General features: G+C 68.5%; 45 protein-coding genes and 8 pseudogenes (1 of these 53 running past the window's edge). 19 read left to right on the top strand and 34 right to left on the bottom strand.

Annotated elements, in window-relative coordinates; all coding sequences use genetic code 11:
• The 3 genes and pseudogenes from OG956_RS00275 to OG956_RS00265 all read right to left on the bottom strand — a co-directional run.
• Nucleotides 1–63: pseudogene (locus tag OG956_RS00275) on the bottom strand (CsbD family protein); it reaches 112 nt to the left of the window's first position.
• A gap of 131 nt (nucleotides 64–194) precedes the next feature.
• The gene (locus tag OG956_RS00270; protein ID WP_443065507.1) at nucleotides 195–821 is read right to left on the bottom strand and encodes a Ku protein; all 627 of its coding nucleotides are present in this window, start codon (nucleotides 819–821) and stop codon (nucleotides 195–197) included.
• A gap of 304 nt (nucleotides 822–1,125) precedes the next feature.
• Nucleotides 1,126–1,533 carry a hypothetical protein gene (locus tag OG956_RS00265; RefSeq protein ID WP_330335867.1) on the bottom strand — a complete coding sequence of 136 codons (408 nt, stop codon included), beginning with the start codon at nucleotides 1,531–1,533 and terminating at the stop codon, nucleotides 1,126–1,128.
• A 267-nt stretch (nucleotides 1,534–1,800) separates the two neighbouring features.
• On the opposite strand from OG956_RS00265, the gene OG956_RS00260 reads away from it, so the two are divergent.
• A complete protein-coding gene (locus OG956_RS00260; RefSeq protein WP_330335866.1) occupies nucleotides 1,801–2,361 on the top strand; it encodes a WD40 repeat domain-containing protein in 561 nt (186 codons plus the stop codon).
• 118 nt (nucleotides 2,362–2,479) lie between these two features.
• Nucleotides 2,480–3,151, top strand: a complete 672-nt coding sequence (locus OG956_RS00255) for a hypothetical protein (protein WP_330335865.1) — start codon at nucleotides 2,480–2,482, stop codon at nucleotides 3,149–3,151.
• A gap of 48 nt (nucleotides 3,152–3,199) precedes the next feature.
• Here OG956_RS00255 and OG956_RS00250 read toward each other — a convergent pair whose 3' ends face one another.
• On the bottom strand, nucleotides 3,200–3,631 hold the full coding sequence (locus tag OG956_RS00250) for a hypothetical protein (protein ID WP_330335864.1): 432 nt from the start codon (nucleotides 3,629–3,631) through the stop codon (nucleotides 3,200–3,202).
• A gap of 256 nt (nucleotides 3,632–3,887) precedes the next feature.
• Between OG956_RS00250 and OG956_RS00245 the strand changes: the two genes are divergently transcribed.
• Complete coding sequence (locus OG956_RS00245) at nucleotides 3,888–4,502, top strand: DUF7691 family protein (RefSeq protein ID WP_330335863.1); 615 nt, start codon at nucleotides 3,888–3,890, stop codon at nucleotides 4,500–4,502.
• A 443-nt stretch (nucleotides 4,503–4,945) separates the two neighbouring features.
• On the opposite strand, the gene OG956_RS00240 is transcribed toward OG956_RS00245, so the two are convergent.
• Complete coding sequence (locus tag OG956_RS00240; protein ID WP_330335862.1) at nucleotides 4,946–5,629, bottom strand: hypothetical protein; 684 nt, start codon at nucleotides 5,627–5,629, stop codon at nucleotides 4,946–4,948.
• Nucleotides 5,630–5,781: 152 nt separating this feature from the next.
• Between OG956_RS00240 and OG956_RS00235 the strand changes: the two genes are divergently transcribed.
• Nucleotides 5,782–6,363 carry a CbrC family protein gene (locus tag OG956_RS00235; RefSeq protein WP_330335861.1) on the top strand — a complete coding sequence of 194 codons (582 nt, stop codon included), beginning with the start codon at nucleotides 5,782–5,784 and terminating at the stop codon, nucleotides 6,361–6,363.
• Nucleotides 6,364–6,507: 144 nt separating this feature from the next.
• Here OG956_RS00235 and OG956_RS00230 read toward each other — a convergent pair whose 3' ends face one another.
• Nucleotides 6,508–6,681 (bottom strand): hypothetical protein, encoded by a 174-nt coding sequence (locus tag OG956_RS00230; RefSeq protein WP_330335860.1) that lies wholly within the window; start codon nucleotides 6,679–6,681, stop codon nucleotides 6,508–6,510.
• Between the two features lie 566 nt (nucleotides 6,682–7,247).
• Between OG956_RS00230 and OG956_RS00225 the strand changes: the two genes are divergently transcribed.
• On the top strand, nucleotides 7,248–8,825 hold the full coding sequence (locus tag OG956_RS00225; RefSeq protein WP_330335859.1) for a hypothetical protein: 1,578 nt from the start codon (nucleotides 7,248–7,250) through the stop codon (nucleotides 8,823–8,825).
• Between the two features lie 900 nt (nucleotides 8,826–9,725).
• Here the strand turns inward: OG956_RS00225 and OG956_RS00220 are convergent.
• A complete protein-coding gene (locus tag OG956_RS00220; protein WP_330335858.1) occupies nucleotides 9,726–10,808 on the bottom strand; it encodes a pentapeptide repeat-containing protein in 1,083 nt (360 codons plus the stop codon).
• 404 nt (nucleotides 10,809–11,212) lie between these two features.
• On the opposite strand from OG956_RS00220, the gene OG956_RS00215 reads away from it, so the two are divergent.
• Complete coding sequence (locus OG956_RS00215) at nucleotides 11,213–11,827, top strand: hypothetical protein (RefSeq protein ID WP_330335857.1); 615 nt, start codon at nucleotides 11,213–11,215, stop codon at nucleotides 11,825–11,827.
• 225 nt (nucleotides 11,828–12,052) lie between these two features.
• Here the strand turns inward: OG956_RS00215 and OG956_RS00210 are convergent, their stop codons facing one another.
• Complete coding sequence (locus OG956_RS00210; protein ID WP_330343057.1) at nucleotides 12,053–12,250, bottom strand: hypothetical protein; 198 nt, start codon at nucleotides 12,248–12,250, stop codon at nucleotides 12,053–12,055.
• 17 nt (nucleotides 12,251–12,267) lie between these two features.
• Here OG956_RS00210 and OG956_RS00205 point away from each other — a divergent pair.
• A pseudogene (locus OG956_RS00205) lies at nucleotides 12,268–12,872 on the top strand (IS5 family transposase); the annotation flags it as partial.
• A 127-nt stretch (nucleotides 12,873–12,999) separates the two neighbouring features.
• Here OG956_RS00205 and OG956_RS00200 read toward each other — a convergent pair.
• From OG956_RS00200 to OG956_RS40140, 4 genes and pseudogenes are all read right to left on the bottom strand, one after another.
• Entirely contained in the window at nucleotides 13,000–14,946 is a 1,947-nt protein-coding gene (locus OG956_RS00200; RefSeq protein WP_330335856.1) for a hypothetical protein, read from the bottom strand.
• Between the two features lie 137 nt (nucleotides 14,947–15,083).
• A complete protein-coding gene (locus OG956_RS00195; protein ID WP_330335855.1) occupies nucleotides 15,084–15,548 on the bottom strand; it encodes a hypothetical protein in 465 nt (154 codons plus the stop codon).
• 414 nt (nucleotides 15,549–15,962) lie between these two features.
• On the bottom strand, nucleotides 15,963–16,490 hold the full coding sequence (locus OG956_RS00190; protein ID WP_330335854.1) for a hypothetical protein: 528 nt from the start codon (nucleotides 16,488–16,490) through the stop codon (nucleotides 15,963–15,965).
• Between the two features lie 17 nt (nucleotides 16,491–16,507).
• A pseudogene (locus tag OG956_RS40140) lies at nucleotides 16,508–21,063 on the bottom strand (ricin-type beta-trefoil lectin domain protein).
• Between the two features lie 665 nt (nucleotides 21,064–21,728).
• Between OG956_RS40140 and OG956_RS00170 the strand changes: the two are divergent.
• The 4 genes and pseudogenes from OG956_RS00170 (at nucleotide 21,729) to OG956_RS00155 (ending at nucleotide 24,216) form a co-directional block, all read left to right on the top strand.
• On the top strand, nucleotides 21,729–22,208 hold the full coding sequence (locus OG956_RS00170) for a hypothetical protein (protein WP_330335850.1): 480 nt from the start codon (nucleotides 21,729–21,731) through the stop codon (nucleotides 22,206–22,208).
• The gene (locus OG956_RS00165; RefSeq protein WP_330335849.1) at nucleotides 22,205–22,372 is read left to right on the top strand and encodes a hypothetical protein; all 168 of its coding nucleotides are present in this window, start codon (nucleotides 22,205–22,207) and stop codon (nucleotides 22,370–22,372) included. Before OG956_RS00170 ends, OG956_RS00165 begins: the two co-directional genes overlap by 4 nt.
• Before the next feature lie 516 nt (nucleotides 22,373–22,888).
• Nucleotides 22,889–23,599: pseudogene (locus OG956_RS00160) on the top strand (IS630 family transposase); the annotation flags it as partial.
• 44 nt (nucleotides 23,600–23,643) lie between these two features.
• A complete protein-coding gene (locus tag OG956_RS00155) occupies nucleotides 23,644–24,216 on the top strand; it encodes a S1 RNA-binding domain-containing protein (RefSeq protein WP_330335848.1) in 573 nt (190 codons plus the stop codon).
• Nucleotides 24,217–24,323: 107 nt separating this feature from the next.
• On the opposite strand, the pseudogene OG956_RS00150 reads toward OG956_RS00155, so the two are convergent.
• The 4 genes and pseudogenes from OG956_RS00150 to OG956_RS00135 form a co-directional block, all read right to left on the bottom strand.
• Nucleotides 24,324–24,470, bottom strand: a pseudogene (locus OG956_RS00150) (lipase maturation factor family protein); the annotation flags it as partial.
• Nucleotides 24,471–24,592: 122 nt separating this feature from the next.
• Nucleotides 24,593–25,420, bottom strand: a complete 828-nt coding sequence (locus tag OG956_RS00145; protein WP_330335847.1) for a ZIP family metal transporter — start codon at nucleotides 25,418–25,420, stop codon at nucleotides 24,593–24,595.
• Between the two features lie 421 nt (nucleotides 25,421–25,841).
• Complete coding sequence (locus tag OG956_RS00140) at nucleotides 25,842–26,357, bottom strand: hypothetical protein (protein WP_330335846.1); 516 nt, start codon at nucleotides 26,355–26,357, stop codon at nucleotides 25,842–25,844.
• Between the two features lie 345 nt (nucleotides 26,358–26,702).
• On the bottom strand, nucleotides 26,703–27,323 hold the full coding sequence (locus tag OG956_RS00135; RefSeq protein ID WP_330335845.1) for a hypothetical protein: 621 nt from the start codon (nucleotides 27,321–27,323) through the stop codon (nucleotides 26,703–26,705).
• Between the two features lie 19 nt (nucleotides 27,324–27,342).
• On the opposite strand from OG956_RS00135, the pseudogene OG956_RS40135 reads away from it, so the two are divergent.
• Nucleotides 27,343–27,510: pseudogene (locus tag OG956_RS40135) on the top strand (IS630 family transposase); the annotation flags it as partial.
• Here OG956_RS40135 and OG956_RS00130 read toward each other — a convergent pair.
• The gene (locus OG956_RS00130) at nucleotides 27,490–27,858 is read right to left on the bottom strand and encodes a hypothetical protein (protein WP_330335844.1); all 369 of its coding nucleotides are present in this window, start codon (nucleotides 27,856–27,858) and stop codon (nucleotides 27,490–27,492) included. The pseudogene OG956_RS40135 and the gene OG956_RS00130 sit on opposite strands and share 21 nt — an antisense overlap.
• A 130-nt stretch (nucleotides 27,859–27,988) precedes the next feature.
• Between OG956_RS00130 and OG956_RS00125 the strand changes: the two genes are divergently transcribed.
• The gene (locus OG956_RS00125) at nucleotides 27,989–28,687 is read left to right on the top strand and encodes a nucleotidyltransferase domain-containing protein (protein ID WP_330335843.1); all 699 of its coding nucleotides are present in this window, start codon (nucleotides 27,989–27,991) and stop codon (nucleotides 28,685–28,687) included.
• A 42-nt stretch (nucleotides 28,688–28,729) separates the two neighbouring features.
• Here OG956_RS00125 and OG956_RS00120 read toward each other — a convergent pair.
• Nucleotides 28,730–28,898: pseudogene (locus OG956_RS00120) on the bottom strand (ATP-binding protein); the annotation flags it as partial.
• A 197-nt stretch (nucleotides 28,899–29,095) separates the two neighbouring features.
• Here OG956_RS00120 and OG956_RS00115 point away from each other — a divergent pair.
• Nucleotides 29,096–29,593 (top strand): RICIN domain-containing protein, encoded by a 498-nt coding sequence (locus OG956_RS00115; RefSeq protein ID WP_330335842.1) that lies wholly within the window; start codon nucleotides 29,096–29,098, stop codon nucleotides 29,591–29,593.
• Between the two features lie 305 nt (nucleotides 29,594–29,898).
• Here the strand turns inward: OG956_RS00115 and OG956_RS00110 are convergent, their stop codons facing one another.
• From OG956_RS00110 to OG956_RS00080, 6 genes are all read right to left on the bottom strand, one after another.
• The gene (locus tag OG956_RS00110; RefSeq protein ID WP_330342684.1) at nucleotides 29,899–30,531 is read right to left on the bottom strand and encodes a DUF4291 domain-containing protein; all 633 of its coding nucleotides are present in this window, start codon (nucleotides 30,529–30,531) and stop codon (nucleotides 29,899–29,901) included.
• Nucleotides 30,532–30,878: 347 nt separating this feature from the next.
• Nucleotides 30,879–31,277 carry a hypothetical protein gene (locus OG956_RS00100; RefSeq protein ID WP_330335841.1) on the bottom strand — a complete coding sequence of 133 codons (399 nt, stop codon included), beginning with the start codon at nucleotides 31,275–31,277 and terminating at the stop codon, nucleotides 30,879–30,881.
• Nucleotides 31,277–31,552: a hypothetical protein gene (locus OG956_RS00095; RefSeq protein ID WP_330335840.1), complete on the bottom strand. Its 276-nt coding sequence runs from the start codon at nucleotides 31,550–31,552 to the stop codon at nucleotides 31,277–31,279. Before OG956_RS00095 ends, OG956_RS00100 begins: the two co-directional genes overlap by 1 nt.
• Before the next feature lie 266 nt (nucleotides 31,553–31,818).
• Nucleotides 31,819–32,358, bottom strand: a complete 540-nt coding sequence (locus tag OG956_RS00090) for a hypothetical protein (protein WP_330335839.1) — start codon at nucleotides 32,356–32,358, stop codon at nucleotides 31,819–31,821.
• Nucleotides 32,359–32,681: 323 nt separating this feature from the next.
• Complete coding sequence (locus OG956_RS00085; RefSeq protein WP_330335838.1) at nucleotides 32,682–33,275, bottom strand: zinc finger domain-containing protein; 594 nt, start codon at nucleotides 33,273–33,275, stop codon at nucleotides 32,682–32,684.
• A 401-nt stretch (nucleotides 33,276–33,676) separates the two neighbouring features.
• Nucleotides 33,677–34,648, bottom strand: coding sequence for a hypothetical protein (locus tag OG956_RS00080; protein ID WP_330335837.1), 972 nt, complete (start codon nucleotides 34,646–34,648; stop codon nucleotides 33,677–33,679).
• Nucleotides 34,649–35,208: 560 nt separating this feature from the next.
• Between OG956_RS00080 and OG956_RS00075 the strand changes: the two genes are divergently transcribed.
• A complete protein-coding gene (locus tag OG956_RS00075; RefSeq protein WP_330335836.1) occupies nucleotides 35,209–37,365 on the top strand; it encodes a pentapeptide repeat-containing protein in 2,157 nt (718 codons plus the stop codon).
• A gap of 348 nt (nucleotides 37,366–37,713) precedes the next feature.
• Here the strand turns inward: OG956_RS00075 and OG956_RS00070 are convergent, their stop codons facing one another.
• Complete coding sequence (locus OG956_RS00070; RefSeq protein WP_330335835.1) at nucleotides 37,714–37,863, bottom strand: hypothetical protein; 150 nt, start codon at nucleotides 37,861–37,863, stop codon at nucleotides 37,714–37,716.
• Nucleotides 37,864–38,278: 415 nt separating this feature from the next.
• Between OG956_RS00070 and OG956_RS00065 the strand changes: the two genes are divergently transcribed.
• Both OG956_RS00065 and OG956_RS00060 read left to right on the top strand, forming a co-directional pair.
• Nucleotides 38,279–38,533, top strand: coding sequence for a hypothetical protein (locus OG956_RS00065; protein WP_330335834.1), 255 nt, complete (start codon nucleotides 38,279–38,281; stop codon nucleotides 38,531–38,533).
• Between the two features lie 66 nt (nucleotides 38,534–38,599).
• Complete coding sequence (locus OG956_RS00060; protein WP_330335833.1) at nucleotides 38,600–39,502, top strand: hypothetical protein; 903 nt, start codon at nucleotides 38,600–38,602, stop codon at nucleotides 39,500–39,502.
• 207 nt (nucleotides 39,503–39,709) lie between these two features.
• Here OG956_RS00060 and OG956_RS00055 read toward each other — a convergent pair.
• Nucleotides 39,710–40,506 (bottom strand): annotated as a pseudogene (locus OG956_RS00055) (hypothetical protein).
• Nucleotides 40,507–41,031: 525 nt separating this feature from the next.
• Nucleotides 41,032–41,514, bottom strand: a complete 483-nt coding sequence (locus OG956_RS00050; RefSeq protein ID WP_330335832.1) for a hypothetical protein — start codon at nucleotides 41,512–41,514, stop codon at nucleotides 41,032–41,034.
• A gap of 233 nt (nucleotides 41,515–41,747) precedes the next feature.
• Here OG956_RS00050 and OG956_RS00045 point away from each other — a divergent pair, with 233 nt between their 5' ends.
• Nucleotides 41,748–43,178, top strand: a complete 1,431-nt coding sequence (locus OG956_RS00045) for a hypothetical protein (RefSeq protein ID WP_330335831.1) — start codon at nucleotides 41,748–41,750, stop codon at nucleotides 43,176–43,178.
• A 1,279-nt stretch (nucleotides 43,179–44,457) separates the two neighbouring features.
• On the opposite strand, the gene OG956_RS00040 is transcribed toward OG956_RS00045, so the two are convergent.
• Together OG956_RS00040 and OG956_RS00035 are read right to left on the bottom strand one after the other, a co-directional pair.
• A complete protein-coding gene (locus OG956_RS00040) occupies nucleotides 44,458–44,688 on the bottom strand; it encodes a hypothetical protein (protein ID WP_330335830.1) in 231 nt (76 codons plus the stop codon).
• A gap of 215 nt (nucleotides 44,689–44,903) precedes the next feature.
• Nucleotides 44,904–47,681, bottom strand: coding sequence for a protein kinase domain-containing protein (locus OG956_RS00035; RefSeq protein WP_330335829.1), 2,778 nt, complete (start codon nucleotides 47,679–47,681; stop codon nucleotides 44,904–44,906).
• A gap of 724 nt (nucleotides 47,682–48,405) precedes the next feature.
• Here OG956_RS00035 and OG956_RS00030 point away from each other — a divergent pair.
• Entirely contained in the window at nucleotides 48,406–50,526 is a 2,121-nt protein-coding gene (locus OG956_RS00030; protein ID WP_330335828.1) for a hypothetical protein, read from the top strand.
• A gap of 803 nt (nucleotides 50,527–51,329) precedes the next feature.
• Here OG956_RS00030 and OG956_RS00025 read toward each other — a convergent pair.
• The 5 genes from OG956_RS00025 to OG956_RS00005 form a co-directional block, all read right to left on the bottom strand.
• Nucleotides 51,330–52,118 carry a hypothetical protein gene (locus OG956_RS00025; protein WP_330335827.1) on the bottom strand — a complete coding sequence of 263 codons (789 nt, stop codon included), beginning with the start codon at nucleotides 52,116–52,118 and terminating at the stop codon, nucleotides 51,330–51,332.
• A 61-nt stretch (nucleotides 52,119–52,179) separates the two neighbouring features.
• Nucleotides 52,180–53,226 carry a TniQ family protein gene (locus tag OG956_RS00020; RefSeq protein ID WP_330335826.1) on the bottom strand — a complete coding sequence of 349 codons (1,047 nt, stop codon included), beginning with the start codon at nucleotides 53,224–53,226 and terminating at the stop codon, nucleotides 52,180–52,182.
• 1 nt (nucleotide 53,227) lies between these two features.
• On the bottom strand, nucleotides 53,228–54,160 hold the full coding sequence (locus OG956_RS00015; protein ID WP_330335825.1) for an ATP-binding protein: 933 nt from the start codon (nucleotides 54,158–54,160) through the stop codon (nucleotides 53,228–53,230).
• Between the two features lie 62 nt (nucleotides 54,161–54,222).
• Nucleotides 54,223–56,286 carry a transposase gene (locus OG956_RS00010; protein WP_330335824.1) on the bottom strand — a complete coding sequence of 688 codons (2,064 nt, stop codon included), beginning with the start codon at nucleotides 56,284–56,286 and terminating at the stop codon, nucleotides 54,223–54,225.
• Nucleotides 56,283–56,936: a TnsA-like heteromeric transposase endonuclease subunit gene (locus tag OG956_RS00005; protein ID WP_330342683.1), complete on the bottom strand. Its 654-nt coding sequence runs from the start codon at nucleotides 56,934–56,936 to the stop codon at nucleotides 56,283–56,285. The genes OG956_RS00010 and OG956_RS00005 overlap by 4 nt, the downstream gene beginning before the upstream one ends.
• Between the last annotated feature and the right edge of the window lie 735 nt (nucleotides 56,937–57,671).

Genomic DNA, 57,671 nt, shown 5'->3' with positions numbered 1-57,671 from the left:
GGCTCTCTTGATCTTTCCCTTGGCCTGCTCGGCCTTGGCCCTGGCCTTCTCACCAGCCGACATGCAGACACGCCTCCTGCCTGGTTAACGATTTATCCGCATTCGGCGGTGAGTCCTGCGTGCCCAGCACCGCCCCTCGCAAACGGTGGAAGGACCGCGAAGCGGCGGTACGTTGCGGTTCGGACGAGCCGCGATCAGGCGCTACGCGGCCGGCGGCCCGCCGTCTTCTTCCCTGCGGCTTTCTTCGCCGGCTGCTTCTTCGCGGTCGCCTTCTTGGGCTTCGGCAGTTCGTGCACGTCGGCCGGGCCGGTGCCCTCGCCGCGCGCTGCCTTTACCTTCGACACGGATTCCTGCAGGGCGGCCATGAGGTCGAGCACCTGCGCTGGCTGCTCGGGCTCGGGCGTCTCGGGGAGCGGCTTTTCCTCGCGTTTGGCCTCGATGATCCGGGCGATGGCCTCGGTGTAGCGGTCCTGGAACTCGGGGCCCACCAGTTCGTCCACGGTCATCGTGTCCATGAGGGCGAGCGCGTCCTCGATCTCGTCCTCGGACACTTCAACCGGGGGTGGGAGCAGCTCGGTGGGGTCGCGGATCTCGTCCGGCCATCGCATGGCGTGCAGGACCAGGACGTCGTCGCGGACCCGGAGCAGGCCAAGCCGCTCCCGGCCGGACCAGGCGTACTTCGCGACAGCCACCTTCGCTGAGCGGCCGAGGGCCTGGGCCAGGAGCGACACCGGGCAGAAGATGACGTTGGTGGCCCGTCTTCCGGCATGGATCAAGCGGGCGAAGAACCGGGACGAGATCCTGCGTGCCGTCAGCCGCATCCAAGCCTCGCTGGTTGCCGCCTGACCTGCTCACCACCGGCGTTCAAACATGAGTGATGGCCAGGAGGCCGATGCCGCGCACGTGCGTATCTGCTGTCAGTGCGAGCGGACTGGTGCCCAGTGCCGCGGCGATTTCGGGAGCGAGGTGGAAGGCGGCCCATTTTCCACTCGTCCTCAGCCTCGTCGTCTCTCGCCTCCTCGTCCCACGTCGGCACCGGCCCCAACTGCTCCCGCTGGGCCCTTTCCAGTGGCAGAGTTCACCCACGCATCCGCCCCTGTCCTCATGATTCTCGTGGCGCGGTATTCACAAGCCTCCTCCTGTGGATCGCAGATCCTTCAACACCTGCCCCCGATACTCCGGGCAGTAGACCGTTACGCCCACTATCAGCAGCTCGTGTGCGTCCTTCAGCAGCATCCCCCAGTCCTGCCCCATTGGATATAGGCCTCCTCCGTTGGGGTCCAACACGTACTCGACGCTGTGCTCTAGAGCCAGGTCTTGGCACCACTTCGGTGGAAAAGCAAGGAGTTCCGCATCAGTCGGATGCTTATGGGCGTACGACAGGCTGGCGGCCGACTTGAGGTAGCGGTTCTCCTTGGTACCGGTCGGCGTAGCCTTCGGATCCGCAGCAGCGTAACGACCTGTGTCTCTGCTTCCACACGCCGTGAGGCTGGCACACAAGACGACGGCCAGCAGCATGGCGGTGCGACGCATGGTTCCTCCGGAGTCTGTTGGTTCTGAGGGTCATCATGCGTCGGCTTGATGTACCGTCCCAGTGCTGTAGTCGTGTTGTGACCTGGGTACTGATGGAGCGAACGCGAGCCGCAGCCCCTACAAGGCCCAACGAGCCTCGCGCCGTGTGTGCGAATGGATCGCCGCCGTCGGCACTGGCCTGTCACTGGCCCAGTCTTCCTCGTCGGCGGTATGCCGCCGACGCCGGTTAGGCTGAGGAGCTCGTGAGTTGCGCCGTAGAGTCAGGCCGTGAAGCCGTTGATGAAGCGTTCGTTGACGTCGGTGATCCGGACTGGCCGCGACTACGGGGCTTGGCCTGTACTGGCTGAGTCGGGCGGCGAGCTGGTGTTGTTGTCGTTCTCCGACGGCAGGAACCGGCTTTCCTGTTGGGACCCGCAAGGTGGCCGGGAAGTCTGGCAGGTAGACCTGTGCGCCGGCGGCGGTGAGTGCGCCGTTGCCCAGACGGCGGGAGGCGGCGCTATTCTCGCTGTTGCGTCGGAGGACGGCGTCGAGCGTCTGGACGCGTTGACTGGCACGTCGTTGCCGAGTCTCCACATGGAGAACGTCAGCACTGTCTGGGACGTGGCGGCCGGAGCGCTGCCCGATGGGCGCTCGTTTTTCGCGGGCGCCGGCCACGTCCGCCAGCTAGTTCATCGCTGGGATGCTGTCACCGGCAACCCGCTGAGCGCGCCGTTGGTTGGGCATAAGGGCTGCGTGATGGCCGTCGCGGTTGTTCCAGGTTCACCGCCCCTCGCACAGGCAGCGAAGATTCGGGCGATCCTCAACGGTCATCATGTTTGTGCGGCATGAGTCGCGGTGGGGAAGGGGGCGCGAGGTGGGCAGGATGGCCAGGAGCCGAAGGGGCGCGGTGGCGGCTGCGCGGGTGGCGCGCAGACGTCGCGTACGGGCTGCCGGGCTGTGGTGGCGGGTGGACTTCGACGGCTACCAGGTGACGGCAGTACGGCGCTGGGTCCCTATTCCGGGAGTGCGCGCACGTCGGATTCGCTTGCCGGAAGTGATCAGCACGGATCTCCCTTCGATGGGTGGAGAGGATGAGCTGCGCCAGCTCTACCTCTACCTGCGCGGCGGTCGGTTCATAGGGGTGGGGCATTACGTGGGCGTCCGCAAGAAAGCATCCTGGTTCGTTGTGCACGAAGCGATCCGCCAAGCAATTCGGGCCAGGGAGCTGCACGCGTTGCGCTCCACCGTGGGCCTGGGACCGTGGAGCGAGGAGGAATGGGCGCGGCTGGAGGAGCTCGTGCCGGAGATAGCGGCGTTCAGCACCCACGCCTACGAGGACGAGCCTCGCACTCGGCCGAACCGGGTGGAGATCAGCCACCGCGTCGGGGTCGACGCGGTGCTGAGCCGTCTGAGGGATACGAGCAGACCTTACCCCGGACCTGGCGGCAGCATCGTCCTCAAGGAACGGGACATCCGCGATCCCTACGTGGAGCGCCAGGAGCAGATCAAAGGCCGCGGCGAAGCCTGGGCCGCCTTGATCGACTGCCTGCAGAACGGCATTGAAGTCACCGCTACCACCCAATGGGCCGAGCAGGTAAACGCGATCCTTGATTCGGTTCGCCAGGGCGACAAGCGCTGAACCGCCTGGTCGAGCGTGGCCCGACTCTTCGTGACCGACGTACCGGTGTTACGCCACTCCGCGCGCACCGTCCGCGCGGCTCAACCGAGCCCGGGCACTGGGGGCCGGAGTGATCGAGACCGTCGTCCTGTCCCCCAACGAGGACGGACTGCGGTTTGCACTGAAACATAGCTTTAGTCCCTCGTCGTCCAGCGCGGGCGGGTAGCCGCGGGTGTCGGCGTCGGCGAGCACGGCGTCGGCGCACTCGCGGGCGACGTCGGCCGGGTGGCGGGGCGCATCTTGTGCGCCGTCGAGAACCGCGCGGCAGCCGGTGCAGGTCGCCGGGCCCTTTGTGAGCAGCGCGGGGTCGAACTGGGTGTACGGTTCCACGACCGCGTAGCGGCTGGCGTCACACAGGAGGTCGATCAGGAAGCCGGTGTGGGAGTTGAACAGGCTCTCGTGGACGAGGCCGTTGAGGCCGATGACGTTGCGACGGTCCATGCGGTTCCTTGCCTTCTTTTGCTCCGGTGAGGTGGCCCGGGCTGGCACAGGTGACACCCGATTTACCGCCCGGTGCCCGTACCGTGGCCCGGCGGCCGGCAAGCCCCGCAAGCAGCAGCGGTCACCGCACAGGCCACGTCCCGGTTCCGGCGACCGGGCAAGTTCGTCGGACGGTCAAGCCGCATGGCAGCGGCCGCCCCGGCCGGGGTGTGGTGTGCAAGGGGCGTTGTCGGTGATGGCCGATACGGTCGTGCGCATGAGCATGTCGCTGAGCGTGTACCTGTTGGATGTGGCGGCCACTCGGGCGCTGGTGGGCTCTGGTGATGATCAGTTGTTGCGGGTGATCCGGGACGAGTTCGGGGGCGACCTGGAACGGGATGACCGGTGGTTCGCCGATGCGATCGCCGACGGGGCGCCGACTTCGAGTCAGGCGCTGCAGGCCGTGCTGCACGGAGGTCCGTTCCCTCAGGACGGTTCTTCAGGCGCGTTCCAGTACGGCTACGCGTACAAGCGACTGTGTTCGTTGACCGGGTCGCACCTGATCAACAGCTCGTTCAGCCCTTATCGCGGGGGGTGGCTTGGGGCAGTGGACGACGGGCTGAAGGCCTTGGAGGTCACGGCTGTGTCCGTCGCTGACTTCGCTATGTCGGCAGGGTTGCCTGACGGGCTGCCGTGGTCGGACATTCCCGGCTGCGGGCAATGGACGCACGAGCAGTGCGTTGTGGCACTGGAGCAGTTCCGGGCGGCTGACCGCGCTGGCCTGGAACCAGCGCTGGAACCCGAGGTGGAAAACGCGCTGTCCGAATGCGTGGACTGGATCACGGCGGCGGCGCAGCGTCCCGGATACGGCGTGATCGGATTCCAGTGCTGACTACCGGATGAAAGACGGACTGGGATGGAGTAGGGGTAAGCCACGCAATCCCCTCGCCGGCCGCTCGGTTCGCCGTCGGCTGGCAGTTGCGCCCGGCGTCCCCACCCCCTCCCGCCCGGGGATGCGGGGCAGGGCCGTGGGCGCGGGGGCAGCCGTCCGGCCGGGAGGTGCGCCGGGGGTGTGGCCCGAGGGCTGAGGGGACGTGCACACGCGACCGCGCCGGGCGGTTGAGCGGAGCCGGGCACGGAGCGTCCCGCTCCGCTCAGGGGGGTCGGGGACGTTGCGGTATCGCAGCACAAAGGGGAGGGGCTCCTGCCCCGCCGGTTGGCGGGTAAGAGCCCCAGAAGCATCGGTGGGGGCAGCATACGGGCGCTTCCGTGAGCGCGGCAGGGCGTGACGCTGCTGCCGTTGTCCGGTTTCCAGGTCCACGCGGGTGGCGACGATCACCCGTCGGGGGCGTTCTCCAGCGGCCGGGGCCCGGTCACCTCGAACACGTACAGCGCGCCACCGATACGCCGCGACCAGCCGAGTCCCTGCATTCCCCGAATCGGCTGACGGCCGCCGATCGGGAACAGCAGCGCCGACTCGGCTGCCTCCACCAGTGCGTCACGGGCGGCGAACAGCGCCGGGTAGGGGATGGCAGTGCGTACGGCGACAAGGAAGTCGTCCACCGCATAGGTCACCCGGTGGGTGACACGCTGGTCCCAGTCGTCGGGGTAGCCGGGCACCCAGGCCGAGCCAGCTGGACCGAGCTGAAGTAGTAGCCTCAGCAGCAAGTCAGGGGCGATGAACGAAGCAGCGTCGTCGGGATCTTCCTCGATCGCGGTGAACTCACCGACGCGCTGGACAACCTCGCGCGCAGCAAGCGCGAACACGTCCACACCCCGGAACAGCACCCGATCCGTCTGCAGCGACGGCCGTCCCAGCTGGACGGCTTCCAGCACGCCGCGCACGCAGTGGATGCTGATCACCAGCCCGCTGGGACGAAAGACGTGCTGCCCCGGCCGGTCAGACGCCGAGACCAAAGACAGATCGCGCAGCGACTCCAGCGCCGTGCCGGCCGCCTGCCGCGTCATACCGATCCGCAACGGTCCGGCACCGCCCGGAGGGACAAGGTCGAAGTCCATACAGGCATGATCCCAAACAGATCCGGATGCAGCGCAGATGAGGACGTTGACGTGGGAGCCAGCCGCCTGCAGCCAACCCTCACATGGGCGCGCTACAAGGATTCCGACACCGCCCTTGATCACCGAACCTGCGCGCGGACAGACTGCGCTGCATGGGATCAGCAGACACGAGCGCCGGGGGCGCGGATCGGGAACCGGCGATAACTGACCGCCTGCCCTTCTTCCGCTACCGCCCAGACCCCTTGGCAAGCGGGGCCATCCGCGCGGCCTGCGAGACGTGCGCCTGCTGCAAGCGCAGCACGGGCTGGATTTACACGGCCACCTTCTACACCGCCCAGGACGTCAGCCGTCGTATCTGCCCCTGGTGCATTGCAGACGGCAGCGCGGCCGAACGCTTCGCGGGGGAATTCACCGACTCCTACGGGCTCGACGGTGTCAGCGAGGACGTCCTGCACGAGGTCACCCGCCGCACCTCTGGCTTCCACGCCTGGCAGGATCCGCACTGGCTCGTCCACTGCCAGGACGCCGCCGCCTTCGTAGGCGAAGTCGGCTACAGCGAGCTGGCGGCATATCCCGACGCTCTCGACCAACTCCGGGCCGACATGCGCCTCGACGGCTGGCACGACGACAACCAGCTTGACCACTTCCTGACCCACCTGGGCGAGGGTGCGAGCGCCATGCTGTTTCGCTGCACCGTCTGCGGCACCCACCTCGCCTACGCCGACGCATCCTAGAAGCCGTCTGCTGGGCGGGTCTGCGGCAGCAGATGCGGTCGTGGCCGCCGTGCGTTGAGACGGCTTGGGACTGTCACCGTCGAATCCGCCTCTGTGGGGCCACTGCCTGTGCCCCAGCAGGGCGGACGTCGTGGGGGGAGGCGTTCAGCCTCTCGTGAGCGGCAGCTGCGCCCTGAAGTGAGTGCTGCGCTCCGCCTCGGAGAGGATCCGGGGGGCCACAGCTTTCACCTGAGCCGGAATGTCCCCGCGTTCCGCGACGAGCTTGTCGTAGATCGGTGCGTCGCCCCAGGCATGGCGGATGCCGTCCTGCTGATTCACGTCCCGTGTCCCTTCCCCGAGTGCACAAACGGCCAGTGAGTCTACGGCTGTTGGAGGGGCTGGGTTACTTCAGCACCCCTCAGTCCGCCCCTCGATCGGGGCCGCGTGCTCGAGGAACGACTCGCGGCCCGGTGGAGGTGTGCGCGACGTGCGCCCGGCTGCTGCCGCACGCCACGGTCGTCTCCGGCCCGGCCGGCCAGCCGAGCCGCACCGACGTAGCCCCTGCCGCGGCTCAGACGCCGGTCGCCCGGCCGGAGGTTCCCGGCGGGTTTTCCTCGCCCGCGGCCGGACTCACCGACACCCAGGCTGCGTCCGGTCGCAGGCGCGGCCGCGCCTCGCAGCTCCCGCGCCGCCGCCGCCCGGCCGGCAAGCGCTGACCGACGCGCCCCCGCCTGCGTTCCGCGGGGCGGGACGCGGTGGGTGAGGGCCGTGGGTGTCGTCCCGCACGACGGACCAGCTCCGGCCGGCCGGCCCCCAGCCCGGCCCGGCACGGGCATGCTGCCGCCAGCCGCCGCCCGCGAAGTGGCTGCGCGGCGCCCCTACTGCCGAGCCCAAGGGTCCTTGCCGTGAGCGAAGAGCTGGCCGCCCCCGACGACTTCCGCATGCGGCTGACCGAGCGGGGACCGGACGCGTACGCACTGGCCTGGGTAGCCGATCGGGACGACCCCACCGATGCGGTGGGCGCTGACAGGCCCACCGTGGGACTCACCGGACTCGGCGACGCGGACGCCGACCTCACTCGCATCACCGTGCACGAGGTCGCCCACGGGCGGCCCGAGACGCTGCGCCGCTGGCTCCAGCTGGACGACGGCCGACGGCAGCTGGCAATCGTCACCGCCGACGCCGAGGGCTTGCACGAACACACGCCGGGCGAGCTCGCCGTCCAGCTGATGCACGATCCGGACACCGACGGAGCTCAGCTCACGCAGCAACTCGCCGACTGGCTGTACCGCCGCAACATCGACGCGGACCAGGGGCTCGAACTGGGGTGGATCGCCGCGGCCGCCGCCTGGACCTGCCCCATGCGCGACCTTGCCGGCTACCCGCCTGCTTCCGTCCGCGCCCGCAGCCTCGAGATGGCCGGCGATCTGGAGGAGGACACCGAGGCGCTGCTCGTCAGCGCCGGGCAGCAAACGGGCGAACTCCTGAACCGCATGGAGTACCCCTTTCGGTCCCGCGCCGAGTTCGTCGAGGACTGGCGCGCCGCCGAGAACCTGGCCGCCGACGTTCCGGCCCTGCGCGCGGCGGCCGACTGGCTGCTGGACCAGATCGCCCTGCGCGACGCCGGCGCGCAGCAACTGCGGTCCGTCCTCGAGCCGGACATCACCGACTACGAACGCAACCTGCACGCCGCGGGCGGAGCTGGCCCGCGGCTGGACGAGGAGCGCACCGCGCACCTGGCCCAGGCCCGTAGCGCGGTGCGCGCCTACACCGCCGCCGTCCACTCCGGCCGCGAGCAGGAGGCCCGGCAGATCCTCGAGGCCTTCCCCGTCCCCGCCCGATCGCTGGAGTCCAGCGGCCCGGCCACCGCCTGGCGCCAAGCGTCGGCCACCGCCCGGCAGGCGGTCGACGCCCTGGCAGCGCAGCGCGCGGCGACCACCGCCGAGGAGGGCGGCGACTATGTCGCCGACCCCGAACTCCTGCACGCCCGCACCCACTATCTGGCCGCGCGCGAAGGCCAGCTGCACCTCGTGCACGACGCGCTGGGACGCCTCGCCCACGCCGCCGAGATCCCCCGCGGCCTGCCCGCCGAGCTCGCCGAGGTCGCAGCCGCCCAGATGCAGCGCCGCCTCATCGAGGCCTTCGGCACCACCGACCGCGCCCGCCGGGTGCTGGAGGGGCAGATCAGCTACCAGCTTCAGCAGCCGCCCGGCGCCCACCGGCGCACCGCCACCCAAGGCGAAGCCGACCTGCTGATGCGGGTGCGCGATGCGCTTGAGGAAGTCTCCGGCACCGGCACACCCCTGGACGCTCAGGACATCCGGGCGCGGGCGGAGCACTTCCAGGCCCGCCTGGAATACGCGATGGCCCGGCAGGCCACGCTCCGCCCGGACGGCCCCGGCCGTGCCGTACCCACCGCACACGAACAGGCCCAGGCTCAGGCCCTGGCAGCGGGCAACACCACGCCGGGAGTGCAGCGGTGACCTGGACGCTGTGCACGACAATGGGCCTGCTGCTGCGGCTGACCGCCGCGCATCCAGCGCGCCCCGCGGCAGCTGGCGGCGGCCACCGCGGCCGTCCCGGGCAGTCTCCCCGCACGGGGGACCCCGGCCCAGGTTGCGGGCGGCGGCACGGCTCCTTGCTCGGTGGCCGGCACGATGCGAGGACACAGGATCCAGAGTCGGGGGCAGGCGCCCGGCATCCACAACGGCCGCACAAACTGAACGTCTCTGAGCCTTTTCCAACCCATTGCAGTTGGAAGCCTTCAGCTGCTGGCTGGCTGAATGAGACGAGTCACGATCGCAACGATCGCCAGGATCCCGGCGATCACGCGGAAGCCCGTCGGACCTGGCCATGCACTCCGTCTGGCTGCTGGCTGCATATCCCACATCAGCCGCGCCACACCCCCGTAGTCGCACGCCACCAGGAGCAGTGCACCCACCGGTAGCACCCAGATCCACTCGATGTGCAACTTCTCTCCCTTCACGCCTCCAACAGCCGTAGGCCCGGAAGCATCAAGCCCTCCACTCAACACCTCAAGCTGAGGTTGGAAAGGCACTCTGCATTCGGCTCGATGATTATCTAGTGATTCTGGTCCCGAGGGCAGGCCAGCGTGGTCTGCGGCTTTCCGGCATGTCTGGCAAGTAGTTGAGCCGGGCGGGTGGTCGAGTTGATGGGGATATTTGAATCTCCCCACCACCTGCTCGGGGCGGCCCCACTCCTGCTCAGTGGATCTCCCCACCCACAGGCCCCCTGACCTGCGGACGGACGCCACGACGGAGTCATGTTGTCGGCCGCTGGAGGCATCGGAGAAACTGCTGCAGGAGCGGTACGGCCGGCACTTCTCCCTGGCGGACTCCCAGCTCCGGGTTCGGCCGAGGCCGTTAAGGGCGGAGTGACGGCGGCAAACCCCGTACACCGTCAAGCTTGGCCCGAGTCAGCTTCACGCCGGCGAGCTTGGCGCCTCGCAAGTCTGCGTTGATAAGGGTTGCTTCGGTGAGGTCCACGCCACGCAAGTCCGCGTTCGTCAGGTCTGCCCCTGTAAGGTCCGCCTTTGCTAGGTTGCCGTTTTTGTCGATGTACCAGCCGAACTCGCGTGCCAGCGCCTCTTGGTCCACGTTGCTCAGTCGCGCACCGTGCAGCTTCGCATTAGTCAGGGAGGCGCCCTTCAGATTCGCTCCAATAAGAGCAGCGTTGGTTAGGTTTGCGCCATCTAGGAGTGCACCGGTGAGATCCGCCGTCAGGAGGGTCGCCTTTGTGAGATTGACGGCCGAGTCCAGCTGGGCTTCATGAAGTTTCGCGTAGTTGAGATCCGCTCTCGTCAGGTTGGCGTCCCAGATTGTTGTTTTCGTCAGATCCGCCTCCTCCATCGAGGCGTCGGACAAGTCCACGTAGTCGAAGCGTGCTGCTGCCAGGTTCGAACGGAGGAAGGAGGCCTGGCGCAGGTCTACGCCCTCGAACGTTGAGTGCCGGAGATCCGCTTCGTCGAAGCTGGCAGCACGGAACGCTGCACCGTGTTCGGGTGTCTTGCGCCGTGTAAACACCTCGGCTCCACGGAGATCCGTGTGCCTGAGATCCAGGATGGCTCGCTCGTCATGGTCGGCTGAACGATCGGCCAGCACACTCAGAACGGCCTCTACATCAGCAGCCAGCTTGACTGGGGATTCCAGGCTCTGCTCGATTTCCTGCTGCCGCTCCTTGGCGAAGCCACTGGCCGGCACCCGGGCATGCCGTCGCGCATACGCCGTCAGCACCGTGACGATTGTGGGCTGATCGCGTGCGGAGTCCAGCATGATGCGCTGCAGGGCGTAAATCCCGCCCAGGCGCACATCCTCGGAGCCCGAGCCGAGATTGTTGATTGCGGCAGTGAAGCGGTTAGTGATCTGGCCCTGCTCAGCGACCCGCAGCTCAGTCCGCGACTGGTCGACCGACATCCACGTGAACAAGAGTGCGACCAGTGCAGTCAAGCCCGGCAAGGCTGCTACCAGCAAGCCCATCCGCTCCGCCCGGCCCATGCCGCCGTTACCGTGCCGACCAGGGCCGCGGGTTCTGCGCCGACCCCGCCTGTCGGTCCGACGATGTGCAATCCGCATCAAACGGCCGGTGCCAAGGCTGCTCCTCACCCCTCCATGACATCCGACAGTGCCGGGTGCTGCCCGACGCCACGCCGCCTAAGGCAAGGAGCGCGTCACCTACGACAAGCTGCGCCGCCCAACTCCCCACTCCGTTGAACTACGGACCAAGTGGGGCGCCGAGTGGATCTGGTCGATTTCAGGGCTCTGGCCGCAGTTCCGTGAAGCCCGAATACAGGGCGGCTGGGCCTGGTAGCCGACGCTGCCTTGGAGTATGGGCGATCGGTACGCTGACCCCCATGGGGCTGGACATCACGGTGATGATCGCAGACTGGTCATGGCTAGGGGAGGTTCCACCCCGCGAGCGGCTGCCGCGGCTGAGGAATGCCTGGTATGCCGACGAGACGGGGCTGTGGGATCACGACGCGGCGACGGTCAAGGGCGACTGGGAGTGGCCACGGGGACCCAACAGCGCCTTCTTCGCCGTATACGAGTTCCTGCACACCTCTGGATCGTTCAAGGCACACTTCTGGGCCGGGCAGCGGTGGGAATCCGTCCGCGACCACGTTGATCCTCTAATGCGGACCGAGTTGGACGCGTTCTTGCTCGGGTTGGTCTGGGACGGGCTGGACGGCGAGGCGCAGCACACGGATCCGGACTTCTTCAGCGACGACTCCAGCGTCTATGGGCTGCTGCTCGCACAGCCACCAGACGGCGTGCGGGAACTGGCTGCGACCTGGGAGCGGGTACGGCCTCGGCTTGACAGGATGCAAGGGGCCTTCAATGAACATGCCGCCGATCCCGAAGGATGGGTCGGCAACTTCGCCGCATTCACAGACTTGCTGGCCGAGTGGGGCCACGTCCTCACCGAAGCCGCCGGACGAGGCTGGGGCATCGTGGGGCTGAGCGAGTAGAGCAAGGCCGTCCCTTCGAAACCGAGACTCATCCGTCCTCCTCGCCACGGCAGGAGGCACCCTGCCGGAACGATTCCCTGTTCATGCCGCTGACCTGGGGATTCACGGAACTGCGGACAGAGCCACTTTCAAATATCCCCATCAGGAGAACTGACAGACATTGGCGTGCTTGTTCCCGGCGGCCCGGGTGGCGAAGTGGAGCAGGTCCAACGCGGGGTCGGTGTCCTATGCCAGCCGCCGCAGGGCGGTGGTCAGGCCCGAGAGGAAACGGCCTGGAGCGTCCGGGGCGTACGCGGGGTTGGGAAGGAACGCGGGCACATCGGAGAGCGCGAATTCGTCCGGCGTGTAGACCACCGACTGGCCGAGCCCGCCATCGCGGGCCAACTCCCGGGCAATCTCGACGGCGAGCGTGCCGACGGGCACGTGCGGCAGAATCGGGGCGGCGGCTGGCCGAATGGCAGGAGGCCGGGGTGTGGGAGGAACTCCAGCGGGTGTTGCTGGACCGGCTACGGGCAGCGGACCGCCTGGACTTCTCCCGCGTCACCGTTGACGCCTTGCACGTGCAGGCCAAGCGAGGGCGAAGCAGCCCAAAAGTCGGTCCAACCCCGGTTGACCGTGCACGGCCGGGCTCGAAGCACCACGTGCTGACCGACGAGCACGGTACCCCGCTGCGGGTGTCGTTGATGGGCGGGCACCGAAACGACGTCACTCAACTGCCGCCGCTGGTCGACGGCCTGCCGCCGGTGTGCGGGAACCAGGCCGCCCCCGGCGCAAGCCCCGCGCACTGTATGCCGACCGCGGGTACGACCACGACGTCTACCGTCGCCGGCTGCGTGAGCGTGGCATCGCTCCGAAGATAGCCCGGCGCGGTCAGGCGCACGGCTCGGGCCTGGGCCACGTCCGGTGGGTCGCCGAGTCCGCCATCGCCTGGTTCCACGGCCCCCGACGCTTACGGACCCGCTGGGAAGCCCAAGACGACATGCACGACGCCTTTCTCCAGCTCGCCCACTGCATGACCCTCGCCCGCAAGATCCCAGCTTTTTGAAAGGACCCCTCAGAGGTCGGCTCCGTACATCATTCCGGGCCCCGGTGAAGGCTCCCTCACAGGTCAAGGTGTCGCCTCATCCCGCGGGCACGAGTAGCGCGTCATAGGGGCCCAGGAGGTCTGCCTTCTACTCACGATGTTCTGACGCCCCTCGCCGGCTTCGGGGTCCGGCCAGGTGCTCCTGCAATTGTGCGTGACGGAACTGGTAGATCGGTCCGACTCTGCGGAGGACGCCTCGTTTATGGGCGTCCTGGAGGAACAGGGGAAGCCGCCAGGGAAGGCGCCGCTCGACCAGGGGCAGCCAGCAGCGAGCCAGAACGAGCCAGCGCGGCCACGCGCCGATGGTCAGCAGCGTCCAGACTCCCGCGGTGGTGGCGGCGCCGAGTCCGATCCGGAGCCCGAGCGGCCCGCCGAATACCGCACCGGCCAACGTGGCGCTTCCGCTGCCGTTGAGCACGGCGACGAGAAGGCTACGTACCACGGCACGCTTCCGGTCGATCGCGATCAGCGCTGAGGGGGTGGCGACCGTACGAGGATCCACCGGTGCTTCCAGCAGTTGCGGGCTGGCTGCCAGACTGACCGCGACGGCGCTGAGTGTCATGACGGGCATGCCAGCGAGGAGGCTGGTCACCCAGCCTCCTTCCGTTGCTATGAAGAGGCCGACGAAGAGACCGAGGGGGGAAGCACGCAACCCGGCACGCAGCCCATGGGCCAGCCATGCGGTGAGCCTGAGCTTCGCTCCCTGCAGATACAGCTCGTTGTGCGATGGTGCGGGACATGGCGTGATGCCGAAGGCTTTCCGGCCCGCCAAAGCACTCAACATGCTGGCGACCAGGGTCACCCAACCGCCGAGGGGGGATCCAACAGCCGAGCCGACCACGAACGTGCTCATTCCCGCTGTCCACTCCCCGATCATGACGCGTCTCCGGGCGGGAATGGAGTCGCCCAGACGCCACCACTCGAGGTCTCTGGTTCCCTGTTCCGACAGATGCCTGGCCAGGTAGACGTGCCACTGGCGGACCCGTTCGGCAGTCCAGCGCCGCGTACCGCGCAAGCCTCGGTGTCGCCCGTAGGCGGTGGCGAGGAAGGCGCTCAGCAGGTGGGTCTCCAGATCCTCGGGCTTCTCAAAGGCAGCCAGCTCCCACGGGTCCTTCCCCGGAGCCTCGCTGTAAATCTCCCGGGCCAGGCTCGCCATGAGCGGCACTGACAGCACCGAAGTGACCACATCTGGGCGCCCCTGTGCGCGACACACCCGCATGTGGTCGAGCAGTCGGCCCCAGCCGTCGGTGATACTGCCCGGGCCCCGCGTGTCGACGGTACGGACGGTGCGGGGCAGGTACGCCTGAAGATCATCGAGGGTGAGGTCGTCGAGGACGACCAGCGCGGCTGCCTTGAGGACCTCGGTGGCCACGACCGCATCCCTGTACTCCTTCGTCCGGCTGGTCATGATGAGTGGGAAGGAAGTGTGGTTGAGGGCTTTCAGCGCGGCCGGGTGGAGTCCCGAGGCGATCTCGTCGAACCCGTCCAGCACGGGGAGAATCAGTCCTTCCCCCACCAGGGACTCGGCCAGAGGGACGCCGTCCTCGCCCTTGGTGGAGAGGCCTGGGTGGGCCCGGGTCAGTTGATCCACCATCCATTGGTCGAGGGGGACTTGGGGATTCCAGGAGGCGAGCTGGAAGATCACCGGAACACGGTCGTTCGAGGTGGCGGGCCAGTTGGCGAGCAGATCGAGGACGCAGGTGAGGGTGAGGGAGGTTTTGCCGGAGCCTGCACCGCCGAGTACCACGATGCGCCGTGACTCGATTTGTTCGTAGACCCCGGCGAACTCCTCGATCCGGCCGGACAGGGCAAGGGACCCGTGATCGGATCCGGCCGGGGCCTGACGGATGTTGGGCCAGTGATCCTGAAGGTACTGGGGACCAGGGCGAAAGCGCACCGGTAGCGCGCACGGATCATGGATGCGGCGCACTTCCCACTCCGCGCGCCACTCCTTCTCGACCTTTTCGGCAAAGTCGGCTGCAGCGGTGGCGAGCCACGACGGGGCCGACTCGCGGGGGTGGACGTTGACGACCATGGGGCCGACGATGCGTCCGACCGCCACGGCGTTGTCACGGGCGGTCGCAGTGACGTGGTCCGCTGCACACGCGAGGGAGTGCTCGGCAGTGTGACGATCAGATGGCAGAGAAGTCGGGCTTGGGTCAGCCGGTCCGGTCAGCCCTGCGCCGGATCCGGCGGAGTAGGGCGGCCGATGTGCACATCCCCCTGAACCACGGCCGCTGCCACGGAGCCCCGACCGGCCTTGATCACGATGTCCCCGCCGGCCTGCACCAGACCAGGCCGGACGCCGTGCTCGGCCAGCAACGAGCGAAGTTGGTCGGCTCCCCGGTCCAACTCCGGGCCGTCCAGCTCCTCCAGCACCGCCTCGAACCGGGCCTGCCACGCCGCTGCCTGGGCGATCCGCACCGTATCTGCCTCTCCGGGAGCGGCGCCGGACCGCAGAACGCGGGCTGTCTGCTCGAGTCGAAGTGCGGCGGATCGTTCGCGTTCTTCATCGCCACGCCCGAACCAGCGGGCGAGTCGGCCTCTGAACGCCTCCCAAGCGTCTCCGGCGGCAGCCTGTACCACTGCGGCTCCCCCAGCGGCCGCCAGCGCCGCCAATCCCTCGTCCGCCAGCATGTGTCCCCCTTCGATCCCCCACACGGTTCAGGCGGATAAGGTAGCGCGCACACCGCCGTCCAGGGCCGTTTCGCTGCAGCCCAGTCTCCAGAGGTCTGCTCGCTCAACCGCGTCAGGACTCGCTCGCCGGCTGCGAGTTCGTCCGGCTCGCCGCACCGGGGCCAGCTGCTTGACCTGCCGTTCTTCCATCCTGACCAGTTCCGCGAGTCGCCCGGCGATCCGTGACAGCACCTGAGGGTCCACCATGTACAGCCAGACCGACGAATCGGCGATCGAGACCCTTTCAGGCGAACTCATGTGCGGTGGCCTGACAGGAGCACGCGGGCGTCGACGACCGCAGCCGCCGGCATAAGGGGGAACGCGAGGGACCGCCGCACCACCCTGGGTGCAGCGGTCCCGTAACGTGCTGAGGTTCTATGGCCGGTCGCCTCCCGGCTTACTTGCCGGTGGAACAAAGGCAGGGCGCAGCGCGGACGGCAGGTCGGACATCGTCCCGAACACGAGGATGTGATCCGGATTCATGGGGTCGCTTTCGAGGGTTGCGATGATGCCCGCCGACAGCAGGACCTTGATCAGCGCGCTTTGCATATGGAGACCGATCATCCCGGGGTACCGGACAATCGGAGCGTTCGGAGCGCCGGAGGCGAGGCTGTCGACAGCGGCCTGGGTCATGGCGGGATCGCATCTCCAACCGACGGATACGGAAGCTGAAGCCGTCTCTGCATCGGGGTTCACGGAGACGACCGCGCCGGAACGGTCCTCTGTTGCCTCTTCCCCGTCACGGAAGGCGGGTAGGCCAGCCCGCCGGAGTGCTTGGATCACGTGGTCGGCCAGCTCGTTCCGGACAGCGAGAACTTGGTCGGACGCGCGGGCGAAACCGTACTCGGACATCGCGTTTCTCTTCTCCTTGGGCGGTGCGGTGGGCATCTTGATGACGCCCACCGCACCCGACAAGTTCCCTACTGCTCAGCGGAGTGCTGAGTGGACCGGAGAGAAGCCCTCCCTTCAAACCTTTGGATTAGCCTGTACAGGAGGTTCGAGGAACCAGGCCCGTTGGGGACGGAGTAGGTGATGGGGGTCCCGGGTTTGAGCAGGTTCTCCAGCTTCGGTGCGCACGCATCGCAGGGGCTCCGCTCGCTGTACAACGCTTCGATCTCGGTCGGGTCGATGTTTTTCGCCTTCAGCTGATCCAAAATGTGGTCCTCCGAGTGGTAACCCGCGCCCTTGCTGAAACCGACGACGTAGTCACCATTGGCGAGCTTCGCGACCGCGACATTCCGGCCGGAACCAATTCCGGCTGCCTTTCTGGCCTTGTATGCCTGGAGGGCCAGATCGGTGCTGCCGTAAGCGATCATCCCCGCACACGGATCAGCGCTGTGCGCAATCGCGGTACGTAGGGGCTTCTTCGCGGTACACGCGTCGACCACGGTCTTGAGGACTTTCGCGCCGATGCCTTCAATGGCGGCGTCGGAGAGGCCGGCGGTGCGCAGGCCTCTCCACGCGTCCTCGAACCCGATGCCGGTGCGGGCGGCGGCGTCGAGGGACTTGACGGCGTCCGAGATCGCCTTGATGGCGAAGTCCCCGAAGACCATGGAGCCGATGTCGAAGACCGCCCAGCCGCAGTCGCCCCAGCTTCCGCCGCCGCCTGTTGTGAGCTTGTCCCAGCAGCCGGTGAAGTCTTCGGTGAGGGCCTTGACGAATCCCTTGGCTACGGCGTGGTTGAACCTCTCCTGCGTGATGGTGTCAGTGACCTGTTGCGTCTGAGGCTTCAGTTCCTTGCTGGCCAGGAACAGGGTTGCGGAGGCGGGGCATCCGGACTGCACGTCCGGGAGGTCCGCGGCCGTGCACAGGTAAACATCGACAAACACCTTGACGGTGATCTTCGCCGTGATGATGCAATTACCGACGTGAACAATGACGTTGCAATTGTCCTTGCTCACAATGTCCGGGTCGCCGATCGGCTCGACCCTGGTTTTGTAGAAGACGCCGCCGACGCCAGCCATGCCGGTAGAGATCTGGTCGTTGTGCCCCTTCGTCTCCGTACGCTGGGCCGCGTCCTGGGCCTCCTTGGCGTACTTGTCGGCGTCCTTGGCCGCCTGTTCGGCCTCGGTGGCCGCCGTGTCGGCACGGTTGGCGGCGGCACGGGCGTCTTTGGCGTCCTGTTCGGCCTGGGCCGCTGCGGTACGGGCTGCATCGGCGTCGAGTGCGGCGGCGTCGGCCGAGCTGCGGGCGTCCTTGGCGTAGCCTTCGGCGTTCCCGGCCGCGGTGTCGGCGGCCGTGGCGTCGGCGGTGGCCTGTTTGTCGTAGTCGATGGTGCGGGCCAGGGACGCTGAGGCGGCTGCTGCGGCCTTGGCGGCGTCCGCGGCGTAGCCGAGGCCTGCTTGGAGTAGGTGCGGGCGTCGGCCGCGTACTGGGCGGCGTTGGCGGCGTGCTGGTAGGCCTCCTTGGCGTCGCCCTTGGCCTGGTCGGCGAGGTTCTTGGCGGCGTCTGCCTCTGCCTGGGCGTTCTTGGCGTGGGCGTCGGCGACGGCCTGCTGCTGGTCGGCGATGGACTTCGACGCCTGTCCGGTCAGGACCACCAGGCCGGCGGCGGAGTCGGTGTCGACGTAGCGGGAGCCGAGCTGGACGGCGTCGTTGGCGGGGTCGGCGACCTGCTTGGCCGCCTTGCCGGCGTCCACGGCGGCCTGGGCGGTGACGTGAGCGTAGCCGGCGGCTTTCGCTGAGGCCGTCAGGGCCTTGCCGGCCTCGGTGTTGGCGGTGTCGGCCTGGGTCTTGGCGTCCTTGGCGTGTTGTTGGGCCTCGTCGGCGAGTTTGACGGCGGTCTTGGCCTGGTCGGCGGCGTCCTGGGAGGCCTTGATGGCGTCGGCGGCGGCGCTGGTGGCGGTCTTCACCGCCGCGTCCGCTGTCGCCTTGTCCGCCTGTGCAGCGTCCGCGTCGGAGCGGGCCCGCTTGGCTGCGGCTTCGGCGCGGGTGGCCGCGGCGTCGGCGTCGGCTGCCGCCTGGGTGGCGGCGTCCGCGTCCGCGCGGGCCTTGGTGGCGGCGGCTTCGGCGTCGTCGGCGGCCTTGTCCGCGTCGTTCGCGTCGGCGCGGGCGGCGGTCGCTGCGTCGCCGGAGTCCAGGGAGTCGGCGTAGGCGTCCTTGGCGTCGGCCTTGGCGCGGGCCGCATCGGCCTTCTGTTCAGCGTCCCAGGCGTCGCCGCGCATGGCCTTGGCGTGGTCGCTGGCCTTGACCGCCGCGTCCCGTTTGCTCTCGGCGTTCTGCTCTGCGGTGTCGGCCTTGTCCTTGGCTTCCTTGGCCTTGGTCGCCTGAGCGTCGGCGTTCTTGTGGTCCTGGGCGGCCTCGGCCTGCTTGGCGGCGGCGGTCTCCTTCTCGGCCTTGGCCGTCTTCTCCTCTGCCTCGGCCGCGAGCCGTTTGGCGTGGGCGTCGGCGGCAGCCGCCTTCGCGTCCCCCTCGGCCTTCAGCGCGTCGGCGAGTTTGGCCTCGGCGGTGTCCTTGTCCGCCTTGGCGTTGTCCCGGTGCACCTTCGCCGCGTCGGCGGCGGCCTGGGCCTGTTCCTCGGCGGCCTTGGCGGCCTCCTTGCGGAACTCGGCCTTGGCCTGCGCGGCCTGCGCGAGTGCGCGCTGGGCGATGGTGGCGCTGTCCCCGACGGAGGCACGGGTGGCGGCCTCCGCGGTCTTGCCGGCCTTCTCCATCGCCGCCAGCGCGGCGGCGGCACCGCGGGTGACCTGCGCCTTTTGCTGGCCCACCAGAAGACCGCGGCCGCGCGGTGCGCCGTGGGCGTCTGCGATGCCGTACGCGGCCTTGAGGGCTGTGTCCGAGGCGGTCGCGGCCTTCTGCACGGCCGCCAGCTGCGTCTGGAGAACGGCCAGTTGCTGCTTAGCCCCGGCCTGGGCCGCGGTGATGCCGGCCTTGGCCTTGTCGAACTGGGCCTTGTCCGGGTAGGACAGCTGGCCTGCGCCGTCATGTCCCTGAGGGACGATACGGATCTTCTGCGCGTCGGTGCCGTTGCACGTGTAGAGCTGGGCGTCGTTGCCGTTGGTGAACGTGTGCAGATCAAGGCACTTGTTCGTGGCGGCATTGCGCAGCTCACCAGCGGCACGCAGGTCGAACTGCCACTGCTGTGCCGAGCTGCCGTTGCACGACCACAGCTGGATCTTCGTACCATTGGCGTTGTCGCCACTGCTCACATCGAGGCACTTGCGCGCGTTGGTGTTGTACAGGGCGTAGCCGCCGTCGTACAGGCCCCCGAGCTTCCACTCCTGGGCGGCGCTGTTGTTGCAGGTGTAGATCTGCACCGGGGTGCCGTTGGCCGTCCCGCTGCCCTGTACGTCCAGGCACTTGCCCTGCGCGGCCTCGACGTGCATGACCAGGGCGGAGTCGCCGACCCAGCCGATGCCGCCCGGCTGCCAGTAGTCCTGCCAGCGCGTGAGGTGGTCGGCGATCCAGGGGTGGCCCAGCATCTCGCCCAGGGCCTTCGCGCCCTTGGTGAGCGCGTCGACCGCGGTCCTGTTCGCGTCCAGGATCTGGTTGCGCTGGGCGGCCTGGGAAGAGATCTCCTGCTGCCACTCGTCGGCCGCGGCGGAGGTGACATCGCCCAGCACGTTGTCCGGGTCGAGCGGATCACGCCAACCACACGCAGTGAAGCGTGACTTCACATCCTCCACCGCGATACGGAACTCCGGCGTGCCCGGCTGCGGGGCCGTACGCGGGAAAGCGCCGGAAGAGAGGAAGATCCGCGCGTCGTCGGCGCCCGCGTTGCTCCCGGGCGCGCCGTGCATCCACTCAAACGCGTTGTGCTCGGCGAGCGCGCGATCGAACTCCTGCTGAGTGGTCCCGGAGGGGTCGGGGTCCTTGCCGTAGAGGGAGGTGCCGATGGCGTCGACGGCCTTGAGCGTCTTGTCGTCCGTTTTCGGAGTGTCGTCCTGGTAGAAGTCGCCGTCGTTCTTCCAGAACCGATCGGCAACCCAGGGCGTCAGGCCGGTCTGTTCATAGAAGGACTTCTGGCCGTCGTTGCTGGTACCGGGTGGCCAGTGGAAGTCCGCATCGGTGAACCCGGCCGGAGTATTGAGGCCTTCCAGGGACTTTTCCCACCCCTACTGGAGCGTGGAAAGGGTATCGAGGTCCTTGCTCGCCGTGTCCCGGTCCTTCTGGTACGCGACGGCGAGCGGCGTCTGATCCCAGTGGTCCCTGTTGGCCAGAACGTGGAGCTTGTCCGCGCTCTGGTTGAGACCGTCCTGCGCGGTCGCGGCCATCGACGGACCGCCCAGGCGCAGCACGTCGGCCATCAGGCACTGGTCCTGGCGCAACTGCTCCGCGGCGGTGTCCTGGTACCAGGGGTAGGAATCAGCGACTGGGTCGCCACCGAGGCGGCTCAGGCCTGGCTGAACCGCCAGGCCTGCCAGGACGGCCAGCGCGGCCACCGAGGTGACGGCAGTGGTGAGCTTTCGTGATCTTCGTGATCCGGGCAGGCGAAACCAGGGTCTGGGGTGCACGGATGCATCCCTTTCTTCATTCATGGGGGGTGGGGCCGGGAGAACGGCCGAAGAACAGGGAGCCGCAATGGCGCTGCCGGCAGCACGTCAGAACGGGTGCAGCACGTACAAATCAGCGCCTACAGGCGTGCGGTACACCTCAATGGCGTGTACGACGGCATGGTGAAGCAACCCCTCCCCGTGAGCGACGGTGTTCCCCCGGTCGCTGATGGACGCGCGCAGACACAGACTGGTCAGGTCCGGTCATGCGCGGCGACACCTTAGGCACACGCAGATCGGCTCGCATAGACGTTCGCTTCCGGACGGCGCAGGACGCTGGCCTGAAAGCTTCCACTGCTCACCCCTCAGTGGACACTCCTCAACCTTCCACCATCATGGAAATCCTCTGCGCTCTGTGTGAACTTTTCGTGTGCGCGGCTGAGGCGATGGCACAGGTCGACCGCAGAGGAATGGCCTATTTTCGACCCCGTTTGACGGTGTGAGGTCTCACGAGATCTTGGACAGATTGGCTCCAGGACATGCTTGATGTCACCGGGAGATGCTGGACAGCCGTCACGACTCGGTGCGGCTGGGCGCTCTGAACCCGGTGATCGGCTTGTCGCTGGTGCGAGGGTGGGTGGACAGCTCGACGTCACCGTCGAGGACCCGGAAGCAGTGTCCTCAAGGACGATCGTCACGGTCTTCCCAGCGTGCGCGCGACCGATCCGCAGTCGCTGGCCGCCGATCATCACCCGGCTGTCTGGCGGCACCTTCCGCCGGGCCCGCAGAGCCTGGGTGGAGGGCGGGATGACCATGGTGCGCGGGCTTTGAGCACCGCTGATCTGCCGCCGCTTCTCCGGCGGAATCGGCGCGGGCATGGTCTTGATGACGCGGCCGTTGACGATGACGTGCATCAGCTGGCCGTCGAAGCGAAGGGTGACGGGCTGTCCGGCAAGATGGTGTGCGATCTTCACCTTCTGGCCGCCGAGCCCGATGTCGCCGTCCCGGTTGATGACGCGATCGACCTCGACCACCAGAGCGGGCTTCGCCTCATCGACCAGGGCGGGAGCGACCGGCTCAGGTCCGGCGATGCGTCCGCCCCGCTGTACCAGTGCCTTCAGGTCGGCCGCAGTGAGCTTGGAGATGCGGTGCGGGCGAGGTCGCCGTCGATGAAGAGACCGGAACCGTGACATTCCATATCGCTACGAACAACGGCAACATCGCGGCCAACAGCACCGGTTTCACTCAGAACGCGGTCACGCAGGGCGCCTTCGATCCGGCGCAGATCCTCGCGGCGATCAACCTGGTCGAGCAGTTGACCCCTTCCCTGACCCCGGACGCCGGCGAACGGTAATCTCTTCTCGTCCAGACGGGACAGCTCCAGGCGGCAGCTGCGGGTCCCGCCCCAGATCGCGGGGTGCTGAAGCGCATCGCGGTCGGAGTGTTGTCAACGATCCGGGGGCTTGCACACTCCCCCGAGGTCCAGCGCCTGGCGATTGAAGCGGTAGAGCAGGGCATCCAGAACCTGTAGAGCATCGCCCGGCTGGGCAGGGGCTGCCCGCGCGTACGCGCGGGAGAAATCCGCCTGCCCGGACGTCTCGCCGCAGCACTGCTCGTGCCGTCATGGTCGGGATGACCAAGCCCCCGACCATGGGTCTGGCGGTGCGCCGCTTATCCCCGACCACAGTTGGTCAGCTGCGTTGCGCTTGCTGCTACGCACGCGCGGTCCAGGGGACTCGCTGGTCGGGGTCGTGGACGGGGCGCCACACGGGTGCGGAGGGGCCGTGGTGGAGCAGGTCGGCCAGCGGCGCCACGAGCACGGGGACGTCGTGCGGGAAGCGGGCCAGCAGCCCGGCCCCCGCGCGCAGGGCACCGCGGCCTGCTGCCCCGCCGCGGTGTCACCTTCCAGCGAACCAAGACGTGGAAGGAGTCCCCGGACCCCGACCGCGAGACGAAGCTGGACCGGATCGAGGAGGTCCTTGACCGCTTCCCCGACCGGGTCTTCGCCTTCGATGAGTTCGGCCCACTCGGGATCCGGCCCACCGCAGGCTCGTGCTGGGCGGGACGGAAACATCCCGACCGGGTGCCGGCCACTTACCACCGCACCCACGGGGTGCGCTACTTCCACGGTTGCTACTCGGTCGGCGACGACCGCCTGTGGGGCGTCAACCGCCGCAGGAAGGGTGCCGCGAACACGCTGGCCGCGCTCAAGTCGATCCTCGCCGCCCGCCCCGACGGCGCACCGCTCTACGTGATCCTGGACAACCTGTCCGCCCACAAGGGCGCCGACATCCGCCGCTGGGCGAAGAAACACAAGGTCGAGTTGTGCTTCACCCCGACCTACGCCTCGTGGGCGAACCCGATCGAAGCGCACTTCGGACCCCTGAGGCAGTTCACCATCGCCAACTCCAACTACCCGAACCACACCGTGCAGACCCGGGCCCTGCACGCCTACCTGCGCTGGCGCAACGCCAACGCCCGCCACCGGGACGTCCTGGCCGCCGAGCGCAAGGAACGCGCCCGCGTCCGATGCGAGAGAGGCGTCCGCTGGGGCGGGCGCCCCCTCAAGGTCGCGGCGTGACCGCACCTCCCGCCCAGCACAGCTCCTCGTGAAAGGCTGGGAGAATGATGGGCGGACGGTCTGAGAACCCAGAACTCTGGACGTTCCTGGAATCACTGCACTGCGGCGAGATCCTTTCCGGCACCGTCACAGCGATCGAACGGTTCGGCGTGTTCGTAGCGCTGGACGACGGCCCCGACCACCCGGTCTTCCCCGGCGTCGGGTTCATCACCATTCCCGAACTGTCCTGGCGGCGCATCGAAGCAGCCTCCGACGTCGTGCAGGTCGGACAGCGCGTCTCATGCGAGTTCCTCCAGTTCGACACATGGAACCTGGAGGCAAGACTGTCCTTGCGGGCGACGCAGCCGGACCCCTTCCAGACATTCACCGACGGAATCGCGGTAGGGCAGAAGCTGCACGGACAGGTCACCAAGCTGGTCCCATTCGGCATCTTCGTCCAGGTCGCCGACGGAATCGAGGGACTGGTCCACCTGCGAGAGCTCACCTGGACGCCCACGCAAACTCCGTCGGATGTCGTCCAGGTCGGCGACGAGGTCACGGTCGTCGTCACCGAGATCAACCGAGAGCGACGCAGGCTGGCCCTCTCCCGACGACAAGCCTCATCCGAGCACCAGTGACCCTTCCGTATTCCAGCGGAGGTTCCCTTGCACGAACGTTCCCGAACGCCTGCTCCGCGAAAGGTAGGCACACGCCCTAACCCGGCGAACCTATGTGGTCACAGCACTAGCCGGAACAGCAGCCAGATCAGCAGCCATCGCACCGGCACGGGCGGCGCGACGGTGTCGTTGCCGAGGAAGATCACCAGGAAGCCGGCCACCAGCAGCAGGTATTCCCACATGAAGCCGTACCAGGTCTACCCGACGTTGACCAGCAGATCGCGGCCGAGGGCCTTGCCCGGATGTACTTCCGCGCCAACGACAGCCGCGCGCACGGCCTGGGCGTGGAGTTCACCGATGTGGAGCAGATCGAGAGCTGTAGAGCGGGCTCCAGTGCTCAGGCGCCTGCGGCCGTGACGATGGCGTCGGTGGCGAAGCCGAGCAGGAGGCCGAGGAGGATGCACCAGGTGGTGAGGGTTTTGAGGCCGGTCTTGCGGGCGACGGCCAGCAGCTCGATGACGACGTAGAGGATCGAGCCGGCGGCGAGGCCGAGGAAGGCGATGGACAGGGTGTCGCTGACCATGTGCTGGCCGACGAGGGTGCCGAGGAAGGTGGGGCCGCCGCCGATCAGGCCGAGCCACAGGAGGGTGGGCCAGGACGGACGTTCACCCTCGGCGGCCAGGGGGGCGACGATGCCGAAACCCTCGGTGGCGTTGTGCAGGCCGAAGCCGGTGATCAGCAGGACGGCCAAGGAGAGTTCGCCCTGGGCGGCGGAGTTGCCGATGGCCAGGCCCTCGGCGAAGTTGTGCAGGCCGATGCCGGTGGCGATCATCAGCGCGAGTGAGCCTGCCTGGCTGCGGGTCTTCGACGCCAGTTCGGCGGAGGCGGCGGCGCCGGGGCCCGTGGGCGGGGCGGCGGCTTCGCGGCGGCGGGCGATCCAGCCGTCGTAGTGGACGAGCCCGGCGAGTCCGATGGTCAGGCCGGCGGCCAGGGTGATGCCCCCGGACGCCACCGTTCCCCAGGTGTGTTTGGCGAGCGCCTCGTCGATGGGCTCCCAGGCGTGGGTCAGCACGTCCCAGACGAGGAAGATCAGGATGCCGATGGCAACGGCGTTCAAGCCGGCCTTGAGCCGGGGGGTGGGCGTGCGGAGGCGGCCGAGGGGGAGGCCGAGGTAGATGGTGAAGCCTGCGATGGCTCCGAGCAGGGCAATGTTGCCGCTGGACATGGGGACTCCGGTCTGACGTGCAAAGGAAGCGCACAGACCATAAAGCAGGCAAGGCTTACCTAACAATGACGAAGGTCCGGCTCGGTGAGACTTGAGGAAGTCGTTACACGCCTCAGCCCAGGGCGTGGGTGCGATCTCCTCAGAGGTTATTTGCGTGTTGCCTCAATGAGACAACATCTCCCGGAAGCGGCATCCTGATGGTTTTTGCCCCGGTTCGCGGGGCGTGCTCTCGCACAGCGGGGTCGGTTTCACCCTTCGCTGGTCGTGCCGGTGGCGCCTCGAGCCGCCACCGCCTCTGTCGCAGAAGTGACTCTCCGGGGACTGGGCGTCTTCCCGCCGTGGTCGGCCCGACCACGAAGCCGACCCCGGAGTAGGGGTCATGTGCTCGGATTCGATGCGTCCGCGCCGCCCGAGGTCACCCTCAGTCTTCGACGGTGACAAGGAGCCCGGCGAGATGGGTGGCCGTGACCAGGACGTAGGCGTGCTGCCATGCCGGACTCGATGCCTCATGGGCGAGGTCGAGCCGGGCAGCGATTCTCACCGCGCCCAGGTGCTGCTCGATGGCCTCGGCCACCTGCAGCGCGCTCGCTTCCGCTAGCGAGCGGTGCCGGTCCGTCCGGGGGCGGGGGGCCGTCGCCTCGAGGCTGCCGTGGAGGAGTTCGATCCAGCGCCATGGCGGCTTGACCGGCGTGATGGCGCGGATAGGTGGACCGGGCAGGGAGGTGGCCGCGAGCTGCTCCAGTGGCCGGCGGGGCGGGAATCCACCGGCCAGCGGCATGGTGGTCAACTGCAGGTCGACCATGTGATCGGCAGCGTCGCATTCCCGCGCCACAGCGGTACTCACCTCGGCCACCGCCGCCTGCGCTGCGCGGCCCGCTGGCATCGCGGTCTGCGGGTCCGGCGATGAACGATCGTGGATGTCTGTCTTGCGTCGCATCAGCCGAAGGTACAACCGTGGACGAGCCGTGTGCCGAGGGGCTGTCCGGGGATCCCACCCCGGGTGGCCCGCCTGCGTGTGCAAGCCGCTCTGTCCCACTCCGTGGCCGGGCCGCACCCTACGAGACGCCTTGCGGGTCAGTCGGACAGTGAGCGCCCGCAGGCTGCGGCGCGGGCCGAGGCAGAGAAGGCGGTCTCTCCGCCCCGCAGGCGCTGCTTGACGCGCATGCCGTCCAGGACGATGTCCGTATGGTCCGCCGCCAGCCTGCGCAGCCGGGGCAGACATCCGCACCCACGGGCGCTGACGAGTGCTGCAGCCGTAACGCGTGACCGCCGCATGCAGGGGTTACAGCAGACCCACCAGGCCCCAGCCGCGACGGGCCGTCTCCCGTGCCACCTCGGCCCATTCGCACAGCAGCGCGGTGAATTCCTCGAAGGTGTCCGGGCGTCCTGCCCAGCCCTCGCACTCCGCGCTGAACGGTCCGCGCAACTCCTCCAGACGCGGCTCCACCCGCTGCCAGGCATGGACCTTGCCGGGTACCACCTCCGGCGGGCAGACGAGAAGAATGCGCGGGTACCGGCGGTCGGTGGCGGGCGGGAAGAACCCCCCGCCGGTCAGCGCAGGATCAACGGCCGGATCCGCGTCCCAGATCAGGCCGCCCAGGAAGCAGTCCATCGCCTCGCGCACGGCGGTGTCGACCAGTGAGCGCATGTCGGCCCAGGCGTCGCCTGCGCGGGCATGCGGCCTGTAGGAGCCGCTGGTGCTGTAAAAGCGGTACTCGGCGCACCACACCGACTCCTGATCCGGCGGCCACACCCAGCCTTTGGCCAAGCCGTACGTGGAGAGGTACTCGTCATCGAGATCCGCCGGCCACATCGTCTCGTCCAGGACTCGAATCCGGTCCTCGACGGAGATGGCGCGCAGCCGCTCCCAGTCCACCATGCGCAGGTTGAGATCCAGACCCATTGCGGCAGCATAGGAGGAACCCCCGCAGCGAGCCGTACTGCCCAAGCTGTCCGACGAGCAGTTCGTGGAGCTCGAGAAGGAGTTGGCGCTGGGACCGGCCGTGTATGGCTGGGAGGACCAGCGTTGGACCCTGGCCCGGATCAGAGCGCTGATTGCCTGGAAGATCTCACTGGATTGCTCGTCGGCGGGAGAAGGCGGTCTCTCCGCCCCGCAGGCGCTGCTTGACGCGCATGCCGTCCAGGACGATGTCCGTCGCGGACAGTGCGATACCTGCCGTGTGGCAATCCCGGGCGATCGCCGAGCCGTCTACGCCGACGGCCCCGATCCACGCATCCATCTCCGCGGGCCACAGTGCCACCCGAGTCCAGGCCTGCGCCCGAGCCCGCAGCGGGGATTGAACCCCGATCAGGAGAATGCGGCTCGGTTCGCCCAAGCGGTAGAGGCACATCCCGGCTGTTTCACGGCGATAGCGCAAACCTGCCACGCCGGCGACACGGTCGCGTGGATTCGCTGCGCAGGTGAGAAGCGAGAGCACTTGTCGGTGGGTTTCGGCATCACTCGGTGTCCGTAGAGCGCATGAAAGTCGATGAGAAGTAAGAGCACTCGCTGTGGTGCGGTGCACCCGCCCTCGTGCGGGACCGACCGTCGGTCCGTACGCTCCGCTCATGGATGACCCCGTGCTCACCGCCCGCGAACTGGTGCAGGACCGATTTCCCGCCACCCGGGCGGCCTTTCTCGCCGGCAGTGTGCTGACCGACCGCCGGACGCCCACATCCGATCTGGACATCGTGGTCCTCTTGGATGGGCCGCCGGCCCCCAGCCGGGAGAACTTGGTGTATCGCGGCTGGCCGGTGGAGCTGTTCGTGCAAACCGAGGCCGCCTGGCACAGCTTCGCCGACCAGGAGACCGCGAAGCGGAGATCGCCGCTGCTCGCTATGTGTGCTGACGGCATGCTCCTGGTAGACACGGATGGGCTGGGCGCTTCGCTCCAGGACGAGGCGCGAAAGCGTTGGGCCGCGGGCCCGCCGCCGCTCTCGGACCGTGAGCGTGACTACCAGCGGTATGTCCTGACCGACTTGCTCGATGACCTGAGCGGCTGCACGGACCCTGCAGAGCGGGTGTACTTGGTCTCGCACATGCTGCAGCGTGCCTCGGAGCTGGTCCTCCTGGTCGGCGGGCACTGGCTCGGCGGAGGAAAATGGTTGTCGAGGCGGCTGGCTGAGGCCGACCCCGGGGTGCACCGCGCGTTGTCCGAAGCTGCCGCGCAGGCGATCGCCGGGGATGCGGAGGTCTTCGCCGCAGTCGTGGCAGAGGTATTGGATCTGGCTAGCGGCCCGCTGTGGGACGGGTATGCCATCCGATGAGTCGATGGGGGCAATCACACCATTACAGGAGTGTGGTCGCGATCAGCCAGTGGATGCTTGTTGTTCGGTGCGGGCACGGGTGGTGGCGAGGCGGTAGGAGTCGGTGCCGGTCTCGATGATGTTGCCGCCGAAGGTGAGGCGGTCGACGATGGCTGCGCAGAGGCGGGGAGTCGGTGAAGGTCTTGGTCCAACCGCTGACGGACTCGAGCGAGGGTCAAAACCCAACCGGCGGCCACTTGTCCACAATTGAGCTGTTGCCGGCAAAACGGGCTGGGCCGGATGGCGTTGAGCACAGCACGCGGCTAGCGGATACGAAGTGCGGGTATGGCCAGAGGGTAGCGGTCCGTGCCATGATCAAGCTCGGCTTGATCGCCGCACTGGTGATCACCAACGATTTCTAGGGACATCATGCGTAAATTTGCTGCCGTGCTGTCGGGGCTGGCGGCCGGCGTGTCGCTCACGCTGGTATCGAGCGGGACCGCGAGCGCGACGCCCGACGATGGCATCCTGGCCAACACTGCAGGGGTTGTCACCCTCTGCGCCACACCGCAGGGGAATAGCACAGCCAACGGCACGATCGTCACGACGTGGTCGTGTACGGGAAGCTCTTTGCAGCGGTGGTCATACGACGGCACTTACATCAAGAACATAGCGAGCGGGAAGTGCCTGACCCCGTCTGGAAATCACAGTGGTACTAACGGGACCGTTCTGACGTTGTGGACGTGCACCAACGACACGAGCCAGCGATTCGTCATTGACTACAGCAACAATCATACTGTCATATTCACGCAGTTTGGCGGCAAGTGCATCACGAACCAGGGTGACTCGATGGGGTATGGTGTCTACCTGACGCTGTGGACATGCAACTTCTCGTATCCCGAGTCCCAGGAGTGGAACGTTATCTGATCCCTCACAGCGCAGCCTTGTGACGGCGGGCTGGCGGCATAACAGGAGATGCGTGGCCTGCGGCGGGCGCTTGAATTTGCTGTGGTCGTGCTTCGGCACCGGTACGTCACGCCATTCTGCGACCTGAATGACCGCAACCGCCCGATCCTGCTGGAGCTACGGATCAAAAGGCTGCACCGCGACGAGGCAGACCGGGCCGTCTCAGTTTCCGTCTCATTCATCTCCTACGTCGGCGTTCAGAGGCGTACGACCAGCGGGTTTTCCAGGACCGCTGAACGGACGCGAACGCGGCTGGACGCCTATGGCTACGGTGCTGACCTGCACCAACAGACTTGGCAAGCGGGCTCATTGGCGGAGATGGGCCAGGCTCTGTCGCTCACGGGGTAGGGACGTTCACGGGGCAGGAGTTGCCGTGCGGTGTCCAGGTCTCCGTCTCGTACGTGCGCGTGGATCGTGTGGGCGAGTGATGCGACGTCGGTGATGGAGACGGTCCACTCATCGGCGTAGAGGCGTGCGGCTTCGCCGGCGAGGCCGAGTTGGAGCGACCGGTGGGCTAGCGGCTGAAGGTGCAGGTCGCGTTCGGGGTCCCATTGCACCCGGGCCGGAGCCCGCTTCAATTGGCGTTTCCACGTGGCGCGGTCGGCGTGGAGTCCATGGTCGTAGTGGGACAGGCAGGCGTGTTCCAGTGCCCACTCGAAGCCGGCACGGGAGATCTCGACGGCCAGGACGGTCTCCTGTCCTTCTTTGGTGCCCCACCCGCAGCGGTACATCATCCACAGGAACGACGGCTTGATCCATGTCATCCGGTCCCGCTGCCACACCGCCGGGAACCGGCCTTCCCGGGCCGCCGGCAGGCCTATCTCCGGGGTGTACGCCTGGTAGACGGTGACCGTGGAGTCCGTGTGCAGGGCTCGAATCTGGTATTTGGGTTCTGCCACGGGGACCAGAGTGGGCACACTGTTCCGTACGCGCCATCGAATTACCGCGGTGCGAAGCCGCCGAGCTCTGCGAGAGCAGATGAGGCTGGCCGCGATGCCGACGAAGCAGAGGAAGCACGCCACCTTACGCTCGTAGCAGCGGTGCAGGCGGCGGCATCGCCGCACCAGCGGGCCACCCTCGAAGCCTGCTCCCTCCTTGCTGACCGGCTCGCCGGCGCAGCCCGCATCCCGGCCAGTCGTCGAGGCGGCAGGCACACAGCAGCCCCGGCCCGTCGCCCCCTTTCCCGGCCGGGCGCACGACGGGAGAAGCGGGACCGCGGCGCCGCGGCGCCGCCAGCGGCTGGTGGTTACTGGTCGGGGTGGACGGCTTGGACGCCGGTGCCCGCGTACGCCTTCGGTGTGAGGGTGAGCAGATACCGTCCGCCGGGGTGGGCGGCGGAGGGCCGGGCTGCGTGGATGGCGTGGACGGCGGCCCATGAGTGCCCGAAGCGCAGCAGTTCGGTGGCGGTGACCGCGGCGTCGGTGTCGAAGGCCTCGATCCGGATGAACCTCAGTCCTTTGATGTAGGCGAGCAGACCCGGTCGTTCGGTGTCGCCGGCGGTCAGGGACAGCACCGGCGCGTACAGGTCGCCGAGTCCGCCGGAGGCCTGGACGTAGAACGCGGCGACCGCCTCGTTGAAGGGGTCCTTCGGGTCGTACAGCGCACCGGCGGTGGTGTGGTCCAGGACGACCGCGATCGCCGCCACTACGCGGCCGCCCGCGGAGGGCGCGGGGTGGCGCCCAGGCGCTCGAGCAGGGCCCGGGCCTTGGCCTCGGCCTCCTCGCTCGGCGCGGTGCCGAGGGCGGCGGCGAGCTCGGCGCGGGCCAGCTCGGCCCGCTCGGCGTACTCGGCCTGGGTCGGCGTACTGTGCGCGAGGTCCTCGACCAGGTGGCGGATGGTGGTGCCGTGCTCGGCCGCAAGCTGCGCGAGCCGGTCCCGCGCCGCAGTGCTCACCTTGATGCTCGTCTCGTCTGCTGCCATACCTCCCACTCTACCGCCCTTCTCTACCACGGGTAGAGGAAATGGGTCTGGTCGGGCAGATCCCTTTCACTCACCTGGACCGACCAATGACGTCCCCTGCGACTCTCACCGGCTCCTCGGCGGCTCGGGGCAGCCGCCGTGGCGCCGACGGGTGCGGCAGCGCCCCGCCGGTGTTGAGGCCCCTTGAAAATCAAATATCGCCATCACCGTGGGACGGCCGGGGCCGGCTACCGGTGAGGCAGCCGACCCCCGCACCCGCTGGCGGGTCAATCCTTCAGCGAGCGCCCGCCCGCTGCGGCGCGGGCCATGACGGAGAAAGCAGACTCTCCACCCCGCAGGCGGTGCTTGACGCGCATCCCGGCCAGGACGACGCCCATCGCGGACAGGGCGATGCCCGCGGTGCGGCAGTCCCGAGCGGTGGCGGCACCGTCCACGCCGAGGGCAGCGATCCACGCCTGCATCTCCTGGGGCCACAGCCCCACCCGGGCCCAGGCCCGTGCCCTGGTCCTCAGCTCGGGTGTGCGCAGGTGCGGGGCCTGGCGGCTGAGCATGATGAAGGCGTGGGACTCCAGTGAGCGTCCGTCGCCGCGGCGGCCTGATCGGTCCGTGCGCCGCCGGGCCGCGGTGGCGCGGGTGGTGCGCCGGCGGACCGCGGCGAGGTCGGCCGCCAGGTCAAGGCCCTCGCGGGCGGCGATGGCTTCAGCGGTGTCGGCCGGCGCCCCGGACCTGGCGGGGGCGAGGCAGTCGTAGACGGCCTGCAGCTCCGGGTCGGGGAATTCCGGGTCGGTGACTCGGGCATGCGTCATGGCGGATCTTCTCAAGGGGGTGCGGGCATGCCGAAGGCCCCGTTGCCGAGGCGGCAACGGGGCCTTCGAGGGATGCGGATCTTCTGGCAGTGAGCGGCAGTTCGTGCCCGCGGCTCTCAAGGGGGCAGGCGGGGGTTGAGAGGACTACCGGCTATGAAGTGGCGGGGCATATCCCGCTCGTAAGCGGGCAACTTAGCCAACTTTCTCGGCAAGCACACCCGTTCACAGAAACAAGCAGGTCAGCAGAGTGAACAGGTTATTTCATCACCAACACCGCAAACAATGACGTATTGGCTGAAATCTGCGTGCGTTGGCGATGTCTCTCACCCCTCGTCGAGCTTCGCCTGCAGTTCCCTGCGCGTGTCCTGCACGCGTTCGAGGTGGAGCGCGGTGCCACCGTCGCTCAGCTGCGCGTTGCACGACTCGCCCGGTGCCGCGCCGCACCGGCGGCAGCGGCGGGCCTTGACCATTGCCGGCGGGACGGCACGCGTGTTCGCCGACCTGTAGGGGTTGCCCTTGCTGCCCTTGCGACGGTTGTTCTCCCTGGCGGCTTCCCTCTGGGCGGCTCGCTTGGCCTGTTCCTCCGGCGGCAGCGGCCGGCGGCGGGCGGCCAGCTTCTCCTCCCGGACCTCCACGCCCTTCTGCACGGCGGCCACGACCTTCTCCGGGGTGCTGCGCTGCCCCTTGACCGCCCGGTAGAGCTCCACCCGCGCCCGGTGGCCCTGCCGGATCGTGCAGGGCTCGTCCACCTTCCGGCCGCACGAGGGGCATTCCACGGTGAGGAGCTGCTTCATCGTGGGCATGGGCAGCGGCTTCGGACCCGCTTTCGGCTTCTTGCGCCGCGGCGTGGGGACATCCCGCACCGCCTTCTGCGGCGTCTGCACTTCCACCGTTCCGTCGGGGCGGGTGATGGTCACAGGGCCTGCCGGTGGCTGGCTGTACGACCTCAGATTGGGGGTGGCGCTGTAGTGCTGCCCGGTTCGGCCTCCACTGCCGTGACAACGTGCCCGATGTGACACCGTTTGCCTCCTCGAATGTCATCCACCCCGTTGCAGGCGAAGACTAGCGATTTGGGTGCCTTCCGCTCGACCACTGGCCCTAGGTTCTGTCGTCAAATGTCACGCCCACATCAGCAGGGCTGCCGGCGAGAGCGCATGGCCCGTGGGCACGGAAAGCCCCCGCTGAACATGCGCTCACCTGCCTAGCGGGTCCAGGGAACGGCTGACAGGCACCGGTGCCGGGCGCAGGCCTTTTGCTCCCCGCTACGGCTTCGTCCGGTCGGGAGTCTGGCCCAGTACGCCGAAACGGCCGGGATGGCTCAACGAGCGGCCTTCTTCTGAAGGACCCATACGTAGTGCCACTTGCCGTATGTGCGCTTGGGTTTGGTGTCGGCGAACGCCTGGATGGTCGGCCACAGGCCGGTGGCACCGGCCGCAATCGTCGCGCTGAAGGCGAGCGCACCTTGGAGGGCCTCGGGGCGGACCGCGGCAAGGACAGCGCTCGCCGTACCCAGTGCGGCGCCGCAGCGGTTGAGCACCCCGGACCGGGCCGCGCTGCTCATCTCAGCGGTAGCGGCGTTCACCTGGTCACGAATGGAGAGCGCCACTCGTTCCAGGGCTACCTGGGAGTCGACCGCTTCGAGGGCGTCGTCGAGTTCGAGTAGCCGGGAGCGCATGAAGTCGCGGTACTGGCGGTAGGAGTCGAACTCCTCGACAGTGACTTCTGCGAAGTCACGGAGGCTCACCCCGTCGATGAAGGGGAGATCGATCTCCAGGATCGGCCGGACCACGCGGCTGGCAAGAGGCTTCGTCCTCGCCAGATCAACGGCTCGACCGTGCTCCACCACGAAGTCGATGGACCGGTCGCTGAACGAAGGAAGCGGATCGGGCAGCGTATTCGAGTGAGGATACGGCGAAGACGTAACGCTCCCTTCTGTGAAGACAGGCCCGTACCAGATCAGCCCGCTGCGCAGCAGAGGCTCCGCGTCCATAAGCCACTGACCTAACTCGACAAGATCTCTGGTCACCATCCCGTATCGGTGGCGCTGTGACCCGCCTGCAGGTGGTTGGCCAAGAATCGTTTCGGGCCCCAGGGGGACGCCCACGCTGTGCACCCCGAGCTCGTGCACCGCTCCGGCGCCATGGTCGGACAGCAGCATCGTGTCCGCAACCAGGACTACCCGCTTGGCGACATGCGTGAATGTCCCTACGTCTGAGGACAGCCCGACGTAGTACGGGGAGGTCGAGGCGGCCTTCGCGCTCAGGAGACGCTGGTAGTCGCGATAGAGCATGCGGCCGTACTTGAGGGCGACGCCTCGGGCAGAGGCTCTCTCCGACTCCAAGAGTAGGTCGTAAAATCTGTTCATCCGGACCACCACGTCCCGGTTCTCCCAGGCTCGTTGGTTCTGCCACGCTCGCCATGCACGTCGGAACATGAGCAAAGCATGATGGGCGGTCGAGCATCCAATCCAGCCGTCGGCATCCAAAACCCTGTAAAGCGCAGCATCAAGGCTGAAGCTATGCACTCCGGGCACCCGGGGGAGGGGCGTGAGCGGCGGAGATCAGCTAGCACAGCCGGTACGGGGGGAACTGGGCGAGCAGGACGACAGACGGGCGGCTCCTCCACTGTGCGCCGCTACAACCGGGGGTCCGCTGCCGACTGGTAACTCGCGTGAAAGTGTCTTAAGCAGCTCGCGTGAAAATATCCAGGCGATAGGCTGGCGTGACGTGTGGTGATGGACAGTGATGTCGCTTATGAGGCTGGACATTTAGGCGCGAAACCACAGGGCAATCCGAAGGGGCGTGCCGAGCGGGCGACCGCCACGTACAGAAAGAGCTGCCGTGCACGGTCGTGCTGGGACTCGACGGCGACGCCACCGGGTGCCGGCCGGCCCTGAACCGGCCTCGGCCCGCAGAGCGTCCTTTCCGGAGTCACGACACGCCTCTGTGGAGCCGCCTCACCATGAGCACACTGTCACCGCCTTCCTGGCCGTACTGCGGGTATGGTGCGGAGCCGGCCACCGATCCGGTCGGCTGCACCGGTGTCCACGTTCCCGGCTACACCGCGTGCCTGGCCCACCTCACCGACGCCGACCGCACCGCCTACCTGACCGGCCTGGCTCCCGGCGCCGCCATCGACCACCGCGGCACCCCTTTCACCCACGATCTATTGGAAGCCCTCCTCAACGCCCTCCAGGACCCCACCACCAACGCGCCCCACATCGGCACGGCTAAGTTCGAACAAGCCCGGTTCTTAGGCGTCGCTTGGTTCGCCAGGACGCTGTTCTCCGGATTCGCCACATTCGACGGGGCGCAGTTCTCCGACACCGCCGCGTTCGATCTAGCGCAGTTCTCCGGCCCCGCCAGGTTCGAGCAGGCGCACTTCTCCGGCCCCGCCACGTTCGAGCAGGCGCACTTCTTCAGCGCCGCTTGGTTCGGCGAGGCGCGGTTCTTCGAGAGCGCTATGTTCGAGCGGACGCAGTTCTCCGACATCGCCGGGTTCCATCTGGCGCAGTTCTCCGGCCCTGCCGAGTTCGAGCAGGCCCAGTTCTCCGGCCCTGCCCGGTTCCTGCAGGCGCAGTTCTCTGGCACCGCCTGGTTTAAGTGGGCGCGGTTCTCCGGCCCCGCCGAGTTCGACGGGGCGCAGTTCTCCGGCCCTGCCACGTTCGAGCAGGCGCGCTTCTCCGACACCGCCACGTTCGAGCAGGCGCACTTCTCCGACACCGCCTGGTTCGGGCAGGCGCGGTTCTCCGGCCCTGCCACGTTCGATCGGGCCCGGTTTTCCGGCACCGCCGGGTTCGGCGGAGGGCGATTCTCCGCCACCGTCACGTTCGGCGAAGCGCGCTTCGAGGGTGTGTCGGTGCTGGGGCCGTTTGTGTGCGCGCGAATGGTGAGGTTGTCGGGAGCGGTTTTCATGCTGCCGGTGACGTTAGAGATAGCGGCGCAGGCGGTGATGTGTAAGCGGACACGGTGGGAGTCGACGGCAACCTTGCGAGTGCGGTACGCGACCGTGGACCTGAGTCACGCGGTCCTGACCGCCCCTGCGGCGGTCATCACCCACCCCACCCCCTTCACCCACAACGACTTGGTTGTGAGTGAAGACCATCTGGCCACACCAGGCGTGCAACCCAGCGTCACGGAAAGGGTGAGGGTGGTCTCGGTGCAGGGCGTGGATGCCGCGCATCTGGTGCTGACCGACACCGATCTAACCAACTGCCTGTTCTCCGGGGCCTTCCACCTTGACCAGATCCGCCTGGAAGGCCGCACCACCTTCGCCGATGCTCCCACCGGCTGGCACCGCCGCGGCATCCGGCCGGTCCGTTTCTCCCCCCGGCGTGTCCTTGCCGAGGAGCACCACTGGCGCGCCCACACGGCCGGCCAGCCCGTTCCTCCCGCAGACGCGGCACCGGATCCCCGTCTGTGGCGCCCCGGACCGCACCACCCCGACCCCGCCCGCACGCCCGACCCGGAAGACGTTGCCGCGCTGTACCGGCAGCTGCGCAAAGCATTCGAGGACGGCAAGAACGAACCCGGCGCGGCCGATTTCTACTACGGCGAATGCGAAATGCGCCGCCACGACCTGACCGGCACCACCAAGGGCGAACGCCGCCTGCTGTGGGGGTACTGGCTGCTGTCCGGCTACGGCCTGCGCGCCTCGCGCGCCTTCACCTGGCTGCTTGCCGCCATGTCCCTGACCGTGCTGCTCCTCATGGGCTTCGGACTGCCCACCCACGACCCCGATCCCGCCACCACCGGTGCCCTGACCGGCAGCAAGATCAGCCTCCACACCAGCACGCCCGACCCTGCCCTGCACGGCGGCTGGACACAGCGCATGACCTGGGCCCGCGCGGAGAAGGCGACCCGCGTCGCCGTCAACTCGGTCGTCTTCCGCTCCAGCGGACAGAACCTGACCACATCCGGCACCTATATCGAGATGACCTCCCGCCTCCTCGAACCCACCCTCCTCGCCCTCGGCGTCCTCGCTATCCGCGGACGCATCAAACGATGACAGCAACTCGGGAGGCATGTCTTCCCGGATGAGGCCGGCGTCGCCGGCCCGGCCGCGCCTGCCCGCGGCCACCTCCTGGCCGGTAGTGATGAGCGGCTCCTGACCGGACCGTGCCGCCAGCTCACCGCCGGGCGCGCTGCCTACCCCGCCAGCAGCGGCTGAGGACCTCTCTCTGGTTCGGCTCTCAAGAGCAACCTGATCATCCCCGCCTGCCGCCCGTGCACCGCAGCGCTGCGGGAGGCGAGAGCCACGGCCGGGGGCTCCTCGAAGACGGTCACACTGGGCGCGGATGTGGCCTCTCGCGCGAACGGAGGCGAGAGGCCACGCACCGGGCAGCACCGGTGACGGTCAGAGGCCGCCGACCTTGCGAGAAAACGTGGTGATCGGGGCGAGCACCTTGTCGGGGTCGCCATCCAGGGCGACGAGTTCGACGGGCTTCTCCAGCGTGCAGAGGTCAGCGCGCGGCGGGAACTGAGACAGGGTGGCCTTGAGGACCATCTGCTCCTTCGTGGTCAGGACCACCGGTTCGCGGCCGTACGAATTCAAGCGGCTACCGGGCGGCGGTGGTCGCTCTCTCCGCCCCGCAGGCGGTACTTGACACGTAATTCGAGCCCTTCCAGGACGGCGTCCACGTCCTCGACCGCCACCTGCAGCACCCCAGGACCTCGTGGCCGCCCCCCCGCAGGAGTCCACCGAGCTGTGCCGCTCCTGGCACGCGCAGCCGAGGCACTCCCGCGGCTGTTCGAGCACTGCCCAGAACTGAACCGCGCCCACCATCTGGTGCGTCAGTTCGCCGCCATGCTCGACACCCGTGACGCCGCCCCGCTGCCGGACTGGCTGGAGCAACTCACGACCGCCGGCCTCCCGCCCTGGCCGGCCTGCCAAAGCCATCCGCGAGGACCAGCCCGCAGTCGTGCAGGGCATCACCACCCGGTTCAACTCCGGAGTAAACGAAGGCCGCATCACCGATCTCAAGCTCCAGAAGCGGATCATGGCCGGACGCGCGGGAGCCCCGCTGCTCCGCCACCGCGTCGTCCTCATGGCCCTGCTCCGACGCCGCTCCCTGTGGCGGAGCGTCACCGGCGCACGGTGGCACACCCCGGCTTCACGGAAATCTTGCCAGGGCCAGAGAAGGCCGTACGCCGACACCCGGCGAGCAGACCCGTGAGGCCGAGCGTGCTCAACGCCGTAGGCGGTCTACCTGAGTCGGATAGCGCACGGCAGCATGCTGTCCATGAGGGATCAGCGAGCTGAAGAATTCGCCCGGTGCGCCGTAGTGCTGGCCGCGGAGTTGCGCGAGAGACGGCACGACGGCGCGGCAGCCGCCGATCCCGAAGAACAGACGGACCCTTTCGCCGCTCCCGTCCCGACAGGCGATGACCCCTTCGCTCCGTTTATGGCTGGCCGAGAGGGCATCTTCGATCAGGTGCTGTCCAACGGGCTGGCTGCGATCGTCGCTTCCGAGTGGCCGGGAGAGGAGTTGGACCGCAACGGACGTGTCAGGTCGGCCAGCGCGCTGCTCACGGTGATCGAGAAACACGTCCCTGCCACGGACGGCATCGTCCTCCTTCCTGACAAGCATCCGATGCCGGAGATCCCCCAGGGCGATGGGGACTCGCTCTTCCAGGCACCTCGTCTCTCGTCGCACACCCGGATCGATGTGCGCACGCTCCAGAACGGGATCGAGGCCAGTCAGGCGGCCCGCCACGGCCGCGGTGCCGGAGGTCTGCAGCACCGCCATATCGAGGCCCTGCTGGCCCTCGACGGTCACAGGAGCCTTGGAGTGATGGGAGAGGAACAGCAGGACCGGATCCAGCAGACCGCGCAGAGAGAAGACGCGGCCTCCCAGAAACGAGCTGCCGAGTACCTCGAACGGATCGGTGAGGAAGAAGCCGCGCAGCGCGCCGAGCACGTGGCCAACCCCAACGCCTATCACCCGAAGCACAACCCGGACGGGCACGACCTCGACACCTGTCCCGTCTGCGGGCACGAGACGTTCTGCGTGGAGGGCTTCGACCCAGTCCTCGGCCAAGTAGGGTACGGGCAGTGCCTGGTATGCACCTACACACGAACTCCCGGCGCCGCGGAAGACGAGGCATTCACCGAACATCTCCGGTCGATCATGGATGACGACTGAGGCCTAGCCGGTGCCGCTGCGGCGTTCAGTTCGCGGACGCCGGTGGTACGCGGGTTCCGTTCGTCGAACTCCGTGACGATGTGGCGGATCGCGGACCTCGCCGGGGCTGGGCCGGCAGGCGTTTCCAGGTAGTCGGCGAATCAGTCGCTCTTCGCCCTCACCACGGGGCGGGAGAGAGCGAGCCGGTCGTCGATCGGGCCGTGTCGCTCAGAGCGTGAGCACCGGTCGCGTGGAGAAGTCTTCGTACATGTCCTCTCCGTCTGGTCCGTACACGAACTCGGCCATGCCGGGGTTACGGTTGGCGGTCGCCAGGGGGAGCCAGGCCAGCAGGTGGCCGTAGCCGCCGCACACCGACTCGCCCCCGTCGCCGCCGTGGACCGCGGTGACATCGCTGGTCAGCTCGGTGCGGTAGGTGTCGTAGGTGATGTGCAGGCCGAAGGCGTTCAGCTCGTTGTGCGGGCCGGTGTCGTCTCCGTAGGGGATGCGGTCGAGGGGACAGTCGTCGCCCCACCGGAACAGGGTGTTCGACCCGGCGCCGCAGGCGTGTTCCCACTCGTCGGAGCTCGGCATCCGCAGACCACGGGCAAAGAGGGCAGCCGGCATGTCGGCCGGAGGTTCGGTCAGGTTCTCGTCCTCCACGGCCATGAGGACAGTGTCCAGGTGAACGCTGCGGCGAGCGCTGAGGATCCGCGCGAGGTGGGCCCGCAGATCGGGTCCGTAACCGTAGCCCTGCTCCAGGCTCTCCGTGTAGTCGGCGGCCTGCTGCGCGGTCGGCTTCCAGGTGTTGAGGTCGAAGCCCAGGGACACCTGGCCTCCGGGTATCAGGGCGAACTCCTGTCCGTCCCGCTCAATCCGGACGCGGTGCAGCAGGGCACCGCAGTGTTCCGTGGCCTCGACGAGTGACACCCGGCCGCCCACGTGGTCAGCGGCTTTCTGGGCGATCCGCCGGGCGGTGACCTCGTCGAGGTCCGCCACAGGTCGAGAGTGAGATCAGCGAGCGACATGGTCGGCAGTGTGGCACGCGGCACTGACACAGCATGGAGAGACGGCCGAGTCGTGCCACCCGCCGCACGCGTTGCCGGCGGCGTGGGTGTCCGCGACGAGCTCAGACCCGGTCGAGGCCGATGACATCCCCCGGCTCCCGTACCGCCCCTGACGGCCCCCGCGATCCCCCTGGACGGCCCCGGCCGGGCAGGACAGGGCGGTAACGCCTGGGGCGTTCTACGTCCAGCTGCGGCTCAACGGCTGCACCCGGGACATGCTCGACCGCGTCATCAACGGCAAGACCGCCGACCAACTGCTCCGCGAGGGACGTCCCGTCCAGATCGTCATCTACGTCCTGCGCGACACTCACGGCTGAACCCCGCGGGGCCGCTGCGCCCTATGCGGACGCCCCTGCGCGGGCAGTCACGCCGCGCCCCGTATCTCGGTGAGGACCTGCCTAGAGGCAGGTCCTCACCGCGCACATCGGCAAGCGGTGCTCAGGGGAGGGAGACAGGGCACTCTGCCCGCGACGCAGTCCGCTGGTATCAGCCCTTCTCGCCCGGCCGCGCGGCGAGTCGGCGTACGGCGCGCCTGATCGAGCCAAGCTCTTTCAGCACCTGGTCCATCGCGGAGTCCATCAGCATGACCGGATCGTCCGCGGACCAGAAGCGCACGACCTGTGCCACCTGATGCTTCCAGAACTCGTCCTCCTCAGCGGCTTCGAAGCCGAGCTGTGACGCCAGGTCGGCAAAGCCGGACCCGGGCCGGCCAGTTGCCTTGCGAATGACAAGGGCCGACAGCAGCGGGCGACCATGCTGGTGCTCATACACGCTGATGTGGCCGAGCTTCGGGTAGAGCCCGCGCATCTGGCCCTGCGACGTATAGGGGTCCAAGCCGTGCGGGTCAACGCGCTGTGCGAATTCCTTGTAGCCGATGCAGGCGGAAAGCGGGTCGACCGGATCGCCGGCCTTCGCAAGAGAGCGCAGAAGGCGGTGCATGTCGCGTTCGATGGGTGTGAGCGTAAGCACGCGAACTCCTCATAGGCAGAGGACCCGTAGGTCCGGATGTCCGTGGACATGGCGCCCGTAGGCGTACCTCGACGGTAACTCACCTGAGCCCGGCCCAGCTAGGCCCCTTCCCCTGCCGCTGGGCGCGCTGGCGTGTCCCCGCTCGGCCAACGGCTGCCGGTCTCGAACCCCCGGTGCGAGTAGGGCTGTGTTCTGCCGGCGGCGGTGTCACACCGGGCCGCTACGGTTCGGCCATGGCCGCGCACACCTCGGGTCCCAACGGACTCGTCCCCGTACACATCGCTGTCCACGACCCCGCCCAGATGGAAGAGCCCGATCCGCAGGCCGCCGACTACGCGCGCAAGCTCTTCGCGGCCTCGGCCAGGTACGCGGGAGTCTCCTGGATCGAGCATGGGACCGAGCCGCGCTGGCTCGACATGGACACCAGCACCTGCGCCGCCGCCATCAACCCGAGCCACTTCTCCGGTCACGGCGCCGACGAGTTCGACAGGTTCCTGTCCGGGGCGGCCTCGCGCGGCGAGCCCGCGCTCATCGTCGCAACGATGGGCACGGCGGACGATGACAAAGACCGCGTGCGGTCGGTCTTCGGCCGGCACGGCGGCCGCGTGGACTTCCGCCACTTCACCGGCGCGATCGTCGGCAAGCGGCTGCTCGCGGGGGCGGAGGTCTTCCTGGCTCCCGATCTGGACGCGGCCGACCGCGACCTCGGACTGAGACTGCGCAACCGCCCCGCCAGCGCCCCCTGGTGGGCGATGACCCTGCAGGCGAGCGCCCTGGAAGGCCCGCGCGGGACGACGGTTCGCGAGCCCGAAGGCGAGCTGGTGCCGATCCTCGTCGACAGCCTGGGCGAGCCCGTCGTCGCACGCTGGACGTCCGGCGACGGCCAGCAGATCTGGTACGTGATCCCGGACGGGGTCGACTGGAACCAGGTGGTCGACTGGCTCGTCCAGCGCGCCCTTCCCGAGTACGTACCGGCCGCACTGCGCCGCGTCCGCTCACGCCACCATGTCGACCCCGCCCTGGAGACCCCTGCGGAGACGCAAGCACGCGGCGCCCTTGAAGAGTTGGAGCGCCGCTACCTGAAGGACAGGGCCGGCCTGGAAGACGATCTGGAGCGGGCACGACAGGAGGCCGACCCCGTGCGCAACGGCCTACTGTACGGCAGCGGCAGCGAGCTGGAAGACGCGGTCGCCGTGGTACTGCGTGCCGCCGGATTCGCCGTCACCGATCTGGACGAGGAATTGGGCGGCACCCTGTCGGCGGACCTGCTCGCCGTGCTGAATGGGTCCACCTGCCTGGTCGAGGTGAAGGCCGCCACGGGGGCAGCAGGCGAGAAACTGATCTCGCAGCTTCAACGCCATCTGGAAAAATGGCCGCAACTGCGGCCCGGTCAGCCAGTCACCTGCGCTGCCTTGATTGTCAACCACCAGCATCGCCTCGACCCCGCCGAGCGCTCTGCCGAGGTGTATCAGCACAGGGTCGTCGATACGCTCCCCTTTCCCGTGATCGCCTCCGGCGACCTGTTCCGCTGGTGGCGCACGCAGGACTGGTCGGCCGTGCAGGGCGCTGTGCTCGGCCAGGCCCACCCAGGAGGAGAACAGGACGAGCCCCCTGCGGTCCGCCGCAGGCGGTGGCGTCCCTGGAGTAAAGGCGGAACCGCGTAGCGGGCCGCGGCCTGGCCGATCAGTGACGCGGTCGTCTCCCCGGCCAGCAGTACGGTCCGTAACGCCCCTGCTTCCACAGCTCTCCCCGATGCCTTCCTGCTGTCCGGCTTCAGCGACCCCGGGGGCCGCACCGTCATGAGCCCCGTCCTTGGCGCTGGGCCCTCATCATGACGCGGACCGGCCGACCGCGCTGATAGGCGTTCAGGGCACGTGTACGACGACGAGGAGTGCGGGCCGCTTCGGGGGTGCGCGGGCTGCGCGCGACTGCGCCAGCAACGAGGTACCCCGGCCCTCCCATCAGGTTCCGGGCCTTGCGCCTCGGCCCTTCGGGCCCGTGTGAGCCAACTCGACACACCCTCGACGTGCTGCCCCCGCACCTTCGCCGAGCCAGGCAGCGCTGACACGCTGCTGGGACCCGCTGTGCTGACCAAGATCCGCCTTCGCCCAGGACGCCGCCGCGTTCGCGCCGCGGGTCCGCTTCGGCGACAGTGACGGACGCAGCGACGGCGCGGACACGCGGCGCGTTCGTCTCGCCCCGGGCGTGCCGTCATACCGGCGCGGCCAGCAAGGCCACACTCACCTCCCACCGTCTGTCCCCGAGCCCGGAAGCTGATCTGCGGGTGCATGACTGAGCTGATCCAAGAGGGTACGCAGCTCACCGCGGTGGATTTCGGGGTGGGCGGGTGCGGGGTCGGGCGGTTGCTGCGCGGGTACTGCAGACAGCCGCGGCGGCCGGACCTCCAGCGCGGTCTCGGCGAGCGGCAGGTGGGCGGGCCAGGGCATGGACGGCAGACGGTAGACGGCGTCCTGGCACCAGGCTGCTGCCCCGGCGTTGGCCTTGGCGGCGATTTTGCAGGTGAGGCCCTGATCCGGGCGGTAGTGCGCGCGGGGTGTGGAGATCAGCAGACACGTCGGCGACAGCGGAGCGAAGACCTCGATCGTCTCGGGCAGCAGCGGGGGAGTGAGCGCTGAAGGTGCCGTCCTTGCGGCGCAGGGCCACTCCGCTGTCGGCCAGGACCAGCCGAGGCTCCGCCGAGCGCAGCAGCACCAGGCGCCGGCCCGGGGCAGCGAGAAGGCCGCGGGTGCGCTCGAAGGCGCCGATCATGGCGCGCAGCACCGAGCGCGGGTCAGCGATCAACGAGGGGTTGGGCGCCGTCCGTACCGCCGTCCAGAACACCTCCAGCCGCTTCGCCCCCGACAGCGGCCGCCCCAGCCGTTCCTCGCAGTACCCGACTGCTTCCTGCGCCCACAGGGTTAGGAAGAGATGCCGGCTCACCTGTTAATCGAAGGACCTGAACGCCTGGGTGCGCACCACTTGCCAGGCCAGCGCGTCCAACGCGACCGCGTATCGCGCCTCGTCCAGCGGCCACTGTCCCTCACGCAAGGCGCGCAGAACCGGCGCACACGGGCCGTCGACGTGCCGGTCCAGGTAGGTCTCCAGCGCCACGCGCCGTTCGCCCTCGGCGAGGGGATCGGTGTTGAAGTGCCGGGCCACGGCAGCGCGCCGCACCGGGGTGCGATGCTCCGCACCAGCGCGCCACCGTCCGAGGACGTGCCCGTCCGTCCTCGGCGAATGCCCGCAGCCAGTACTGCGGCAAGTGGTGCTCCTTCGCCGTGTTCGCACCCACAACCCGCCCCCCCACGTCGTCGAACGCGCTCCACCGGTGTGGCACACGCGCCGCCTCCTCAGCGCCTGACAGTGCCTGGCGCCGATGCCCCTTGCGATCAGCGGCCGGTCCCGGCGGCGATGGCGCTGCGGATGGCCATGTCCACGGAGCGCTCGCTGGCCAATTCGTAGTAGCGCGCACTTCCGGGGTGCTCCCGCAGTGCACTGGCGAGGATCTGAGCGGCCTGGCCGCGCAACCCGCGCAACCAATCCCGGGTTGCGTCCTGCTGGTCGAACTCGTTGGACGCCGCGTCCCACGTGCACATGCCGCGAGCCGCCTCCTCCAGCAGATCCCAGTTCTCTTCACGGGCTGCGTGATCAGCGACGCCGCGCAGCCATGCGATAGCTCTCTTGGCTTCGTTGTAGTGCGGCCAGCCGGTGCCGTCACCGTCCACGTGCCCGGTCATCGCCGCGACCAGGGTGAGAGCTTGTTCGGTGTTGGCGAGCAGCAGCGGTGCGGCGAGGCCCATGCCCAGGCGCGGCAGGGCATCCAGGTACAGCTCGTAGTCGCCGCCGTGGTCGGCGGCGAGCGCGAGCAGCCGGCGGGCTGCCTCGGTGTCCCCATCCTCGGCTTCCTGTACAAGCTGCTGTGCCCGCGCGATGGGCAGCTCCAGGGGCGAGGCCAGCTCGCGTTCGACCAGGTCGAGGAATTCATCGATGGTCTGCGGCCGGTTTGACGGCTCACGGAAAGTGCACTGCCTCACGACCTCGCGCCAGGGGCTGCCGTGCGGCGGAAGCAGCGGCACGTTGGCCTCGGGTTTGGTGCCCGTCAGCAGCCAGCCGATGACCTTACCCAGGCTGTAGATGTCACTTGCGGAAGTGGCGTTGTGAGGATCGACGGACAGCTCGGGGGCACCCCACTCGGTCGTGCCGATCTCCCGGCCGGTGCGCCCAGGGGTGGTCGTCTGACCGTGAGGGCGGCGCACGATGCCCCAGTCGCCGAGAACCCACCGGCCGTCGAGTTGCAGGATGTTGGCCGGCTTGATGTCCCGGTGCAGGTAGCCGAGACGGTGGGCGTCGGCCAGCGCGGCCGCGACCGCGTCCACCAGGGCCCGCAGTTCGTCACCGTCGTGCTGCAGTTCCGGCTGAAGCTGCTCGGCGGTGGCCTGGGCCAGCGGCATGACGAACCACTCACCCCGCGGGCTGAAGTCGAGGACCGGCATGACGTGGCGGTTCCCGCCGAGCAACTGGGCGGCTTCGACCTCACGCTGCATCCGCGCGGTGAGCTTCTCGCGCAGCGACTTCGGCTTCTTGAAGGCAACGACGGTCTTCGTCGTCTTGTGGCAGGCCTCGTGGACGATCCCCATGCCGCCCTCATCGCCGCCCGGAAGCGGGAACTTCTGCAGAGCGTAGTCGTCGCGCTCGCCGCGGGCTTGTCTGCGGACCTCAGTGTAGGGATCGGCGGCCTGCACCGGCGGCTGCTCCTCGACCGCGGGCGATCCGGCAGGGAAGTGGCCGGTGATCTTCATCAGGACAGGGTGGATGGCGCCGATGTCGTTCGTCGGCAACGCGCCCAGCAGGTAGGCGGGCCCGCCCTCAGGGCTCTGAGCCAGGCCCAACACATCGCCGAGCTGTATCTCGGCGGCCGGGTCGCTCTTGCGGGCCGCAGCGTCGAGGGTGTGCAGTTCCACGCCGATGCCGGAACCGGCCCGCCCGGCCACCAGGACGGCATCGCCGCCAGCGCGCGCCACGTGCCCCGGGTAGGACACCGGAGTCACCGTCCAGTCCTCCCGCCCGCCGGCGCTCGTGCCGACGGCGAGGTCGACGACGGCGCTGTGCCCGCCGGCAGCAAGGAGGAAGCGCCGCCCCTCCAGCCAGGCGGCCGACCGCACCGCCGCGTCGAAGGTGATAGCGAACCGCTGCTGATCTCCTGCCCGGTCGCCGAGCCGGGTCAGCGCGAGGGTCGAGCCGGTGCCGACGCCGAACGTCGCCCCCGATCCGGACAACACCCACACACTTCCATCGGGGCCCACCAGCAGGCTGGCATTCGTCTCGAACCCGCCGCCCACCGCCCGCAGCACGCCGCCATGCCACATCACCACCGCCGGCCCGCACAGCACGCACACGGCTCCGTCCGGCAGCACGACAGCGGCGCCGTGCACGCCGGGCAGCGGCAGCCGCCACCGCAGCCCTCCCCGCTGCAGATCCACCTCCGCAAGCCCCGACTCGGTGGTGACCAGCGCCCGCTCCGGCGACTCCCAGGCAAGTCCGCTCGGACGCAGCGGCCAGTCCTGCCCGGCCAGAACGACAGAGGCCGCGATACCCGGCTCAGTCCGGACCGGCACGGTGACCGGGCTGGACAAACGGGACGGCAGGGACAACGGTGGAGGCGCCTTCTTTGGCTCCTGCAGCAGGAGTTCATGCAGCGGCGTGTACGGCGGCCGCAGCGTGCGGAAGGCGGCACGAATCAGCCCGGCGAGCGAGGCAAGCCCACACACGGCTGCCTCCAAGTGGTCCTGGTCAAGAAGCACGCCCTGCCCGCCCACGGCCGCGCGCAGATCACCGTCCACCGCACGACCAGGAGTCCGTGCGCACACGAGAACCCAGCGAACCGCCGACCCCAGACTCCGCTGATCGCGTGCCCGCACGGCGGCCCGGGCGGCCTCTGCCACATCGGGTCCGGAGACCGACACCAAGGTGACCGCGTAGTCGCGCCCGGCGAGTTCGAAGAACACGGCCGGCTCATACGGCCCGCGAAAATCCAGCGTCGCTTCCTCGTCGGTGCGCCGGATCAGGACCGCAACCACTTCGCCGAGGAGCCGGTGCCTGTCCGACTCGGACAACTCAGTGCCGTGGCACTGACCGTACTCGGCCAGCAGCTCCCGTACGTCCTCCATCGACCCACCCCGTGCATCGTGCCCACCGGGCACAACGCCCGAAGAAGATTGTTGCGCACAGACAGGACACGACGCGTGCCGATCACAGAGTTCAGTCCCCCACTTCACCACCGGGCCTGCACTTCTCTCCCACCCACCCGCCCGGCTTCCGAAGCGGAGCCCGCCTCGGCGAACCACTCCAGCACGGTCGGCCGCCGAGCACGCCCCTGCCGAAAAACCGCGCCAGCGAGTCACAGCCACGAGAGCTGTGACGTCAGCTCTGCCGTATGCCCTGCTCCGGGTTGCGCCCGGCGCACCTGCCGCCGCTGTTGGCCCAAGGGCATCGGCGCGGCCTGGAAGCGCAGGAACGGGACGACGGTCCGGCCGTACGCCGTCGGCCCCGAGACCCGCGATGAGACAGCAGCGGTACTTTTCCGGGCAAATGCCGAACAGGAGATCGGGCAGCTGTTTCTGACGGTTCAATAGTTATGCGACTGCCCGCCCGGGTGGTGTCGCACGCTCTCCCACGCCTTGGTTACGGCCGGCGTGTGAAGCCGTTTCTGCTGCCCGACCGGCATCCGGAACGGGTGTGCGGTGCTCCGAGCGGGAACAGACGGCCGACCGCCTCCGGCATCGTGTCGTTCCTGTCGGACTCCTGCCAGCCAGGCATGGGGCCGCAGCCGCGTACTCCCGTACCCGCTGCAGCCCCGCCGCCTTCGCTGCGGAGCCGGCTGGAAGGACCTCGATGGCACAGACCTTCACCCCGCCACCCGCCGACGACCCGTACGGGCTCCTGGACCGCCTGCAGTCGATTCAGCCCCCTGCCGGCCAGGCCCGCTCAGCACTCGTCAAACAGTTCAAGGGCGACCCGCTCGGCGAGCTCGTCGCCGCCGCCGCCCTCGGCCCCGAGGCGGCCAAGCACATACGCGCCAAGTTCCCCAAGACGCTGCCCAGCGGGGACCGGGCCGAGCTGCGGATGTTCCAGTCGAGCCCGATCGCTGGCGCTCTCGTTCTGCAGCCGCGCCTGGCCGATGCCGAGGCATCCCCCGCCGACCCGCTCTACGACCAGTTCATGGAGGCGATCCAGAGCGGTGGCACCCTGCAGGATCTGGATGACCTCGTCATCAGCGCCGGCAGGTTCAGCAGTGAGGACGGCTGGCTCGTCCTCGATGTCGACAGCCAGGACAGACTCGAAGTCGCTGTCCGCCGCATCACCGACCAGACTCAGGAGCGCAACGACAAACGGTTCATGGTCGCCACCGAGGGCATCTCGGACCGCATCATCATGGTCCCCCTCATGATCCGGCATGGTGGCAAGGAGACCCGGCGCTTCCTCACCGTGGACGGCATCTCGCGCACCACTGCTGCCTTCGCCATTCTCGGCCTGGATCCCGCCGTATGCGCGGTCATGACCCAGGACAGTGTCGGCGACCTCATCCGGGAGACAGCCCGCGAAGTCAACAAGGAACTGCGCGACCTGCGCGAAGAGGCGGACCGTCTGCGTGCTCAGCCCAATGAAGCCGGCGGTGAGGGCGAGGCCAGCTTCGCCATGCGCGTCGGCGAGACTGCAGCCCGCTGGCGCGCCCTGCAGTGCGATGTCGAGCTCTGGAGCCCGGGCCCTGATGTGGACGTCCACCGCTTCGTGATGGAGGTCGTCAGCCTGATCCATCACCAGCAGCAGGCCCACTCCCACACCTCCAAGCGCCGCACCATCCACGAGGCTGTGCTGTCTGACCTGTCACAGGTGGCGCCGCCGGCCCTGATCGAGCGCCAGCGCCAGCAGGACCGCGGCCCGCTCCGCAGCGGATGGGACTACCTCGACTGGGCCTACCAGGCCATCGCCGATCTGATCGATCCCACATGGCGCCCCTACATCGCCGCGACCCTGCGTCGCGAACTGAAGATCAGCCGGTGCCACGCCAAGCAGTTCAGCGAGCTGGCCGGAGCCGTCATCAGCCGCCCCCTGCAGTCCCTCGACCGCAAGCACTGGAAGGGAAACGAGCACCAGCAGTCCCTGCTCGAGATCGCACAGCGCGCATGGACCCGCGACGCCCTCCCCAAACACGTATGGAACCGGAAGAGTCGCCTGCCGGAATACCAGGTGACGGACGCGCAGCTGAAGGCATCTGTGGAAGCCGTCAGCAAGGCCGCAGCCGCATCCCAGGGGCTCGTCAACGAGGACAAGCGGATCGAGACCGACGACGCGACGCTCGGCGACCACATCGCCTTCCTCCTCGTGGTCGGTGCCATCGCCACGACGTTCACGGGGGCGCTGCGCACGGACACCGGATCCGGCCGCCAGATCGAAGACCTGCCGGAGGAGGACATCCCGACCGCGTTCACCACGGCGCCGGTGTCGATCGTCTTGGAGATGATGCACGCCTCACCCTGGGGTCCCGCGCAGCTGAGCGAGAACATCACGAGGTTCGTAGCCTCCTTCGACGAGCGCCGACGAGTCAAGCCCCGCCGGGTTTCCGCCCAAGCCCCGTACAGCCTGCTGGATAACTCGGTGGCCGACAGCGCGTATATCCGCGCTGTCGCGGCCGGTATCGAGAAGGGGCAGGCGGAGAAGCGGGAACAGCAGAGGTTGCGGGAGCGCGCCAAGCAGGTCAACCCGGTGGCTGAGGCGCTGGGGGTCCTGCCCACCCAGTTGCGGCTCGCTGGCACCTCCGTCCAGACGCTGCACGAGGCGAACCTTTCCAAGATCACATGCTCTGCGGCGCTGATAGCCGAGCTCTGCGAGAAGGCGGAAACCGTGGCCTACCGGCTGAGGGGCTTGAAGATGAGCCTGCAGGAACGGGAGCAGAAGGAGGCGGACGCCAACCTCAGCCGTCCCGAGGAGCCGGGCGAAGGGGACACCCCGTGACAGTGCTTCCCCCGGGGACCGCCCCACTGTTGCCGGGAACACCCCTGCGCAGGTCCTACGACCTAGCCGCTGACACTCAGGGTGACCGCCTGCTGCGCCGGCAACCGGTGAAGATCGCTCTGTGGGCGCTGCCCGACTACGCGGGAGACGAGCACAAGGCGGTCTACCTTCTCGGTTCGGGAACGTTCGACCTGCTCTACACGGGATCCACGGGACGCGGTCTCGGCACGGTCCGGGCGCGCGTCGAAGAGCACCGCCGGGACCCCCGCAAAGCCGAGGTCACGTGGGTAATGGTGCTCCCACTGCAACGCGAGGTCGATGTGGAACAAGCAGAAGGGGAAGTCGGCCGTCTGCTGGGTCGGCCCCGGCTCTCCCGGCGGCTCCCACGGTTGCGCCGTAGAAGCTGAGAAGCCCGGCCGCCCATAAGCAGACGAGGACGGCGGGCCTCGGGCGGCCTCGCCCGAGGCCCGCCGTCTGGCAAACAGCGCGCCCACCGTGACACCGGCCCACACCCCCGACCCAGGACACAGTGACCCATCTTCGCGGTGTCGCTGATCAGTTAATGTGCGCAGTGGTGCGTGTGCTGACCTGGGGTTTCGCAGTTTGGTTGAACGGGTTGGTGCTGGGCTTGGCTCGCTGATTCTGCACAGGGGTGTGACTTGTCAGCCGTCTGACCTGTGGTGTCGGTCGGGCCGGGCGCCGGTGTGCAGGTTGGTTGGGTGCTGCGCAGTTTGAGTGGTTGCCGGTGGTGCGGGACGGCTCGGCGTGTGGGCTGTGTGGCCCTGTACGGGGTGTGGGAGTGCTCAGTTGCCCAGGCCGCGTTCCAGCATGTGCACGGTGGTCTCGCTCAGTTCGACGGTCTGTCCGGTCAGCGCGAGCACGGTGTTGAACTTGGTGAACAGGTCTGCCAGGCGGTTGAGGAGTTGGGCGTCACGGAGCCGCTGGATGAGGTTGGGGCGGCGGGTGAGGGCGCCATATGCGGCGTCGGTGGTTGTCTCCAGGGCGTAGCGGCCGCGCAGGCGGGCTTGCTGGACGGCGGCGAGCATGTCGTTGAGCCGGGTGAGGAGGAACTGCTTGTCGGCCTCGTTGAGTTCGGAGGCCAGGACGGCCTCGATGAGGTCGTTGATCATGGTGGTGAGGTGTTGGCCGTCGGTGTCGGTCAGGCCGGCCTCGACCTGAGCTCGGCGTAGCTCGTGGGCGCAGCCGAGCAGGCTGTAGATCGCGGCGCTGCTGTCCGCGTCGCCGTCCTTGCTGAAGTGCTGCCACACGTGGGAGACCTGGTGGCCGGCTTGAGCGGAGGCCAGCATGGCGGCTTCGACACCGGCCAGGGGACGGAGCATGTAGTCCTGTTGCTCGGGATCGCTCACCACGGCCCCGACTGCTTGGCGGACTTGCTGGGGCAGCATCATCGCTGCGGACAGACGTGCGAAGAATTCAGCGCTGTCTGTGGCGAGGGGTGTCTCCTCGTAGGTGAGCGCCCGGGCCCAGGCATTCCAATTGCTCACGTTGGGGCCTAGTTCCTTGCCGGCCTTGCAGAAGTCGATGAGGAGGGCGTGGAGTCTCTCGGCCGGGTTGTCGACGCACTCTGTCACTCCGTCAGCGTAGCGGGGAGGACGGTGGGGCGGGGCGGGCCGATGTGTTCAGGCTTGCTGGTCATGGTGGTGTGCCGGGGCTGACATCTACGGCCTGGGCCGTTTTCGGTGGGTGGTAGCCGAGGTGGGTGAGTTCGGTTGGGCCTGGCTGGCGGTACGTCCATCGCGGGTGTGCACCGGGGTGGGGGCTGGGGGCGTAGTTGATCCGGTGGTTGAGCCGGTGGGGGTAGAGGGCCGGGTCTTGAAGCCAGGGCCGGCCCAGGAGGGCGGCGATGGCGTTGTGGACGGGTGGTGCGCTCTGGGGTCGTTCGAGGGCCAGAAGCGTTCGGGGGTGGTGGGCGATGTATTGGGCGAGGGTGATGGTTTCGGGGTAGGTGATGGCTGCTCGGGCGAGGGCGTACCACAGGCGGGTGCGCTTGTTGCTGGCGATGCGGCGGGCGCGTGCGGGCCAGATGCGTTCTTGCGCGGGTGCTGTGCGCCGCCAGGCTTCGGTCAGGGACGTGGCCTGTGCGAGGGCGTGGTCGGCCGCGGTGCCCCAGCGGCGAAGGAAGCGGATGTGGGTGCGGTGGGCGGCGAGGATCTCCGGGGTGTGCCCCAGATCAGCGTGTTCGATGGGCAGTTGGGTGCCGGCGAGGGTGTGGCGGCCGAGCATCCAGGTGTGGTGACGGCGGCAGATGAGGCGGCTGTCGGGCAGGTACTGGCGGACGGGGTGTCTGTGGCCGGTGCGGGCGAGGGTGCAGCCAGGGCAGCCGGTGACGGCGTTTACCGGGGCGGGCTGGAGCCGGGCGCGGGCGGAGGCGGGGTTGGGCTTGTCGCGGTACTGGTCCCACTGGGGGAGGGCGTAGGAGAGATGTTCCTCCGGGACCCCGGTGAACGAGGCGATCAGGCGGCGGCTCGGAGCGTTCAGGTACAGCTCGATGCCGGTGTGGGGGGCGTGTGGCTGGGTGCGTTCCTTCTTGAGGTGGGGGCGGGGGATGCCCAGGCCGTTCAGCAGTTCTGCGGTGGTCAGGTGGTGGCGGCGGGCCAGGCGCTGGATGTAGGAGGCGGTGGTCTCCCATTGCAGCGGGGCCACGCGCCGGATGCTGGGGCGCGGGGGAGCGCTGGGCATGTCAGGTCCTGGCCGGTGGCCGTGCGGTCTGTTCGGCGAGTTGGTCGACCTCGATGTCCGCCAGCAGCCGTTTGTTGATCTTTTCGGTGCCGTCGAGGATCGCGGCGATGGCGGCTTCCCTGACGAGGGCGGAAAGGCTGCCGATCCTGCCGGCGGTGCGCTGGTGGAGGTAGGCGGCGTGTCGTGTGAGGGTGCCGGGGCGGTGGTGGGTAAGCCGCAGGGCGCTTTCCATGCCGCCGACCAGGCCTTCCCAGGCTGTGCGCTGTGTGGTGCTGCCGTAGGCCAGGGGAGGGTTGCGCACCATCTTGAACCGCCCGGCCAGCTGCGCACCGCGGTTGCCGGTCAACAGCGGGGAGGCCTCGATGGCGACGCCGGCATAGACGAACGTGGCGGGGATGCGTTCGCTGAGGTGCTTCATCTGGTCGGAGGTCTCGGCGCCGACGCGGGTGCGGGTGTTGAGTAGATGGACGTCGTCGACGAGGACGAGCTGGGTCGCCAGATCGCGAAGGGCGCCGCAGACGATGTCGGTGATCCGCGCCTGGTTCATCGTCTTTCCGATGGGCAGGTCGAGGAACCGGGCCAGCTCGGAGACCAGCATCTTCGGTGTGGCGGCGGGCGGTACGGACAGGAAGATCACGGGCAGTCGCTCGCCGGTGCCGGTGTGGCGGGCCCGGTCGGCGAGGTGGAAGGACCGCCCGAGCTGCTGCAGAGCGGTGGTCTTTCCGGTGGTGGGCGGCCCGGAGATCATCAGCCCCCGCCGGGCGGTGCCGTTGTGGTGCCGGTTGAGGATCATCAGCCGCCGCAGGGTGAGGGAGATCTTGTCCATGACCGGGGTGGAGAGGATCACGAACTGGGAGTGGTAGTCGAGGCGCTCCTGAAGCGTCCACGGGCCCGGGCCCGACAGGCGAGGGGGTTCGGCATCGAGGAACTGCATCCACTCCCGCCATGTGGTCGGTGAGGCGAACGGGCCGGTGTGTGCGGCTGCCTGGCCGGGGACTACCACTGCTCTGCCTCCTGATGGGCGTCGAAGACTTCCCAGGCATCAGCTGTGCCGGCGACCGGATCGTCGGCGTCGTCCTGATTGGGCTCCTCTTCGCTCAGCCGACTCACCTCTCGGGTCCCGAGCACGCCGGTGTCCGCCTGTGGGAGCACGCCCGTGGGACCTGCCCCCAAGCCGGTGGCCGGCTCCTGGCCGCGGGTACCGGCGGTCTTGCCGCCGGCGCGACGCAGGAGTTCGTCGAGTGCGCGGGCGAGGTGTTCCTCGTGTTCGGCACGTCCTGCGCGTTGGTCGACGACGGTACGGATATGCCGCCAGGCGGTGTCGGTGAAGGGTCGGCTGACCAAAGTGCGGTGGATCCATCCCGCCTCGGCCCAGCCGGTGGGCAGACGCACCCAGCAGCGTGAGGGCTCGTAGGGGTTGTAGTGGACCTCCCACTTGCCGTCCGGCGCGGTGGAACGCTGCCGGTGGCCGTTGAGGGCCTTGCTGTCGTAGGTGCGGTAATCGAACCGGATGCCCTCGGCGCCGATCGCACACCGCCGGGCGGGGAGCAGCTCGATGTAGTCGGCGGCTCTCAGAGGGACAGGCACGTGCCCGGCGATGCCGACCAGGGCCGCCCACATCTCGTTGGGCGTGAGCGCCAGCTTGGGCATCAGAGGGTGGCATAGTGCCCGGTGCCGCCGTTCCTGCCACCCACTGACCACCCACTCGTCCAGCAGGTCCTGAAGCTGGGGCAGGGTCCAGCAGGCTTCGTCCTCGACGCGGTGGCCGCGCCGGCTGATGTGGCAGCCGGTGTAGCCGGAGACGTATTGCGCGAACAGCGTCCCCACCGATCCGAAGCCGCGCTCCACGTGGCCCTTCGCGGGCGCGGACGCGGGCGGGCACGGCTGGACAGAGATTCCCAGATGCTCGGCGGCCGCGAGAAAGCACTGGGAAATGAACACCTTTCCCTGGTCGATGACGACCGTGGACGGGAAGATCACCGGTCGCGCAGCAGCGCCCTGCATCCGGGCATCGATGCTTAACAGCCGCTCGTAGGGGATCACCGAGGAGGCCATCGCCAGCACTTCGGGCCAGGCGGGCCGCAGGGGCTCGGGCACGACGGTCTGCGCGAGGAGGACTGCCGCGTCGACCGCCTTCGTTCCCCGCGGGCGCAGCACGGCAGCGGTGATACTGCGGGTGGCCACGTCCATGGCCATGGTCAGTTCCAGCCGCCCGATGCGCCCGTCCTCGAGCACGGCCAGTACGTCCAGCGGGGTGCTGTCCATCATGACGAGCTCGCCGGGCCGCGCTACGACGGTGGGCGTGAACGGCGGCTCAGGCCGACTCGTCCGCCAGCGCTGCTGCACCGCAGGGCCCAGCAGCCCCTGGCCGTCGGCGACCGCATGGACCAGCCGATTGAACGTAGCCACCGGCGGCACCTTCACCGTGCCTGGTCCGTAGGCGTCCTGCAGCAGCCAGCCCACCTGCCGACGCAGTCGGCTCAGCGTCCCGGTGGACCGCTCCCGCTGCGCCTCCAGCGCTGCCCTGATGGCGTTGACCACCCGCTCGTCGGCACGCCCCCACGGCGACCTCGCTCGTGTCGTACGCCCGTCGACCAGCCCCCACACGCCCTGCCTGCGGTAGCGGGTGCGCATGCGCCGTACCGTGGCCACGCTGACCGGCTCCCCCTGCTCGGTGAGCTCCGCCGCCTTGGCAGCCTCCCGCTCGGCGAGGCTGCGCAACTCCGGGTCGAACTCCTCGCGCGGAGCACCCCTCCCGTCTGGCTCCGGATGACCCGTCTCGACCTCGCGGATGTGCCGCTCCCAGGCCAGAGCCTTCTCGCGGACGCCTGCCTCAAGGCTGGCCAACGGCCCCCACACCGGCGCCCGGCGCGGCTCGGCACAGCCGGCCACCACACAGAAGTCCTCGTCTGCATACAGCTGCGTGAGCAGGAGCACCTGGACGCTCCCGTCCTCATCCACGATCCGGCATCGAGGCCCGTCCAGCCCCGCCAGAGTGAACACACCACCGGCGAAGCGGATCTGGTCTCCCACCTCCACCACATGCCGCACAGTGCTCACCGCTCGTGCCGTCCGGCCGCGGCAACCAGAGTGCTTTCGGTGAGCGGCCGGTCCAGCGCCGCGGTCAGTTCACCACTCCACAAGCCGTGGTAGACGACCGGCAAGGTCCGGATCACATCACCGAGCGCGGCAGCCCCCTCCACCAAGGGCCGTCGAGACGCGAAGACGTCACGCAACCGGCCTGGACGGACACTGCCCGCGCAGCGCGGGTGGCGGTACCCCGACAGCCAGCGCACGTTGGCCACCACCACCGGATCCGCGGCAGGCTCGACCCGGTACTGCCATCCCACCTCCTGCGCACACTCCTCCAGCACAGCCTGCACACCGGCAAGACGGCGCGGTGGGAAGCCGGCACCGAGGCAGTCCACGAGCACGTGACCTCCGTCAGCGAGGCGCGCGGCCAGCTGAGGAGCATGGGCTACCACCCGCCTGCCGTCCCGCCACACGAATTCCAGCGGGCGGCACGCCAGCCCTACCACCCGCCGTTCCTGGTCCAGCAGCATCAGGCGGTCCCTCATCGCCGTGCTCCCGTAAGCCACCAACCGACCCGTGGTGGCCGCCCACCACCAACCAGGAGCCAACCTTCTGCCCCGGCGCACCGCGAAGCCACGCACCGGCGGGCAGTCAGCCGGCGCCAGTTCAGCGGCCACCTCCAGCCACGACCGCTGCTCTGGCAGACCGTTCGCGCCGATGAACCGCACATCGACATCCCTCACACGGACCCGACCCCCCGACCGGTGGTCACCACTCGTGCTGCTCACGCGTCCAGTGAAGAATTGACCGGTACACCTGCACAATGCGCAGATCGAGAACGCCCCCGTACTGGGTGAAAAGCTTCCGATGCACCAACGGAGCGGCTACGGCCTTGGTATGACTGCACATCAGCCCGCTTGCGGGGCCCGAGTCTCCCCGCCATCGCGGAACACTGCGCAGGTTCATCGGGTACTGCGCAGTTGTTGCAGTGGCCGGCCACTGGAGGTGCGGCACGTACCGCCGAGGGGGCCCGAATCCAGTTTCAATCCATATCTCACTTTGAAGCAAAGCCAAGAAGGGCCTTCAGGCGGCAACCATTCCGGCCGTCATCCGCCAGTCGCCCTCCACCTTCCCAGCCAGCCTGACCCAGCGACCGCTCACCCCCTCCAGGCGCGTTTGTTGGGCGGGGGAGCGCAGCGGACCCGCCGACCCCGGACTGGAGCGGAGCGGAAGGCCGGGGTCGAGGGCGAAGCCCTCGACCGCTCCGGGAGCGCAGCGGACGGAGCATCAACCTGCCTGCGAAGCAGGCAGGTTGCGCGGTGCGCGCAGCGCTCCGCCAGCGCTCCCGCGGAGCGGGAGCGCAACCCCCGCGCGCAGCGCGGGGGTTCGCTGACTCCGGGCGCAGCCCGGAG

This window comes from Streptomyces sp. NBC_00557, from assembly GCF_036345995.1.
Lineage (GTDB): Bacteria > Actinomycetota > Actinomycetes > Streptomycetales > Streptomycetaceae > Streptomyces.
Note: the sequence above shows the minus strand (reverse complement) of the source record. Positions and strands in the feature narration are given on the sequence as shown.

What these genes read in the sequence shown, in the direction of transcription:
- OG956_RS00140 (WP_330335846.1), bottom strand. Translation starts at nt 26,357, where the DNA reads ATGCGACGCAAGACAGACATCCACGATCGTTCATCGCCGGACCCGCAG.
- OG956_RS00235 (WP_330335861.1), top strand. Translation starts at nt 5,782, where the DNA reads ATGGGATCAGCAGACACGAGCGCCGGGGGCGCGGATCGGGAACCGGCG.
- OG956_RS00125 (WP_330335843.1), top strand. Translation starts at nt 27,989, where the DNA reads ATGGATGACCCCGTGCTCACCGCCCGCGAACTGGTGCAGGACCGATTT.
- OG956_RS00015 (WP_330335825.1), bottom strand. Translation starts at nt 54,160, where the DNA reads ATGCAGTTCCTCGATGCCGAACCCCCTCGCCTGTCGGGCCCGGGCCCG.
- OG956_RS00080 (WP_330335837.1), bottom strand. Translation starts at nt 34,648, where the DNA reads ATGCTCTATCGCGACTACCAGCGTCTCCTGAGCGCGAAGGCCGCCTCG.
- OG956_RS00030 (WP_330335828.1), top strand. Translation starts at nt 48,406, where the DNA reads ATGGCACAGACCTTCACCCCGCCACCCGCCGACGACCCGTACGGGCTC.
- OG956_RS00200 (WP_330335856.1), bottom strand. Translation starts at nt 14,946, where the DNA reads ATGGTCGTCAACGTCCACCCCCGCGAGTCGGCCCCGTCGTGGCTCGCC.
- OG956_RS00240 (WP_330335862.1), bottom strand. Translation starts at nt 5,629, where the DNA reads ATGGACTTCGACCTTGTCCCTCCGGGCGGTGCCGGACCGTTGCGGATC.
- OG956_RS00045 (WP_330335831.1), top strand. Translation starts at nt 41,748, where the DNA reads ATGGCCGCGCACACCTCGGGTCCCAACGGACTCGTCCCCGTACACATC.
- OG956_RS00060 (WP_330335833.1), top strand. Translation starts at nt 38,600, where the DNA reads ATGAGGGATCAGCGAGCTGAAGAATTCGCCCGGTGCGCCGTAGTGCTG.
- OG956_RS00215 (WP_330335857.1), top strand. Translation starts at nt 11,213, where the DNA reads ATGGGGCTGGACATCACGGTGATGATCGCAGACTGGTCATGGCTAGGG.
- OG956_RS00270 (WP_443065507.1), bottom strand. Translation starts at nt 821, where the DNA reads ATGCGGCTGACGGCACGCAGGATCTCGTCCCGGTTCTTCGCCCGCTTG.
- OG956_RS00145 (WP_330335847.1), bottom strand. Translation starts at nt 25,420, where the DNA reads ATGTCCAGCGGCAACATTGCCCTGCTCGGAGCCATCGCAGGCTTCACC.
- OG956_RS00090 (WP_330335839.1), bottom strand. Translation starts at nt 32,358, where the DNA reads ATGACGCATGCCCGAGTCACCGACCCGGAATTCCCCGACCCGGAGCTG.
- OG956_RS00250 (WP_330335864.1), bottom strand. Translation starts at nt 3,631, where the DNA reads ATGGACCGTCGCAACGTCATCGGCCTCAACGGCCTCGTCCACGAGAGC.
- OG956_RS00095 (WP_330335840.1), bottom strand. Translation starts at nt 31,552, where the DNA reads ATGGCAGCAGACGAGACGAGCATCAAGGTGAGCACTGCGGCGCGGGAC.
- OG956_RS00245 (WP_330335863.1), top strand. Translation starts at nt 3,888, where the DNA reads ATGAGCATGTCGCTGAGCGTGTACCTGTTGGATGTGGCGGCCACTCGG.
- OG956_RS00265 (WP_330335867.1), bottom strand. Translation starts at nt 1,533, where the DNA reads ATGCGTCGCACCGCCATGCTGCTGGCCGTCGTCTTGTGTGCCAGCCTC.
- OG956_RS00020 (WP_330335826.1), bottom strand. Translation starts at nt 53,226, where the DNA reads ATGCCCAGCGCTCCCCCGCGCCCCAGCATCCGGCGCGTGGCCCCGCTG.
- OG956_RS00195 (WP_330335855.1), bottom strand. Translation starts at nt 15,548, where the DNA reads ATGCTGGCGGACGAGGGATTGGCGGCGCTGGCGGCCGCTGGGGGAGCC.
- OG956_RS00155 (WP_330335848.1), top strand. Translation starts at nt 23,644, where the DNA reads ATGATGGGCGGACGGTCTGAGAACCCAGAACTCTGGACGTTCCTGGAA.
- OG956_RS00070 (WP_330335835.1), bottom strand. Translation starts at nt 37,863, where the DNA reads ATGGTCCTCAAGGCCACCCTGTCTCAGTTCCCGCCGCGCGCTGACCTC.
- OG956_RS00115 (WP_330335842.1), top strand. Translation starts at nt 29,096, where the DNA reads ATGCGTAAATTTGCTGCCGTGCTGTCGGGGCTGGCGGCCGGCGTGTCG.
- OG956_RS00035 (WP_330335829.1), bottom strand. Translation starts at nt 47,681, where the DNA reads ATGGAGGACGTACGGGAGCTGCTGGCCGAGTACGGTCAGTGCCACGGC.
- OG956_RS00135 (WP_330335845.1), bottom strand. Translation starts at nt 27,323, where the DNA reads ATGGGTCTGGATCTCAACCTGCGCATGGTGGACTGGGAGCGGCTGCGC.